Source organism: Pseudomonas sp. RIT-To-2, assembly GCF_029623465.1.
GTDB classification, from domain to species: domain Bacteria; phylum Pseudomonadota; class Gammaproteobacteria; order Pseudomonadales; family Pseudomonadaceae; genus Aquipseudomonas; species Aquipseudomonas silvicola.
Window position 1 is genome coordinate 55,822 of record NZ_JAPYKM010000001.1, and the last position, 54,253, is coordinate 110,074.

At 63.5% G+C, this 54,253-nt stretch carries 60 protein-coding genes (1 of these 60 cut by a window edge); 36 read left to right on the plus strand and 24 right to left on the minus strand.

Annotated features, from left to right (window positions below; genetic code table 11):
* Positions 1-22 precede the first annotated feature (22 nt).
* Positions 23-460 carry a DUF4399 domain-containing protein gene (locus QBK88_RS00275; protein ID WP_158154513.1) on the plus strand — a complete coding sequence of 146 codons (438 nt, stop codon included), beginning with the start codon at positions 23-25 and terminating at the stop codon, positions 458-460.
* 92 nt (positions 461-552) lie between these two features.
* Here QBK88_RS00275 and serA read toward each other — a convergent pair whose 3' ends face one another.
* Positions 553-1,782 (minus strand): phosphoglycerate dehydrogenase, encoded by a 1,230-nt coding sequence (serA, locus tag QBK88_RS00280; protein WP_158157381.1) that lies wholly within the window; start codon positions 1,780-1,782, stop codon positions 553-555.
* Positions 1,783-1,952: 170 nt separating this feature from the next.
* Here serA and QBK88_RS00285 point away from each other — a divergent pair, with 170 nt between their 5' ends.
* The 3 genes from QBK88_RS00285 to QBK88_RS00295 all read left to right on the plus strand — a co-directional run bounded on the left by QBK88_RS00285 (position 1,953) and on the right by QBK88_RS00295 (position 5,075).
* Entirely contained in the window at positions 1,953-3,347 is a 1,395-nt protein-coding gene (locus QBK88_RS00285; RefSeq protein ID WP_277960449.1) for an FAD-binding oxidoreductase, read from the plus strand.
* A 30-nt stretch (positions 3,348-3,377) separates the two neighbouring features.
* On the plus strand, positions 3,378-4,043 hold the full coding sequence (locus QBK88_RS00290) for a fumarylacetoacetate hydrolase family protein (protein ID WP_277960450.1): 666 nt from the start codon (positions 3,378-3,380) through the stop codon (positions 4,041-4,043).
* 105 nt (positions 4,044-4,148) lie between these two features.
* On the plus strand, positions 4,149-5,075 hold the full coding sequence (locus tag QBK88_RS00295) for an SdiA-regulated domain-containing protein (protein WP_277960451.1): 927 nt from the start codon (positions 4,149-4,151) through the stop codon (positions 5,073-5,075).
* Between the two features lie 121 nt (positions 5,076-5,196).
* On the opposite strand, the gene rpiA is transcribed toward QBK88_RS00295, so the two are convergent.
* Positions 5,197-5,868 carry a ribose-5-phosphate isomerase RpiA gene (gene rpiA, locus QBK88_RS00300; RefSeq protein ID WP_268147254.1) on the minus strand — a complete coding sequence of 224 codons (672 nt, stop codon included), beginning with the start codon at positions 5,866-5,868 and terminating at the stop codon, positions 5,197-5,199.
* A gap of 123 nt (positions 5,869-5,991) precedes the next feature.
* On the opposite strand from rpiA, the gene ilvA reads away from it, so the two are divergent.
* Positions 5,992-7,506, plus strand: coding sequence for a threonine ammonia-lyase, biosynthetic (gene ilvA, locus QBK88_RS00305; protein ID WP_277960452.1), 1,515 nt, complete (start codon positions 5,992-5,994; stop codon positions 7,504-7,506).
* 43 nt (positions 7,507-7,549) lie between these two features.
* A complete protein-coding gene (locus QBK88_RS00310; RefSeq protein WP_268147258.1) occupies positions 7,550-7,999 on the plus strand; it encodes a DUF2269 family protein in 450 nt (149 codons plus the stop codon).
* Positions 8,000-8,097: 98 nt separating this feature from the next.
* On the opposite strand, the gene QBK88_RS00315 is transcribed toward QBK88_RS00310, so the two are convergent.
* On the minus strand, positions 8,098-8,751 hold the full coding sequence (locus QBK88_RS00315) for a histidinol-phosphatase (RefSeq protein WP_268147260.1): 654 nt from the start codon (positions 8,749-8,751) through the stop codon (positions 8,098-8,100).
* A 141-nt stretch (positions 8,752-8,892) separates the two neighbouring features.
* On the opposite strand from QBK88_RS00315, the gene QBK88_RS00320 reads away from it, so the two are divergent.
* Both QBK88_RS00320 and ptsP read left to right on the plus strand, forming a co-directional pair.
* Positions 8,893-9,372: an RNA pyrophosphohydrolase gene (locus QBK88_RS00320; protein WP_008364786.1), complete on the plus strand. Its 480-nt coding sequence runs from the start codon at positions 8,893-8,895 to the stop codon at positions 9,370-9,372.
* Positions 9,373-9,394: 22 nt separating this feature from the next.
* Complete coding sequence (ptsP, locus tag QBK88_RS00325; RefSeq protein WP_268147262.1) at positions 9,395-11,674, plus strand: phosphoenolpyruvate--protein phosphotransferase; 2,280 nt, start codon at positions 9,395-9,397, stop codon at positions 11,672-11,674.
* Positions 11,675-11,711: 37 nt separating this feature from the next.
* Here ptsP and QBK88_RS00330 read toward each other — a convergent pair whose 3' ends face one another.
* A complete protein-coding gene (locus QBK88_RS00330) occupies positions 11,712-12,458 on the minus strand; it encodes an NRDE family protein (protein WP_277960453.1) in 747 nt (248 codons plus the stop codon).
* Between the two features lie 209 nt (positions 12,459-12,667).
* Between QBK88_RS00330 and lgt the strand changes: the two genes are divergently transcribed.
* Positions 12,668-13,480 (plus strand): prolipoprotein diacylglyceryl transferase, encoded by an 813-nt coding sequence (gene lgt / locus QBK88_RS00335; RefSeq protein ID WP_158157401.1) that lies wholly within the window; start codon positions 12,668-12,670, stop codon positions 13,478-13,480.
* Positions 13,481-13,559: 79 nt separating this feature from the next.
* Entirely contained in the window at positions 13,560-14,393 is an 834-nt protein-coding gene (locus QBK88_RS00340; protein ID WP_158157403.1) for a thymidylate synthase, read from the plus strand.
* A gap of 55 nt (positions 14,394-14,448) precedes the next feature.
* On the opposite strand, the gene QBK88_RS00345 is transcribed toward QBK88_RS00340, so the two are convergent.
* Positions 14,449-14,934 carry an Lrp/AsnC family transcriptional regulator gene (locus QBK88_RS00345; protein ID WP_277960454.1) on the minus strand — a complete coding sequence of 162 codons (486 nt, stop codon included), beginning with the start codon at positions 14,932-14,934 and terminating at the stop codon, positions 14,449-14,451.
* A 133-nt stretch (positions 14,935-15,067) separates the two neighbouring features.
* On the opposite strand from QBK88_RS00345, the gene QBK88_RS00350 reads away from it, so the two are divergent.
* Both QBK88_RS00350 and QBK88_RS00355 read left to right on the plus strand, forming a co-directional pair.
* A complete protein-coding gene (locus tag QBK88_RS00350) occupies positions 15,068-15,688 on the plus strand; it encodes a LysE family translocator (protein WP_277960455.1) in 621 nt (206 codons plus the stop codon).
* Between the two features lie 185 nt (positions 15,689-15,873).
* Positions 15,874-16,296, plus strand: coding sequence for a hypothetical protein (locus QBK88_RS00355; RefSeq protein WP_277960456.1), 423 nt, complete (start codon positions 15,874-15,876; stop codon positions 16,294-16,296).
* Here QBK88_RS00355 and QBK88_RS00360 read toward each other — a convergent pair.
* The 3 genes from QBK88_RS00360 to flgA form a co-directional block, all read right to left on the minus strand.
* The gene (locus tag QBK88_RS00360) at positions 16,282-16,770 is read right to left on the minus strand and encodes a flagellar protein FlgN (protein WP_277960457.1); all 489 of its coding nucleotides are present in this window, start codon (positions 16,768-16,770) and stop codon (positions 16,282-16,284) included. The genes QBK88_RS00355 and QBK88_RS00360 overlap by 15 nt on opposite strands.
* Positions 16,751-17,041 (minus strand): flagellar biosynthesis anti-sigma factor FlgM, encoded by a 291-nt coding sequence (gene flgM, locus QBK88_RS00365; RefSeq protein ID WP_277960458.1) that lies wholly within the window; start codon positions 17,039-17,041, stop codon positions 16,751-16,753. Before flgM ends, QBK88_RS00360 begins: the two co-directional genes overlap by 20 nt.
* A gap of 87 nt (positions 17,042-17,128) precedes the next feature.
* Complete coding sequence (flgA, locus tag QBK88_RS00370; protein WP_277960459.1) at positions 17,129-17,827, minus strand: flagellar basal body P-ring formation chaperone FlgA; 699 nt, start codon at positions 17,825-17,827, stop codon at positions 17,129-17,131.
* A 162-nt stretch (positions 17,828-17,989) separates the two neighbouring features.
* Between flgA and flgB the strand changes: the two genes are divergently transcribed.
* From flgB to flgL, 11 genes are all read left to right on the plus strand, one after another.
* Positions 17,990-18,403 (plus strand): flagellar basal body rod protein FlgB, encoded by a 414-nt coding sequence (flgB, locus tag QBK88_RS00375; protein WP_277960460.1) that lies wholly within the window; start codon positions 17,990-17,992, stop codon positions 18,401-18,403.
* Positions 18,404-18,417: 14 nt separating this feature from the next.
* Positions 18,418-18,816 (plus strand): flagellar basal body rod protein FlgC, encoded by a 399-nt coding sequence (flgC, locus tag QBK88_RS00380; protein ID WP_158157418.1) that lies wholly within the window; start codon positions 18,418-18,420, stop codon positions 18,814-18,816.
* A gap of 3 nt (positions 18,817-18,819) precedes the next feature.
* The gene (gene flgD, locus QBK88_RS00385) at positions 18,820-19,500 is read left to right on the plus strand and encodes a flagellar hook assembly protein FlgD (protein WP_268147282.1); all 681 of its coding nucleotides are present in this window, start codon (positions 18,820-18,822) and stop codon (positions 19,498-19,500) included.
* Positions 19,501-19,584: 84 nt separating this feature from the next.
* A complete protein-coding gene (gene flgE, locus QBK88_RS00390; protein ID WP_268147284.1) occupies positions 19,585-20,754 on the plus strand; it encodes a flagellar hook protein FlgE in 1,170 nt (389 codons plus the stop codon).
* 2 nt (positions 20,755-20,756) lie between these two features.
* Positions 20,757-21,512, plus strand: a complete 756-nt coding sequence (locus QBK88_RS00395) for a flagellar basal body rod protein FlgF (RefSeq protein ID WP_277960461.1) — start codon at positions 20,757-20,759, stop codon at positions 21,510-21,512.
* A 31-nt stretch (positions 21,513-21,543) separates the two neighbouring features.
* Positions 21,544-22,326 (plus strand): flagellar basal-body rod protein FlgG, encoded by a 783-nt coding sequence (gene flgG, locus QBK88_RS00400; protein WP_277960462.1) that lies wholly within the window; start codon positions 21,544-21,546, stop codon positions 22,324-22,326.
* Positions 22,327-22,334: 8 nt separating this feature from the next.
* Positions 22,335-22,991: a flagellar basal body L-ring protein FlgH gene (locus tag QBK88_RS00405; protein ID WP_277960463.1), complete on the plus strand. Its 657-nt coding sequence runs from the start codon at positions 22,335-22,337 to the stop codon at positions 22,989-22,991.
* 11 nt (positions 22,992-23,002) lie between these two features.
* On the plus strand, positions 23,003-24,112 hold the full coding sequence (locus tag QBK88_RS00410) for a flagellar basal body P-ring protein FlgI (protein WP_277960464.1): 1,110 nt from the start codon (positions 23,003-23,005) through the stop codon (positions 24,110-24,112).
* Complete coding sequence (flgJ, locus tag QBK88_RS00415) at positions 24,112-24,999, plus strand: flagellar assembly peptidoglycan hydrolase FlgJ (protein WP_277960465.1); 888 nt, start codon at positions 24,112-24,114, stop codon at positions 24,997-24,999. The genes QBK88_RS00410 and flgJ overlap by 1 nt, the downstream gene beginning before the upstream one ends.
* A 127-nt stretch (positions 25,000-25,126) precedes the next feature.
* Complete coding sequence (flgK, locus tag QBK88_RS00420) at positions 25,127-26,737, plus strand: flagellar hook-associated protein FlgK (protein WP_277960466.1); 1,611 nt, start codon at positions 25,127-25,129, stop codon at positions 26,735-26,737.
* 16 nt (positions 26,738-26,753) lie between these two features.
* Positions 26,754-27,953, plus strand: coding sequence for a flagellar hook-associated protein FlgL (flgL, locus tag QBK88_RS00425; RefSeq protein ID WP_277960467.1), 1,200 nt, complete (start codon positions 26,754-26,756; stop codon positions 27,951-27,953).
* Between the two features lie 6 nt (positions 27,954-27,959).
* On the opposite strand, the gene fliR is transcribed toward flgL, so the two are convergent.
* From fliR to fliF, 13 genes are all read right to left on the minus strand, one after another.
* A complete protein-coding gene (fliR, locus tag QBK88_RS00430) occupies positions 27,960-28,751 on the minus strand; it encodes a flagellar biosynthetic protein FliR (protein ID WP_277960468.1) in 792 nt (263 codons plus the stop codon).
* Positions 28,752-28,757: 6 nt separating this feature from the next.
* The gene (fliQ, locus tag QBK88_RS00435; RefSeq protein ID WP_268147296.1) at positions 28,758-29,027 is read right to left on the minus strand and encodes a flagellar biosynthesis protein FliQ; all 270 of its coding nucleotides are present in this window, start codon (positions 29,025-29,027) and stop codon (positions 28,758-28,760) included.
* Positions 29,028-29,052: 25 nt separating this feature from the next.
* Positions 29,053-29,805: a flagellar type III secretion system pore protein FliP gene (gene fliP, locus QBK88_RS00440; RefSeq protein WP_445764872.1), complete on the minus strand. Its 753-nt coding sequence runs from the start codon at positions 29,803-29,805 to the stop codon at positions 29,053-29,055.
* Positions 29,802-30,191 (minus strand): flagellar biosynthetic protein FliO, encoded by a 390-nt coding sequence (gene fliO, locus QBK88_RS00445; RefSeq protein WP_277960469.1) that lies wholly within the window; start codon positions 30,189-30,191, stop codon positions 29,802-29,804. Before fliO ends, fliP begins: the two co-directional genes overlap by 4 nt.
* Positions 30,188-30,667 (minus strand): flagellar motor switch protein FliN, encoded by a 480-nt coding sequence (fliN, locus tag QBK88_RS00450; protein WP_445764873.1) that lies wholly within the window; start codon positions 30,665-30,667, stop codon positions 30,188-30,190. Before fliN ends, fliO begins: the two co-directional genes overlap by 4 nt.
* Positions 30,660-31,712, minus strand: a complete 1,053-nt coding sequence (gene fliM, locus QBK88_RS00455) for a flagellar motor switch protein FliM (protein ID WP_277960470.1) — start codon at positions 31,710-31,712, stop codon at positions 30,660-30,662. The genes fliN and fliM overlap by 8 nt, the downstream gene beginning before the upstream one ends.
* 3 nt (positions 31,713-31,715) lie before the next feature.
* Positions 31,716-32,171 carry a flagellar basal body-associated FliL family protein gene (locus tag QBK88_RS00460; protein ID WP_277960471.1) on the minus strand — a complete coding sequence of 152 codons (456 nt, stop codon included), beginning with the start codon at positions 32,169-32,171 and terminating at the stop codon, positions 31,716-31,718.
* 125 nt (positions 32,172-32,296) lie between these two features.
* Positions 32,297-33,574: a flagellar hook-length control protein FliK gene (locus QBK88_RS00465; RefSeq protein WP_277960472.1), complete on the minus strand. Its 1,278-nt coding sequence runs from the start codon at positions 33,572-33,574 to the stop codon at positions 32,297-32,299.
* Positions 33,575-33,582: 8 nt separating this feature from the next.
* On the minus strand, positions 33,583-34,035 hold the full coding sequence (gene fliJ / locus QBK88_RS00470) for a flagellar export protein FliJ (RefSeq protein ID WP_277960473.1): 453 nt from the start codon (positions 34,033-34,035) through the stop codon (positions 33,583-33,585).
* Positions 34,036-34,050: 15 nt separating this feature from the next.
* Positions 34,051-35,439: a flagellar protein export ATPase FliI gene (fliI, locus tag QBK88_RS00475; RefSeq protein WP_277960474.1), complete on the minus strand. Its 1,389-nt coding sequence runs from the start codon at positions 35,437-35,439 to the stop codon at positions 34,051-34,053.
* Positions 35,436-36,152: a flagellar assembly protein FliH gene (locus QBK88_RS00480; protein WP_277960475.1), complete on the minus strand. Its 717-nt coding sequence runs from the start codon at positions 36,150-36,152 to the stop codon at positions 35,436-35,438. Before QBK88_RS00480 ends, fliI begins: the two co-directional genes overlap by 4 nt.
* Positions 36,145-37,131, minus strand: coding sequence for a flagellar motor switch protein FliG (gene fliG / locus QBK88_RS00485; RefSeq protein ID WP_268147313.1), 987 nt, complete (start codon positions 37,129-37,131; stop codon positions 36,145-36,147). Before fliG ends, QBK88_RS00480 begins: the two co-directional genes overlap by 8 nt.
* 1 nt (position 37,132) lies before the next feature.
* Entirely contained in the window at positions 37,133-38,830 is a 1,698-nt protein-coding gene (fliF, locus tag QBK88_RS00490) for a flagellar basal-body MS-ring/collar protein FliF (protein WP_277960476.1), read from the minus strand.
* Between the two features lie 274 nt (positions 38,831-39,104).
* Here fliF and fliE point away from each other — a divergent pair, with 274 nt between their 5' ends.
* The 13 genes from fliE to QBK88_RS00555 all read left to right on the plus strand — a co-directional run bounded on the left by fliE (position 39,105) and on the right by QBK88_RS00555 (position 51,818).
* Complete coding sequence (gene fliE / locus QBK88_RS00495) at positions 39,105-39,425, plus strand: flagellar hook-basal body complex protein FliE (RefSeq protein ID WP_268147319.1); 321 nt, start codon at positions 39,105-39,107, stop codon at positions 39,423-39,425.
* Between the two features lie 377 nt (positions 39,426-39,802).
* Positions 39,803-41,215 carry a flagellar filament capping protein FliD gene (gene fliD, locus QBK88_RS00500; RefSeq protein ID WP_277960477.1) on the plus strand — a complete coding sequence of 471 codons (1,413 nt, stop codon included), beginning with the start codon at positions 39,803-39,805 and terminating at the stop codon, positions 41,213-41,215.
* Between the two features lie 24 nt (positions 41,216-41,239).
* Entirely contained in the window at positions 41,240-41,665 is a 426-nt protein-coding gene (gene fliS / locus QBK88_RS00505; RefSeq protein ID WP_277960478.1) for a flagellar export chaperone FliS, read from the plus strand.
* Complete coding sequence (locus QBK88_RS00510; RefSeq protein WP_268147325.1) at positions 41,643-42,014, plus strand: flagellar protein FliT; 372 nt, start codon at positions 41,643-41,645, stop codon at positions 42,012-42,014. Before fliS ends, QBK88_RS00510 begins: the two co-directional genes overlap by 23 nt.
* Before the next feature lie 98 nt (positions 42,015-42,112).
* On the plus strand, positions 42,113-42,460 hold the full coding sequence (gene flhD, locus QBK88_RS00515) for a flagellar transcriptional regulator FlhD (protein WP_277960479.1): 348 nt from the start codon (positions 42,113-42,115) through the stop codon (positions 42,458-42,460).
* Positions 42,453-43,022 carry a flagellar transcriptional regulator FlhC gene (gene flhC / locus QBK88_RS00520; protein WP_268147329.1) on the plus strand — a complete coding sequence of 190 codons (570 nt, stop codon included), beginning with the start codon at positions 42,453-42,455 and terminating at the stop codon, positions 43,020-43,022. Before flhD ends, flhC begins: the two co-directional genes overlap by 8 nt.
* Before the next feature lie 153 nt (positions 43,023-43,175).
* Positions 43,176-44,051, plus strand: coding sequence for a flagellar motor stator protein MotA (motA, locus tag QBK88_RS00525; RefSeq protein WP_277960480.1), 876 nt, complete (start codon positions 43,176-43,178; stop codon positions 44,049-44,051).
* Positions 44,048-44,857 (plus strand): flagellar motor protein MotB, encoded by an 810-nt coding sequence (gene motB, locus QBK88_RS00530; protein ID WP_277960481.1) that lies wholly within the window; start codon positions 44,048-44,050, stop codon positions 44,855-44,857. Before motA ends, motB begins: the two co-directional genes overlap by 4 nt.
* A 128-nt stretch (positions 44,858-44,985) precedes the next feature.
* On the plus strand, positions 44,986-46,155 hold the full coding sequence (gene flhB, locus QBK88_RS00535) for a flagellar biosynthesis protein FlhB (protein ID WP_277960482.1): 1,170 nt from the start codon (positions 44,986-44,988) through the stop codon (positions 46,153-46,155).
* Positions 46,152-48,242 carry a flagellar biosynthesis protein FlhA gene (gene flhA, locus QBK88_RS00540; protein WP_277960483.1) on the plus strand — a complete coding sequence of 697 codons (2,091 nt, stop codon included), beginning with the start codon at positions 46,152-46,154 and terminating at the stop codon, positions 48,240-48,242. Before flhB ends, flhA begins: the two co-directional genes overlap by 4 nt.
* Before the next feature lie 5 nt (positions 48,243-48,247).
* Complete coding sequence (flhF, locus tag QBK88_RS00545; protein ID WP_277960484.1) at positions 48,248-50,509, plus strand: flagellar biosynthesis protein FlhF; 2,262 nt, start codon at positions 48,248-48,250, stop codon at positions 50,507-50,509.
* Positions 50,502-50,966 carry a hypothetical protein gene (locus QBK88_RS00550; protein ID WP_277960485.1) on the plus strand — a complete coding sequence of 155 codons (465 nt, stop codon included), beginning with the start codon at positions 50,502-50,504 and terminating at the stop codon, positions 50,964-50,966. The genes flhF and QBK88_RS00550 overlap by 8 nt, the downstream gene beginning before the upstream one ends.
* A 156-nt stretch (positions 50,967-51,122) precedes the next feature.
* The gene (locus QBK88_RS00555; RefSeq protein ID WP_268147345.1) at positions 51,123-51,818 is read left to right on the plus strand and encodes an RNA polymerase sigma factor FliA; all 696 of its coding nucleotides are present in this window, start codon (positions 51,123-51,125) and stop codon (positions 51,816-51,818) included.
* On the opposite strand, the gene QBK88_RS00560 is transcribed toward QBK88_RS00555, so the two are convergent.
* The 3 genes in view from QBK88_RS00560 to QBK88_RS00570 are tightly spaced (at most 36 nt apart) and all read right to left on the minus strand, a layout consistent with a single transcriptional unit that may run on beyond the window.
* Positions 51,815-52,219 (minus strand): adenylyltransferase/cytidyltransferase family protein, encoded by a 405-nt coding sequence (locus QBK88_RS00560; RefSeq protein WP_277960486.1) that lies wholly within the window; start codon positions 52,217-52,219, stop codon positions 51,815-51,817. The two genes, QBK88_RS00555 and QBK88_RS00560, sit on opposite strands and share 4 nt — an antisense overlap.
* The gene (locus QBK88_RS00565) at positions 52,219-53,400 is read right to left on the minus strand and encodes a tetratricopeptide repeat protein (RefSeq protein ID WP_277960487.1); all 1,182 of its coding nucleotides are present in this window, start codon (positions 53,398-53,400) and stop codon (positions 52,219-52,221) included. Before QBK88_RS00565 ends, QBK88_RS00560 begins: the two co-directional genes overlap by 1 nt.
* A gap of 36 nt (positions 53,401-53,436) precedes the next feature.
* Positions 53,437-54,253: the 3' portion of a hypothetical protein gene (locus tag QBK88_RS00570; RefSeq protein ID WP_277960488.1), read on the minus strand. Its footprint extends 62 nt past the window's final position; 817 of the gene's 879 nt are visible here — the last part of the coding sequence; the start codon falls outside the window, past its right edge — the gene reads right to left on this strand; the stop codon is at positions 53,437-53,439.

A 54,253-nucleotide genomic window follows, 5' to 3' on the forward strand; every position in this document is an offset into this window, starting at 1 on the left:
GAAACATATCCTGGAGCCCCCGATGAAATCTCTTTTTTGCCGTGCTGCCGTTGCTGGATTGCTGATGGGCGCCTCGTTGCTGGCCAGTGCCGACGACCTGAAAAGCGTCGAAGCCCCGGCAGGTGCCAAGGTGTTCATTGTTTCCCCCGCCGATGGCGCTACCGTCGACAAGACCTTCACCGTGAAATTCGGCATCGAAGGCATGAAACTGGCCCCGGCCGGTGACCCGACCCCGAACACCGGCCACCACCACCTGCTGGTGGACGTCGACCAGCAGCCACCGGCCGACCAGCCGCTGCCGGTGACGGACCATATCCTGCACTTCGGCAAGGCGCAGACCGAAACCACCTTGACCCTGGCCCCGGGCAAGCACACCCTGCAATTGCTGCTGGCGGACCGCTTCCATGTGCCGTTCAAGCCAGCGGTGGAATCGAAGAAAATCACCGTTACCGTCAAATAGCGTGCTTCCTGGTCCGCTGCAGGACCAGGCGACACGGCATGAAAGCAGAAAGGGAGGCCCGAGGGCCTCCCTTTCTCATGACGCAGGTTTGCTTAGAACAGCACGCGGCTACGGATGGTGCCGTTGATCTGTTGCAGCTTGGCCTGGGCCAGGTCCGAGTATTCGGCGTCGACGTCGATGACCACGTAACCGACTTTCTCGTTGGTCTGCAGGAACTGACCGGAGATGTTGATGCCGTTCTCGGCGAACACCTTGTTGATCTCGCTGAGCACGCCCGGGATGTTTTCGTGGATGTGCAGCAGGCGGTGCTTGCCCGGGTGAGCCGGCAGGGCCACTTCCGGGAAGTTGACCGACGACACCGAGGTACCGTTGTCGCTGTACTTGACCAGCTTCTCTGCCACTTCCAGGCCGATGTTGGCCTGGGCCTCGGCGGTGGAGCCACCGATGTGCGGGGTCAGGATCACGTTGTCCAGGCCGCGCAGCGGGCTTTCGAAGATGTCGTCGTTGGAGCGTGGCTCCACCGGGAACACGTCGATGGCCGCGCCGATCAGGTGCTGGTCCTTGATGGCGGCTGCCAAGTGGTCCAGCTCGACCACGGTGCCACGGGCAGCGTTGATCAGGATGCCGCCTTTCTTGATGGCGCGGATTTCCTTCTCGCCGATCATCCACTGGGTGGCGGCGGTTTCAGGTACGTGCAGCGAGACGATGTCGGACATGCCCAGCAGTTCGGTCAGGCTGGCTACCTGGGTAGCGTTGCCCAGCGGCAGCTTGGTGATGGTGTCATAGAAGAACACCTGCATGCCCAGGCCTTCAGCCAGTACCGACAGTTGGGTACCGATGGAGCCGTAGCCGACGATGCCCAGCTTCTTGCCACGGATCTCGAAGGAGTTGGCCGCGCTCTTGATCCAGCCACCACGGTGGCAGGAAGCGTTCTTCTCGGGGATGCCGCGCAGCAGCAGGATGGCCTCGGCCAGCACCAGTTCGGCTACCGAACGGGTATTGGAGTATGGCGCGTTGAACACGGCGATACCGCGCTCGCGGGCCGCGTCCAGGTCAACCTGATTGGTGCCGATGCAGAAGCAGCCGACAGCGACCAGTTTTTTCGCACAATCGAAGAGCTCTTCGGTCAGCTGGGTACGGGAGCGGATACCGATGAAGTGAGCATCGGCGATCTTTTCCTTCAGCTCGGCCTCGGGCAGCGACTTGGTGTGGTATTCGATATTCGAATACCCGGCGGCCTTGAGGACGTCGACGGCGGATTGGTGGACGCCTTCGAGAAGAAGGAACTTGATCTTGCTCTTATCGAGAGAAGTCTTGCTCATCTGCGTAAACCTGTGTCCCGGAGAAAAATGGCAGGAAGTGAAGCTGTCGCGGATCGGCCGGAAGCACGATTAGCGGGGGGGCGTATGCTAGCATATCCCCCCCTTGGTAAGCCCATCCCTGGGACGTGAAGTGTTCTCAGGGTGACTATGAACAGTTCGAGAGTTCAGCAATGACCCATTCTGCGTTTCTTGAAGAGCTTCACACCCTGGTCGACCCCGGCAAGGTACTCACCGACGCCGATTCTCTCGAGGCTTACGGCAAGGACTGGACGAAACAATTCGCCCCGGCCCCCAGCGCCATCGTGTTTCCCAAGACCACCGAACAGGTTCAGGCCATCGTGCGCTGGGCCAACGCCCACAAGGTCGCGCTGGTGCCCTCCGGCGGGCGTACCGGCCTGTCCGCGGCGGCGGTCGCCACCAACGGCGAGGTGGTGGTGTCGTTCGACTATATGAACAGAATCGGTGCCGTGGACACCGTTGATCGGACAGTGGTGTGCCAGCCTGGGGTCGTCACCAAGCAATTGCAGAACCTGGCCAAGGACCACGACCTCTACTACCCGGTAGACTTCGCCTCTTCGGGTTCCAGCCAGATTGGCGGCAATATCGGCACCAATGCCGGCGGGATCAAGGTGATTCGCTACGGCATGACCCGTAACTGGGTGGCTGGCCTGAAAGTGGTGACCGGCAAGGGTGACCTGCTGGAATTGAACAAGGACCTGATCAAGAACGCTACCGGCTACGATATGCGCCAGCTGTTCATAGGGGCCGAAGGCACCCTGGGCTTCGTGGTCGAAGCCACCATGCGCCTGGACCGGGCCCCGAAGAACCTGACCGCCATGGTGCTGGGCACACCGGACTTTGATTCGATCATGCCGGTGCTGCATGCGTTTCGCGGCAGACTGGACCTGACTGCCTTCGAATTTTTCTCGGACAAGGCATTGGCCAAAGTCATGGCCCGCGGTGATGTGCCGCCACCGTTCAGCACCGACTGCCCGTTCTATGCCCTGCTGGAGTTCGAGGCCACTACCGAGCACGTCTCCAACGAAGCGTTGGCCACGTTCGAACACTGCGTCGAGCAGGGTTGGGTCATCGACGGGGTGATGAGCCAGAGCGAGCAACAACTGGCGAACCTGTGGAAACTGCGCGAGTACATCTCCGAAACCATCTCGCACCGCACCCCCTACAAAAACGACATCTCGGTCACCGTCGCGCAGGTACCGGCGTTTCTTAAGGAAATTGACGCGATCGTCAGCGAAAGCTACCCGGACTTCGAAGTGGTCTGGTACGGCCACATCGGTGACGGCAACCTGCACCTCAATATCCTCAAGCCTGAAGACCTGGACAAGGAAGCGTTCTTCGCCAAGTGCGTGAGCGTCAACAAGGCGGTATTCGAGACTGTGCAGAAGTACAACGGCTCGATCTCGGCCGAGCACGGTGTGGGCCTGGTCAAGCGTGACTACCTGAACTACAGCCGCAGCGAAGCGGAAATCCAGTACATGAAAGCCCTGAAGGTGGTGTTCGACCCCAACGGCATCATGAACCCGGGCAAGATCTTTGCTGTTTGATTCGCAGTTTTCCCATCAAGGAGTCGGGCAATGAGCTATCAACACCAATACCTCGACGGTACCCATATTCATTTTCCGGTGGGCAAGGTGGTGTGCATCGGGCGCAACTACGCCGAGCACGCCAAGGAACTCAACAACCCCGTGCCCACCGAACCGCTGTTGTTCATCAAGCCGGGCAGTTGCGTGGTGCCGACCGAAGGCGGGTTCAAGATCCCCACCGACCGGGGGGCGGTGCATTACGAAGCGGAAATCGCCGTGCTGCTGGGCAAGCCCCTGTCCACCAGGCCCACGGAAGAAGAAGTGCTGGATGCCATTTCCGGTTTCGCTCCGGCCCTGGACCTGACTCTGCGTGACGTGCAGAGCAAGCTCAAGGAAAAAGGCCTGCCATGGGAGCTGGCCAAGGCGTTCGATGGCGCCTGTGTGCTGGCCCCGTTCGTGGTGGGGAGTACTTTCCCGGACGTGACCGACATCCCGATCCGCCTGACCATCAACGGTGAAGTGCGCCAGGACGGCAACAGCAACCTGATGCTCAACCCCATCGTGCCGATGATCCAGTACATGGCGGCCAACTTCTCGCTGCTGGCCGGCGACGTGATTCTGACCGGCACGCCGGCCGGGGTGGGGGCACTGAACCCAGGCGATGAGCTGGTGCTAGAGCTGCCGGGAGCCAGTCGTTTCGAGACCGTTGTGGGCTGACGGCCAGGCTTTTGCTTTTTTTTCACACGTCATCCGGATAATACGGCTTAATCACCCTGCGCGCCTTCGCGCCCAGGGTTGCCGTATTCTCAGGAAGATATCGACATGGCCGTACCCCCCTCTCTTTCCCCGGCTGCGCACGAGCGCAAGCCGCGCCTCATGACGCGCTGGTATGTCTGGCTGCTGTTGGTCGTCGCTGCCTACGCTGTCGCCGCGGTCATGCACTGGGACACCCGGGTCAAACTCTGGGTGGTGGAGCGCATGACCCCGCAGGCCCAGCGCGATGCGGCCGTATGGTTGCCCGGCTATCGCGCCTTCATCGACGGCAAGGCGCTGCCCGGCATGGAGAAGGACGAAGCCTCTGACCTGACGTACAACCCCGACACCAGGACGCTGTTCTCGGTGATGGGCAAGAACGCCTTTCTGGTGGAGTTGAACCTGGAAGGCGACGTGCTGCGCAAGATGCCGCTCAAGGGCTGGTCGAACCCTGAAGGGGTGGCGTACATCGGCGGGGGCCGCATGGCCATTACCGATGAGCGCCAGCACCTGATGACGGTGGTCAAGGTGACCGCGGACACTCAGGCATTGACCTTGGCCGATTGGCCGCAATTCGACCTGGGCCCATCGGCGAATCAGAACAAAGGTTATGAAGGCATTGCCTGGGACCCGCGCCGCGGGCAGTTGCTGCTGGGCGAAGAGCGCCCGGCAGCCATGTACAGTCTGAAAGTCGATGCCAATGGGCAATGGCAGGGCGACAAGGTCAAGTTGCCGTTCAGCACGTTGAACCTGCGCAACCTGTCTTCCCTGGGCATCGACCCGCGTACGGGCAATACCCTGGTGTTGTCGGCGGATTCGCACATGCTGCTGGAGCTGGACCCAACCGGGCGGCAGGTCAGCTACATGACGTTGCTGGGCGGCCTGAACGGCCTGAAAGACACCGTACCGCGCGCAGAAGGCGTGGCCATGGATGAAAGCGGCACTATCTACATGGTCAGCGAACCGAACCTGTTCTACGTGTTCCGCAAGTTCTGAGTATCGCTTGGACCGCTGTGGGGCCGGGCGACGCTCGGGAAAAAGGCAGCACGGTGCATCTGGTGTTGCGCTGTGGCTTCTTCCCGAGCTTCGTCCGGCCCCACGGGCGGAGGTGGCGGCATTACTGGGTGAGGGTTTTCACGCCTTCCGGGGTGCCCAGCAACAGCAGGTCGGCCGGCCGCGAGGCGAACAGGCCATTGGTGACCACGCCGACGATGGCGTTGATCTGCACTTCCAGGGCTACCGGGTCGGTGATGTGCATGTTGTGCACGTCCAGGATGATGTTGCCGTTGTCGGTCACAACCCCTTCACGGTACACCGGGTCGCCGCCCAGCTTCACCAGCTGGCGCGCCACATGGCTGCGGGCCATGGGAATGACTTCCACCGGCAGCGGGAAAGCGCCCAGCACCGGCACCAGCTTGCTGCCATCGGCGATGCAGATGAACGTCTTGGCCACGGCCGCGACGATCTTCTCGCGGGTCAGGGCCGCGCCGCCGCCCTTGATCAGGTTCAGGTGTTCATCGCTCTCGTCGGCGCCGTCGATGTAGAACTCCAGGTCGCTGACGGTGTTCAGTTCATAAACCGGAATGCCATGGCCCTTGAGGCGCGCAGCGGTGGCTTCGGAGCTGGCAACGGCGCCGTCGAAGGCACCCTTGTGCTGGGCCAGGGCATCGATGAAGCAGTTGGCGGTCGAACCGGTGCCGACGCCGACGATGCTCTTGTCGTCCAGCTTGGGCAGAATGAAGTCGACAGCAGCCTGGGCGACGGCCTGTTTGAGTTGGTCCTGGGTCATGCGGGCTCCGGAGCGGGCACAAAGTAGCGGGGGAAGGGCGGCATTATACCCCTTTGCTGTGGTCCTTGGCTGGAACGCTGGGGTAGACTCACAGGTCTTGCTCAACCGCCAGTGATGCTTCCGATGCTCGAACAGTACGTTAAGAAGATCCTCACCTCGCGCGTCTACGACGTCGCCGTGGAAACCCCCCTGCAGGCCGCCGGCCAGCTGTCCAAACGCCTTGGCAACCAGATCCTGCTCAAGCGTGAAGACCTGCAGCCGGTGTTTTCCTTCAAGATTCGCGGCGCCTACAACAAGCTGGCGCAGTTGAGCGACGAAGAACGTGCCCGTGGCGTGGTCACCGCCTCGGCTGGCAACCACGCCCAGGGCCTGGCCCTGGCGGCCCGGGAAATGGGGGTGAAAGCCACCATCGTGATGCCCAAGACCACCCCCGAGATCAAGGTCGAGGGCGTGCGCTCGCGCGGCGGCAAGGTCGTGTTGCATGGCGACTCCTTCCCCGAGGCGCTGGCCTATTCGCTGAAGCTGGTAGACGAAAAGGGCTACGTCTATATCCACCCTTATGACGACCCGCACACCATTGCCGGCCAGGGCACCGTGGCCATGGAGATCCTGCGCCAGCACCCGGGCAAGCTGGATGCCATCTTCGTGCCGGTGGGTGGCGGTGGCTTGATCGCCGGCATCGCGGCCTACGTGAAGTACCTGCGCCCGGAGATCAAGATCATCGGCGTGGAACCCGACGACTCCAACTGCCTGCAAGCGGCCATGGCCGCGGGCGAGCGGGTGGTGTTGCCGTCCGTCGGCATCTTCGCCGACGGCGTGGCCGTGGCCCAGATCGGCCAGCACACCTTCGACATCTGCAAGGACCATGTGGACGACGTGATCACCGTCAGCACCGACGAGATCTGCGCGGCCATCAAGGACATCTACGACGACACCCGCTCCATCACCGAGCCCGCTGGCGCCCTGGGCGTGGCCGGTATCAAGAAATACGTGGAGCTGCACGGCGTCAGCGGCCAGACCCTGGTGGCCATCGATTCGGGTGCCAACGTCAACTTCGATCGCCTGCGCCACGTGGCCGAGCGTGCCGAGCTGGGTGAAGGCCGCGAAGCCATCATCGCGGTGACCATCCCCGAGCGCCCGGGTAGCTTCAAGGCCTTCTGCGAGGCCATTGGCAAGCGCCAGATCACCGAATTCAACTACCGCTACCACACCGGCCGTGAAGCGCATATCTTCGTTGGCGTGCAGACCCACCCCGACACCGACCCGCGCTCGGCGCTGGTGGCCAGCCTTGCCGAACAGGGCTTCCCGGTGCTGGACCTGACCGACAACGAGCTGGCCAAGCTGCATATCCGCCACATGGTGGGCGGCCACGCGGTGCAGGTCAGCGACGAGATGGTCATGCGTTTCGAGTTCCCGGAGCGCCCGGGTGCCCTGTTCAACTTCCTCAACAAGCTGGGCGGGCGCTGGAACATCTCCATGTTCCATTACCGCAACCACGGTGCCGCTGATGGGCGCGTGGTAGCAGGCTTGCAGGTACCGGCCCACGAACGTGGCCAGGTGGCCGCGGCCCTGGAGGAAATCGGCTACCCGTTCTGGGACGAAACCGACAACCCGGCGTATCGGCTGTTCCTCGGCTGACTGCTAGGCTGTACAGCATCGCCACACGCACAGGAGCTGCCCCATGGAAACCCTGAGCCTGCTGAAAATGCTCCATGGCATCGCTACCGCTCTGCTGCTGGGCAGCGTGGCGGCGGTGCTGTTCCAGACCTGGCGCGGTTGGCGCGCCGGCAACAAGTCGGCCTTCGCCCAGACCCTGCAACGCCCATGGCTGTATGCCTGGGTGCTGATGGGGCTGAGCGTGGCGAGCTTTCCGTTCACCGGCTGGTGGATGATGCACACCGTGGGCTGGCCGCTGGGCCAGGCCTGGCTGCTGGGCGGCTCGGTGCTGTACGTGGTGGGGGTGTTCGGTTTTCTGCTGTTGCTGCGCCGCACCATCCGCTGGCGCCAGGCCGCGGCGGCCTATAACCAGGTACAGGTGGTGCGTCAGCGCAAACTGGCGACGGTGTTCGCCGGCGTGTCGCTGGTGGTGCTGGTGGCCATTCTGGTGTTGATGCTGGCCAAACCTGTCTAAAGCGGTGGTGTCCTGTTCCCGAGCTTCGCCCGGTCCTGCAGACGTCATGGCAATCCGTGCAGGAGCGGGCGAGGCTCGGGACGCAGGCACCGCCGATCTCAACGCAGGGACATGATCTTCCAGCCGCGACGCTCAGCCTCGGCCAGCAAGTTCGGGTCAGCATCCACAACCACCGGGTTCGCGACTTTCTCCAGCAGGGGCAAGTCGTTCATCGAGTCGCTATAGAAATAGCTGCCCTGCAGGTCGAACCCGTTCTCTTCCATCCAGCGGTTGAGCCGCGCCACCTTGCCTTCGCGGAAACACGGCACGTCGGTGCTGCGCCCGGTATAGCGGCCATCGACCATCTCGCACTCGGTGGCCAACAGCGTGTCCACACCCAGGCGTTCGGCGATGGGGCCAGTCACGAAGCGGTTGGTCGCCGTGATGATCAGCAGCTTGTCGCCGGCATCACGGTGCTGCTGCAGCAGCGCCAGGGCCTTGGGCAGAATGATCGGTTCGATGCAGTCGCGCATGAAGTCGGCATGCCACTCGGCCAGTTGCGCCATCTCGGTGGCGGCCAGAATCTCCAGGCTGAAGTTCAGGTAGTCGGTCAGGTTCAGCTTGCCGGCCAGGTAGTCCTGGTAGAACCCATCGTTGCGGTTCTTGTATTCCACCGGGTCGAGGATGCCGCGCTCGCACAGGTAATCGCCCCAGGCATGGTCACTGTCGCCACCAAGCAGGGTATTGTCGAGGTCGAATAAAGCCAGGCGCATGGAAGTTACTCGTCTAAAAACTGGAAAAGGCCCACAGAATACGGACTTTTCACAACAGTGCACATAAGGTATGCGGGTGCGTTGCTGCCTTGACGATCTTTGTGGAACAATGCCAAGACATGCGTTTGCGAGGTTGCTGCCGTGATCGACCCCGATGGTTTCCGTCCCAATGTCGGCATTATTCTGACCAATGATGCCGGACAGGTGCTATGGGCTCGTCGTATCAATCAGGATGCCTGGCAGTTTCCCCAGGGGGGCATCAACCCTCAGGAGACGCCGGAAGAGGCCTTGTACCGCGAGTTGAATGAAGAAGTGGGGCTGGAGCGACAAGATGTTGAAATTCTTGCCTGCACCCGCGGCTGGTTGCGTTATCGTTTACCTCAACGCCTGGTGCGTACCCACAGCCAACCGCTGTGCATCGGGCAGAAGCAGAAGTGGTTTCTCTTGCGCCTGGTGTCCAACGAGCAGCGCGTGAGAATGGATTTGACCGGTAAACCGGAGTTCGATGGCTGGCGTTGGGTCAGCTATTGGTACCCGCTGGGCCAGGTGGTGACATTCAAGCGCGAGGTGTATCGCCGCGCTCTCAAAGAGCTTGCCCCGCGCCTGCTGGCGCGCGACTGACGACGGAGTTCGACCCCGAGCCATGCTCAATACGCTGCGCAAGATCGTCCAGGAAGTCAACTCCGCCAAGGATCTCAAGACGGCGTTGGGGATCATTGTGCTGCGTGTCAAAGAGGCCATGGGCAGTCAGGTCTGCTCGGTCTACCTGCTCGACCCGGAAACGAACCGCTTCGTGCTGATGGCCACCGAAGGCTTGAACAAGCGCTCCATCGGCAAGGTCAGCATGGCGCCCAACGAGGGCCTGGTGGGCCTGGTGGGCACGCGCGAAGAACCGCTGAACCTGGAAAACGCCGCCGACCACCCCCGTTACCGCTACTTCGCCGAGACTGGCGAGGAGCGCTTCGCCTCCTTCCTGGGCGCGCCGATCATTCACCACCGTCGCGTGGTAGGGGTGTTGGTCATCCAGCAAAAGGAGCGCCGTCAGTTCGACGAGGGCGAAGAAGCCTTCCTGGTCACCATGAGCGCGCAATTGGCCGGCGTTATCGCCCATGCTGAGGCCACCGGTTCGATCCGGGGCCTGGGCCGCCAGGGCAAGGGCATTCAGGAAGCCAAATTCGTTGGCGTACCTGGGTCGCCAGGCGCGGCGGTGGGTACTGCGGTGGTCATGCTGCCGCCAGCTGACCTGGAAGTGGTGCCGGACAAGACTGTCACCGACATCACCGCCGAGCTGCAGCTGTTCCAGACCGCCCTGGAAGGGGTTCGCCATGACATGCGCACACTTTCGGCGAAATTGGCTACCCAATTGCGCCCGGAAGAGCGCGCACTGTTCGACGTCTACCTGATGATGCTCGACGACGCTTCCCTGGGCAGCGAGGTGACCAATGTCATCAAGACCGGCCAGTGGGCCCAGGGCGCGTTGCGCCAGGTCGTCACCGAGCACGTCAACCGTTTCGAATTGATGGACGATGCCTACCTGCGCGAGCGGGCCTCGGACGTCAAGGACCTGGGCCGCCGCCTGCTGGCCTACCTGCAGGAAGCCCGGCAACAGACCCTGGTGTACCCGGACAATACCATCCTGATCAGCGAAGAACTGTCCCCGGCCATGCTCGGTGAAGTGCCTGAAGGCAAGCTGGTGGGGCTGATCTCGGTGCTGGGTTCGGGTAACTCCCACGTCGCGATCCTGGCTCGGGCCATGGGTATCCCGACGGTGATGGGCCTGGTGGACCTGCCGTATTCCAAGGTCGACGGCATTCAGATGATCGTCGATGGCTACAAGGGCGAGGTCTACACCAACCCCAGCGAAGTGCTGGCGAAGCAGTACGCTGATGTCGTCGAGGAAGAGCGCCAACTGGCCCAGGGCCTCGATGCCCTGCGTGAACTGCCTTGCGTGACCCTGGACGGCCATCGCATGCCGTTGTGGGTGAACACCGGCCTGCTGGCCGACGTCGCCCGTGCCCAGCAGCGCGGCGCCGAAGGCGTCGGCCTGTACCGCACCGAAGTGCCGTTCATGATCAACCAGCGTTTCCCCAGCGAGAAGGAACAGCTGGCCATTTACCGCGAGCAACTGGCTGCCTTCCACCCGCTGCCGGTGACCATGCGCAGCCTGGACATTGGCGGTGACAAGTCGCTCTCGTACTTCCCCATCAAGGAAGACAACCCATTCCTGGGCTGGCGCGGCATTCGCGTCACCCTCGACCACCCGGAAATTTTCCTGGTGCAAACTCGCGCGATGCTCAAGGCCAGCGAGGGCTTGAACAACCTGCGCATTCTGCTGCCGATGATTTCTGGTACCCATGAAACCGAAGAAGCCTTGCACCTGATCCACCGGGCCTGGGGCGAAGTGCGCGACGAAGGCACTGACGTGCCGATGCCGCCGGTGGGCGTGATGGTGGAAATTCCCGCGGCGGTGTACCTGACCCGCGAGCTGGCGCGCCAAGTCGACTTTCTGTCGGTGGGCTCCAACGACCTGACCCAATACTTGTTGGCCGTGGACCGAAACAATCCTCGGGTAGCCGACCTGTACGATTATCTGCACCCCGCGGTGCTGCAAGCCCTTCAGCACGTGGTCACCGAAGCCCATGCCGAAGGCAAGCCGGTGAGCATCTGCGGCGAGATGGCCGGCGACCCGGCGGCCGCGGTGTTGTTGATGGCCATGGGCTTTGACAGCCTGTCGATGAACGCCACCAACTTACCCAAGGTCAAATGGATGCTGCGCCAGGTCAGCCTGGCCAAGTCCAAGGAACTGCTGGCGCAGTTGATGAAAATCGACAACCCGCAGGTTATCCACAGCTCGCTGCAACTGGCCCTGAAAAACCTGGGGCTGGCGCGCATGATCAACCCCGCCGCGCCCAAGACGCTTTAATCGGCTGCGCCAGGTCCCACAAGGGATTGGGGATGGTTCACAAGGCCAGGTCCACCTCGCCGAGCGCACCGCCATACGGCCCGAAGCTGCGCTCCACGATGCGCCGTGACCCATCGGCCCGCACGATCAACGCCGTGCTGGCGCGGGTGCCATAGGTGGGGCTGGCGATAAACACGCTGGACAGCAACGATTCCGTGGCCAGGCCCACGCCGGTATCCGGTAGCTCGGCGTCCGCGGCGCGGGCGCTGTCTTTCAAGATCTCCAGCAACTGCTCGGGCTGCGGGTCATTCAGCCGCTCGGCCAGTGCTGCGCGAGCCTTCAACAGCTTCGGCCAAGGGGTATCCAAGCCCGCATTGGACAGCCCATACACCCCTGTGGATAAATCCACCGCCCGCCGCTCGCGCTGATTGAAGTAGCACAGCCTTTCTGCAGCCCCCAGCAACAGGTTGAACCCTGAATACTCCGCGGCCCGGCTGCCCACGTCATCCAGGTAGTCGTCGATGCCGACGCTACTGGTCAGAAAACGCGCTACCAGGTCACCGCGCGAGCGCCTTCCTGCTGGTTGCCCGGGGTCGCGAATGTTGGTCAGCGCCGCGAACCTGCCGTCACTTCCCAATCCCAGCCAGGTGCCCCCAGCCTCCAGGTCGCGCCCGGCCCAGACGCCTTCGGCATCGGGCCATTGGCCCAGCGGCTGGCTGGGGCGGGCGTAGAATTCGTCGCGGTTGGCCGCCAGCACCAGCGGCACAGGGTGCCCGGGGCGCCAGGCGAATACGATCAAGCACATGAGGTTGGCCTTGTGTTCACGGTTGCACTCCATCCCGTCACAGTAGAGGCAAATGCCCCCATCCGTTACCATGCGCTCCAGTTTTCGCTGACACAAGTTTCATGGCAGCGGGCAGGCGGGCGGGGCATAGTCTCTGGTTTTCCTGGCCGCCGTGGCCATTCGGGAACGCCAGGGGCGATCCTGCCGCCTGTTCAAGTCAAGGAGTTGCAATGCTGCCTTACCCGCAGATCGACCCGGTGGCCGTCGCCATCGGACCGCTTCAAATCCACTGGTACGGCCTGATGTACCTGATCGGCATCGGCAGTGCCTGGCTGCTGGCCTCCAGCCGCCTGAACCGCTTCGACCCCACCTGGACCAAGGAGAAGCTCTCCGACCTGGTGTTCTGGTGTGCCATGGGCGTGATCGTCGGTGGGCGTCTGGGCTACGTGCTGTTCTATGACCTGAAGGTGTATATCGACAACCCCACGCTTATCTTCGAAGTGTGGAAAGGCGGCATGGCGTTCCATGGCGGCCTGATCGGCGTGATGCTGGCCACCTGGTGGTTCGGCCGCAAGAACGGCAAGTCGTTCTTCGAGCTGATGGACTTCATTGCTCCGCTGGTACCCATTGGCCTGGGCGCCGGGCGCATCGGCAACTTCATCAACGGCGAGTTGTGGGGCAAGCCTACCGACGTGCCGTGGGCGATGATCTTCCCGCCGCTGAGCGACCCGGCCCAGTTGCCGCGCCACCCGTCGCAGCTGTACCAGTTCGCCCTGGAAGGCGTGGCGCTGTTCATCATCCTTTGGCTGTTCTCGCGCAAACCGCGCCCGACCATGGCCGTTTCCGGCATGTTCGCGCTGTTCTACGGTATTTTCCGTTTCATCGTCGAGTTCGTCCGCGTGCCGGATGCCCAGCTGGGCTACCTGGCCTTCGGTTGGGTCACCATGGGCCAGATCCTCTGCATCCCGATGATCCTCGGTGGGCTAGGCTTGATCTGGTGGGCCTACAACCGGCCCGCCGCGCCGAAAAGCGCCGCGGTGTGATTGACGGGCGGGGCGCAGGCCCCGCCTTTTTCTTTTTCTGTAAACGGTCGCGTCTGCTGGCGACCGACTTGAGGCCCCAATGAAAGCGTACCTGGATCTCCTGACCGATGTGATCACCAACGGCGTGGGCAAGGGCGATCGCACTGGCACCGGCACCAAGGCCGTCTTCGCCCGCCAGTTCCGCCACAACCTGGCCAACGGTTTTCCGTTGTTGACCACCAAGAAGCTGCACTTCAAGAGCATCGCCAACGAGCTGATCTGGATGCTCAGTGGTAACACCAACGTGAAGTGGCTGAACGAGAATGGCGTGACCATCTGGGACGAGTGGGCGACCGAAAGCGGCGACCTGGGCCCGGTGTACGGTGAGCAGTGGACGGCGTGGCCGACCAAGGACGGCAAGACCATCAACCAGATCGACTACATGGTCGAGACCCTGAAGAACAACCCCAACAGCCGCCGCATCCTGTTCCACGGTTGGAACGTGGAATACCTGCCCGACGAGTCCAAGAGCCCGCAGCAGAATGCGCTGGAAGGTCGCCAGGCCTTGCCGCCGTGCCACCTGCTGTACCAGGCCTTCGTGCATGAAGGGCACCTGTCGATGCAGTTGTACATCCGCAGCTCCGATGTGTTCCTGGGCCTGCCCTACAACACCGCGGCCCTGGCCTTGCTGACCCATATGCTGGCCCAGCAGTGCGACCTGATTCCCCACGAGATCATCGTCACCACGGGCGACACCCATGCGTACGCCAACCACATGGAACAGATCCAGACCCAACTGGCCCGCGAGCCGCGCGCACTGCCAACGCTGAACATCAAGCGCAAGCCAGCGTCGATCTACGACTACAAGTTCGAAGACTTCGAAATCGTTGGTTACGACCCGCATCCGGGCATCAAGGCGCCGGTCGCCATCTGACAGTCGGTCAGGGCCGTGCCGCGCCCGACCCCGCAAGGGCGCGGCAAAGGTCTTGTCAGGAGGTTTCAGGCCGTTTGACGGGAAACGACATGAACGGCTTGATCTCCTTGAGCACGAACATGCTCTGCATCTCCTTGATGCCCGGCAGCCGCCGCACTACCGACATGGCGAACTCGGCAAACGAGTCCAGGTCCCGCGCCACCACCTGCAACAGGAAATCGGCATCGCCGCCGATGCTGTAGCAGGCCACCACGTCTTCCAGCTGCATCACCTCCTGCTCGAACTTGCGCGCTTGCGCTTCGCTATGGCTGTCGATGCTGATGCGGATGAACACCATCACCCCCAGGCCGATCTTGCGGCGGTCCAGCACGGCGCGGTAGCCCTGGATAAAGCGATGCTCTTCCAGGTGGCGAACCCGCCGCCAGCAGGGCGACGCCGACATGCCGAGGGCGTCGGCCAGGTTCTGGTTGGTCATGCGGCCGTCCTGTTGCAGGGCGGTAAGCAGCTTCACATCCATGTTGCTCAATAGCTCGCTGGTCATTCATTTCTTCCTTGTGCTTCATAAAGGCAGCTTCTGCCCAAAATAACCGCTTGGACGGCAAACATAGAAGAAATTTTTCCGGGTGCGCGGAGTAGCATTTTCCGACTCAACCCGCTGCCATGGATGCTTTCACATGCTCGATACCTCTCAAATACTGACCTACAGCGCAGCATTGGCCGTCGCCGCCGCCATCCCTGGGCCGGGCATGGCCGCATTGGTGGCTCGCAGTGTCGGTGGTGGTGCGCTGTCGGGCTTTTGCCTGCTGTTCGGGATAATTCTTGGCGACCTGACGTATCTGTCGTTCGCCGTGTTCGGCCTGGCGATGGTGGCAGAGCACTTCAATGGGCTGTTTCAGCTGGTGCGCTGGGCGGCGGCGGTCTACCTGTGCTACCTGGCCTGGCTGTTCTGGTTTGCGAAGCCTCAAGCCTTCGAAACCGGTAGGTCTGTACAGCGCAAGGAACTGCTGTCAGCGGCGGTTTCAGGCCTGACCATTACCCTGGGTAACCCGAAGACCATTGCGTTCTACCTGGCGCTACTGCCGTTGGTGATCAACCTGGAGTCGGTCTCGCTGCAGACCTGGGGCTTGATGCTGGTGCCCCTGACAGCACTGGTGCTGTTGGCCGTAGGGGCGGTGTATATCCTGGGCGCCGTCCGTATCCGCCACCTGTTGTCCAGCTTGCGTGCCCAGCAGCGCCTGTTCCGTGGCGCCGCCACGATCATGGTCGCGGCGGCGGCGGCCATGCTCATCCGCTGACCCGCGGGCAAGCCCGGTGGCGCAGGGGGGAGCAGTTGCAAGCGGAATTGGCGCTGTTTGGGTGTGATGTTCTGCCCATTGTTCAGCCGTCGACGCCTTTAACCTCGGTGCGCCAACGATCCTTGCCTACGGGGTTTGCCGTGACCGATAGAGAGCTTCTAGAAAATTCCAGGCTGCGGATTCTGTTGATAGAACCCCACGCCTTTCAACTGTTCGACACCCAGACCCTGCTCTACGACCTGGGCTGCCATTACCTGACCCCGGCCATGAGCCAGGACGAACTGACCCGCGTGTTGCGTGACCGCCAGGCGCCCTTCGATGTGGCTATCTGCAGCGTGGGCACTTTTGGTATGAGCGACCTGGACCTGGCCGAGCTGGTCTATGCCGAAAACAAGGTCAGGCATCTGATTCTGCTGTCCGATGGCCAGGTACCGGCACCGGCCTTGCTGGCCTGTCAGGTACACCACCCAGCCCAACCCTTGCTGGGTATCGTGCAGAAGCCCCTGCGGGCCAACACCTTGCTGGCGCTGTTTCGCCGGGTGCTGGGCGAGGGGCTCAGTTGCGCGGCCCGCACCCTGCAGGCCGCAGGCGCCTCATGCCCGGCTTGAGTGGCCGGCGTGGCGGCCATCCGGCCCGTAGAGGGTACGGCCGCTGGCTTCATTGAGGTAATTGAGGATGCGCTGGTTCTGTTGCTGGCGCACCCGCAGCGAATCGCCATTGAGCTGGTTGAGGCGCTGGGCGCGGGCGGCCAGGTCCTGCAGTCGCGTCCAGGCAGGCAGGCAGCCCTGGTCCTTGGCCAACTGCATGGCGCCCTGGTGGTTGGGCGCATGGCCCAGCGACCGCTGCGCGCGGCGGCGGGTGGTTTCCAGTTGCTCCAGGGCTTCCAGAATGGACTGCTTGGCGATGCTCAGCTCGGTCAGCCGCTCGCCGTCTATCCGCGGGCCGGCCAAGGCCAGGCGCTCCTGGTCCAGCAATGTCAGCAAGCGCTGGGCCGCCACCTGCTGGCGTTGCAGATGGCGCGCCAGGCCTCTGGCAATCTCATGTCCGGCCGGTGGCCGAGCGTCACTCAGTGGCTTGCCCATTCATTTCCATCACACTTTCAGCCATGCCGTCGAAGATCCGTGACGAGTCCACCTGCAAGGTGCCGTCACTGATCGCCTGGCGAATCTCGTTCACCCGATTCATGTTGATATCGGCGGTGGACGCGTTGGCGCCTTGCAGGCTGTCATTGAGTTCCAGCGCGTTGCTCGCCGCCGGGTCCGTGTCACTGGCCTCACTTTTCTGCAGCCGGTTGTTGGCCGTCAGGTCGGTATTGGGCAGTGTGTTGCTGAGCGCTGTGCTGATTATTTTCACGGTCGAATTTTCATAGTGTCCCTTTTGCCCACTATCGGCATTGGGTGGGTGAACTTGAACGCCTGTATTTCAAATTTATGGCGCTTCTCAATCGCGCACCATCAGTTGATCTGGCCCGCTCACTATCGCGCGCAATACCTTGCCGCGCTCGGCCGCCACCCGCACCTCGTCACCCAGGTAGCCGTTGTCCAGGGCCTTGCCCTGGCGGCTCAGGACAAAACCGGCGCCGCGAAACTGCATGGCTACCGGGTGGTTCTGTTCCACCAGCCAGGTCTTGCGCAGGGCGCTGGCAAGCAACGGCGCGCCGGCCTTGAGCGCATGGGTGGCACGCAGGCCGACCACCTCGCGGGTGGTCAGCGCCGCATTGGCCGGCAAACGTTCCAAGGGCCCGGCCCGCAGTACCAGCATGCTTGCTTCCACCACCTGGTTGGCGGCGAGGTTCTGCTGGCTGACCACGTAGGTACCCATGACTGAAACCTTGGCCTGCACGTAATGCAGGGCCTGGCCACAGCGCACGCCTACCAGCACTCGGCCATAGCTGCGCTGCTCGGGATGGACCAGAAACGGCCTGGGGTCGGCGCAGGCGGTCGTGCTGGCTGCCAGATCGATCTGCGGGTGATGGCTGTGGGCGGGCAGGGCAGCGACCAGCAGGTCGCGAATGCGCGCCTGTTCAAGGCTGTTCTCGGCGTCGGCCCGGGCGCCGGCAGGTAGCCACAACAGCGTGCCCAGGCACGCGCCGACAGTGGCGAGCCGGGCGCGCGCGGCAAGGGTGATGCGTGTGTTCATGCGGCGAATTCGTCGTGGGGTCGTGCAGGTGATTCTAGAGCGCCGCGCCGTGATGCAAGGTCGGAAGTGCTCGATAAATGCGTGTCTGTTTCGGCCTTTGGCTTGACCACCTTGCGACTACTCTGCGCGCCTCACCCCCATTCCGAGTCGGAGGCCGCCAGCATGATCGACAAGCTCGACAACGAGCTCAGCTTTCAGCAGAACGCACTGAGCCTGCGCGCCGAGCGCCAGCAGGTGTTGGCCAACAACATCGCCAACGCCGACACGCCGGGCTACCGCGCCCGCGATTTCGATTTTTCCAACGAGCTGGCCAGCGCCCTTGGCCAGGGCATGCCCAAGGCCAGCGGCATGAGCCTGGCGACCACGTGCGACCGGCACCTGGCGGCGAACTTCAGCGGCACCTCGTTGCACGAAATGCTCTATCGCGTACCCGACCAGCCCAGCCTGGACGGCAACACCGTGGACATGGACCGCGAACGCGCGCAGTTCAGTGACAACTCGGTGCGCTACGAGGCCAGCCTCACGTTTCTGAACAGCAGGCTGCAGGCGCTCAAGACCGCCATGCAGTCCGAATAGAGCAGGTACCCCCAATGTCGATGTTCAGCATCTTCGATATCGCCGGTTCCGCGCTGAGTGCCCAGTCCCAGCGCATGAACGTGACCGCCAGCAACCTGGCCAACGCCGACAGTGTCAGCGGCCCCGACGGCCAGCCGTACCGCGCTCGCCAGGCCGTGTTCGAGGCCCAGGCCGCGGGGCTTGGTGGTGTGCGCGTCAGCCAGGTGGTGGAAGACCAGTCTGACTTTCGCAAGGAATACCGCCCCGGCGACCCCATGGCCGACGCCGACGGCTACGTGAGCATGCCCAACGTCGAGCCTGTGGGCGAGATGGTCAACATGATTTCCGCTTCGCGCTCCTACCAGGCCAACGTCGAGGTCATGAGCACGAGCAAGCAACTGATGCTTAAGACCCTGACTCTGGGAGAGTCCTGATCCATGACCAACACCATCAGCAGCTCAGTGCTGTCGAGCATGAACACCAGCACGACCACTACCAGTACCTCGACGGCCACCACGGCGGATGACCTGCAAAGCCAGTTTCTCACCCTGCTGGTGACCGAACTGCAGAACCAGGACCCGTCCGAGCCCATGGACAACACCGAAATGGTTTCGCAGTTGGCGCAGATCAACATGATCAGCGGCATCACCGACCTGGGTGACACGCTGGACAGTATCTCCGGGCAGATCGATACCAGCCAGGCTCTGCAAGCCTCGGCCCTGGTGGGCAAGGGCGTGCTGGTGGACGGCGACGCGATCACCGTCTCCGGCGGAAGCGCCAGCACCTACGGCGTGAACCTGGACGGTGATGCCGATACGGTCACGGCCACCATCACCGACAGCAGTGGCAACGTAGTGCGCACCATCGACGTGGGTGCGCTGGACGAAGGCGTGCATTCGCTGAGCTGGGACGGCCTGGCGGACGACGGCACCACCGTGCCGGACGGCGATTACACGGTGAGCATCAGCGCCACCGACGACGGCACGGCGGTGACCGCCACCGCGCTCAATTACGCACTGGTATCGGGTGTCAGTACCGACGATTCCAGCGCCGTGGTGCTGGAGCTGGGCGCCAATACCGACAGCGCCAGCCTCAGCGACATTCGCCTGCTGCTGTAGCGCCTTACCCCTGACCTTTCACAAAAACGTGACCTTCGCGGCGTTTGCGGCTGCCCGGTCCTTATCGGCATCAAGGAGCGACACATGGGCTTTTCCCAAGCACTCAGTGGTTTGAGCGCAGCATCGACTGACCTCAACGTCATCAGCAACAACATCTCCAACTCCGAAACCGTGGGCTTCAAGAGCTCCACCACCGAGTTCGCCGACGTCTATGCCGACGCTGAAGTAGGCCTGGGTACATCGGTATCGGGAGTGGTGCAGAACTTCGAGTCCGGCAGCCTGACGACCACCGACAATGACCTGGACCTGGCCATCAGTGGCGATGGGTTTTTCGTCTTCAACGACGGCACTACCACCACCTATTCGCGCAACGGCCAACTGACCCTGAGCTCCGACGGTTACCTGGAAAACGCCTCGGGGGCCAAGCTGGTGGGCGCCAATGGCGTGATCCAGATCCCCTCCACCGGCTTGCAGGCCAGCGCTACCACCGAGGTGGACGCAACCCTGAACCTGGACTCCAGCTCCGACGCCATCACCAGCACCTTCGATGCCACCGACGCGACCAGCTATTCGTACTCCACCAGCGCCACGGTTTACGACTCGCTGGGCAACAGCCACAGCATGACGCTGTACTTCGCCAAGAGCGATGACACCAACACCTGGAACGTCTACACCGCCATCGACGGCAACACCGTCACCGATGACGATGGCAACGCCCTGAGCCAGGAAGTGGCCTTCGACACCAGCGGTCTGCTGACCAGTGGCGCCACCGCCACCTACACCTATGACCCGGACAACGGCGCCGCCGAGATGAGCATCGAGCTCGACCTGACCGGTACCACGCAGTTCGGCAACGACTTCGAGCTGTCCAGCAGCTCCCAGGATGGCTACACCTCCGGCAGCCTGACCGGTTTCACCATCGACTCCAGCGGCAACGTGGTAGCCAGCTACTCCAACGACCAGACCCAGGTGATCGACCAGATCGTGCTGGCGACCTTCAACAACGAGCAAGGCCTCAAGGCCGTGGGCGACAACAGCTGGACCGCCACGACCGAGTCGGGCGTGGCCCTTTTGGGTACGGCCGGCACCGGCCAACTGGGCTCCATCGAGAGCGGCGTGACCGAGGACTCCAACGTCGACCTGACCACGGAACTGGTCAACCTGATCATTGCCCAGCGCAACTTCCAGGCCAACTCGCAATCGGTCAAGACCCAGAGCGAAGTCCTCCAGCAAGCGGTCAGCCTCGGGTCGTAATCATGGATCGCATGCTCTACACCGCCATGAGCGGCGCCTCCCAGTCCCTGGACCAGCAAGCCGTGGTGGCCAACAACCTGGCCAACGTGGTGACCCCGGGTTTTCGTTCGCAACTGGCGCAAATGCAGGCCGTGCCGGTAGCCGGCGAAGGCCTGCCGACCCGCGTGGCGGTGTCCGCCACCGGTATCGGCGTGGACTGGAGCCAGGGCCCGGTGACTCGTACCGACCGCAACCTGGACGTGGCCCTGGACATCAACGGCCTGCTGGCCGTGCAGACCAGCGACGGCAGCGAGGCCTACACCCGTCGTGGTGACCTGCAGGTGGACGGCATCGGCAACGTGATGCTGGGTGGCCGCCCTGTGATCGGCGATGGCGGGCCTGTCAGCGTGCCGCCGGGCAGCGAAGTCAGCATCGGCACCGACGGTACCCTCACCGTGCGCGAGCAAGGTGGCGATGCCAAGGGCCTGGCCCAGGTGGGCCGGCTGAAGATGGTCTCGGCGCCGCCGGGCACCGTCGAGGCCGGCACCGATGGCCTGTTCCGCGCCCCGGCAGGGCCCGACGGCACACGGCAGCCGCTGCCCGCCGACGACACCATGCGCCTGAGCCCCGGCAACCTGGAGGGCAGCAACATCAGCCCCACCAGCGCCATGGTCGCGATGATCGACAACTCCCGGCGTTACGAGATGCAGATGAAGGTCATCAGCGACGCCGACGACAACGCCAAGAGCGCCAACAGCCTGCTGTCCCTGCAGGGCTGAAACACCGGTTGAATTGAACGAGGAATGATCGATGATCCGATCACTGTGGACGGCGAAAACCGGCCTGGAAGCCCAGCAGGCGCAAATGGACGTCATCGCCAACAACCTGGCCAACGTCAGTACCAACGGCTTCAAGAAATCGCGGGCGGTGTTCGAAGACCTGCTGTACCAGAACATGCGCCAGCCTGGTGCGCAGAGCACCAGCCAGACCAAGCTGCCCTCGGGCCTGCAAGTGGGTACCGGTGTTCGCCAGGTGGCCACCGAGCGCCTGCACACCCAGGGCAACCTGACCGAGACCGACAACTCCAAGGACCTGGCCATCAACGGCAACGGTTTCTTTGAAGTGGACATGCCCGACGGCACCACCGCCTATACCCGTGATGGCAGCTTCCAGCTTGACGCCAACGGCCAGATGGTGACGTCCAACGGTTATACCCTGACCGGTGGTATCACTATTCCCAGCACGGCCACTTCGGTGTCGGTGAGCACTGACGGCATCGTCTCGGTGGTGAACTCCGGTTCGTCTACCTCCACCCAGGTGGGGCAGCTCAACGTGGCGCTGTTCATCAACCCCGCCGGCCTGGAAAGCATCGGCCAGAACCTGTACCTGGAAACCGACGCGTCCGGTGCGCCGACCGAAAGTACCCCGGGCCTGAACGGTGCCGGTACGTTGTCCGCGGGCTACGTGGAAACCTCCAACGTCAACGTGGTGGAGGAAATGGTCAGCATGATCCAGACCCAGCGGGCCTACGAGATCAACAGCAAGGCGGTGGATGCCTCCAATGAAATGCTGCAGCGCCTGACACAGCTATGAGGTACGGCATGAACAAGCTGGCGCTGTGCATCGCCATCGGCCTGGTGAGCGGCTGCGATGTACTGCCGCGCAAACCGGTGGTGCAGGACGAAAGCATGGTGGTGCCGCCATTGCCGCCGCGCCAGGCCGATGGCTCCATTTACCAGGTGCGCCGCGGCCTGCAACCGCTGTTCGAGGACCGCCGTCCACGCATGGTCGGCGACACCCTGACCATCACCCTGAACGAGCAGGTCAGCGCCAGCAAGAACTCTGCATCCAATGCCGGACGCAGCGGTTCGGTGGGTTTGAGCATGAAAGCGACGTCCAGCCGTGCCTCCCAGGAGGGTAGCTACGGCCTTGATGCTTCGGTGGACAACGACTTCACCGGCAGCGGCGGCTCCCAGGCCACCAACTCGTTCACCGGCACCATCGCCGTGGCGGTCATGCAGGTGATGCCCAACGGCAACCTGCGGGTGCGCGGCGAGAAACAGATCGCCATCAACCAGGGTACCGAGTTCATCCGTTTCTCCGGGGTGGTCAACCCACGCACCATCACCGGCGACAACACCGTGGCCTCCACTCAGGTGTCGGACGCGCGCATCGAATACGTCGGCGACGGCTACATCAACGAAGCGCAGCGCATGGGCTGGCTGCATCGCTTCTTCCTGAATATCTCTCCGCTATGAGGGCTGCTGCCATGGCTGACCTGATTCGCTCCCTTCTGGGTGGCCTGCTGTTGCTGGCCATCGCTGGCCCGGCGTCGGCCGAGCAGATTCGCGATATCGCTGAATTCGCCGGCGTGCGCCCCAACAGCCTGGTGGGCTATGGGCTGGTCGTGGGCCTGGACGGCAGTGGCGACCAGACCACGCAAAGCCCCTTCACCGAGCAGAGCCTGACCAACATGTTGTCCCAGCTGGGCCTGACGTTGCCGGAGGGGGCCAACATGCAGATGAAGAACATCGCCGCAGTCATGTTGACCGCGACCTTGCCGCCTTTCGCTCGGCCGGGGCAGCAGATCGACGTGGTGGTGTCGTCCATCGGTAACGCCCGCAGCCTGCGCGGCGGCACTTTGCTGATGACACCACTCAAAGGCGCCGACGGTGACGTCTACGCCATGGCCCAGGGCAACCTGCTGGTAGGCGGCGCGGGCGCGGCGGCCAATGGCAGCAGTGTCACCGTCAACCAACTGGCTGGTGGGCGTATACCGCGTGGCGCCGTGGTGGAACGTGAGGTGCCGCTGCACCTGGGGGGCAACGATGGGGTGCTGAGCCTGTACTTGAACCAGGCCGACTTCGCCACCACCGAGCGTGTGGTGTTTGCCATCAACTCCGAATTCCGCCGCACCGTGGCGTCCGCCGTCAACGGTGGGGTGATTCAGTTGCAGGGGCCGTTATCGCCCAACGAACGGGTTAACTTCATGGCGCGGGTCGAGGGCATTTCGGTGCTGCCGGCCGAAGCTCGGCCCAAGGTCATCATCGACTCGCGTACCGGTTCGGTAGTGCTCAATAGCGCGGTGAAACTGGGCCGTGCCGCCGTGGCTCACGGCAACCTGTCGGTAATCATTGATACCACCAACCAGGTCAGCCAGCCGGGTGCATTGAGCCAGGGCCAGACCGCCGGCACTGCCAACAGCAGCATTTCCATTCAGGAGCAGGGCGGTTTGCTGCACTTCATGGAAGGCAGCGCCAACCTGATGGACGTGGTCAAGGGCCTCAACGCCCTGGGCGCTACGCCCCAGGATCTGATGGTGATATTGCAGGCGCTGAAGGCGGCAGGCTCCCTGCGCGCCGAGCTGGAGATCATCTGATGAGCCTGGCCAGCAGCACCGACGGCTTTGCCCTGGACATGCAGGGCCTGGCCAACCTGCGCCGCACCGCGCAGACCGACCGCGCCGCCGGTGCCAAGGAGGCCAGCAAGCAGTTCGAGGCAATGTTCCTGCAGATGATGCTCAAGAGCATGCGCGCGGCGATTCCTAAGTCCGACCTGGACAAGGACTCGCAGACCAGCCTGTACACCGAGATGCTCGACGAGCAGTGGTCACAGCGTCTGGCCGGCAAAGGGCTGGGCCTGGCCGAGCAACTGGAGCGGCAACTGGGGGCCAGCACCGGGCAGCGTGTGACCGCGCCGTCTGGCAGGGTCGCGAACGTGCAGCAGACGTTTGCTGCCTGGCAACGCCGAGCCGTGGGCGAGGTGGGTGCGCGGGCGGCTCACGTCGAGGACTTCGTCCAGCGCCTGGCCGGCCCGGCCCGGCAAGCTGCGCGCAGCAGTGGTGTTCCCGCCGAATTGATCTTGGCCCAGGCGGCGCTGGAAACCGATTGGGGCCGGCGCAAGATCCCCACTGGCAGTGGCGAAGACAGCCACAACCTGTTCGGCATCAAGGCCGGTGGGCGCTGGCGTGGGGCGAGTACCGAAGTCATGACCACGGAGTTTCAGGACGGCGAAATGCGCAAGCAGCTGCAGAGTTTCCGTGCCTACCCCAGCGACGAGGCCGCGCTGGCCGACTACACCCGGCTGCTGGGCGGCAACGCCAACTACGCCGGCGTGCTATCGGCCCGCGACCCCTTGCAGGCGGCGCATGCCTTGCAAAAGGGCGGTTATGCCACCGACCCCGACTACGCCAGCAAGCTGATCGCCGTGATGGCTACCATCGGCCCCCTGCGCCCACCCCTGCAAACCGCCCGCCTGGAACCTTGAACCCGGCTTGAATGCGCCCGCTCCCACGGGGGCCACGGCAACGTTCCGGGCACAAAAAAACCGCCTGATTTTTCAAGTTTTCAGGCAATCGGCCGATAACACGTGGCACGTCGTGTAGGAATTATTTATGAGCATCATATCGATCGGTGTCAGCGGTCTGAATGCGGCACAAGTGGCCCTCAGCACCAGCAGCAACAACATCACCAACGTGTATACCGATGGCTACAACCTGGAGTCCGCATCGCTGGCCGCGAGCACCACGGGGGGCGTGGAGGTAACCAGTGTCGATCGTACGTTCGACCAGTTTATCGCGGCCCAGCTGAATGCGTCCACCAGCACCGAAAGCGCGTTGAGCACCTACTCGACACAAGTTTCGCAAGTCGATGACCTGCTGGCCGACAGCACCTCGGACCTCGACACCCTGATGCAGGATTTCTTCTCCTCGGTGCAGACCATGAGCAGCGATGCCAGCGACTCGGCGGCGCGCGAAGAGGTGATAGGTTCGGCAGAAACCCTGGTGTCCCAGTTCAATTCCCTGGGCAGCTACCTGGATGACATGCAGAGCAGCGTCAACTCCCAGCTGGGCGACCAGGTCGACCAGGTCAATGACATCACTGACCAGATCGCTACCCTCAACCAGCAGATCAGTGCGCTGGGCAGCAACTCGGACTCGGCCAACACCCTGATGGACCAGCGCGACGCCCTGGTTACCTCCTTGAATGAGCTGGTGAATGTCGACCTCACCGTACAGGACAACGGCAGCTACAGCCTGTCCCTGAGCAATGGTCTGTCGCTGGTGTCCGGTAATCAAAGCTTCGAATTGGCAACTACCACCTCGGCCAGCGACCCGTCGCAGACGGTGGTCAGCTACGTGGATGCCGCCGGCAACGAAACCGAACTGGACGAGTCGACCATCAGCGGTGGCTCCATCGGTGGCCTGTTGACCTTCCGCAGCGAAACCCTCGATACCGCGCAGAATCAGTTGGGCCAGATGGCCGTTGCCCTGGCCAGCGCTTTCAATGCCCTGCAAACCAGTGGCACGGACCTCAATGGCGACACCGGCACCGCATTCTTTTCGGTGGCCGACCCGGTGGTGTACAGCAATACCGACAACACCGGCAGCGCAAGCCTGAGCGCGAGCTTTTCCGATGACCTGGACAGCCTCACCACTAGCAATTACACCGTCAGCTATTCGGATGTCGACGGCTACACCGTCACTGATGCCAGCACCGGCAAGGCCGTGGACAGCAGCTATGACGCCGACACCGGCACCCTCAGCTTCGGCGGCCTGACCGTGACCATCAGCGGCACTGCCGACGATGGCGACAGCTTCCTGGTCAAGCCCCTGAGCAGCGCCGCCAGCACCCTGGACACCGAAATCGATGACCCGTCGCTGATCGCTGCGGGCGCCGGTGGCGGGGACAGTGACAACAGCATCGCCCTGGAAATGCTCGACTTGCAGAACCAGGACCTGGTGGGCGGTACGTCCACCCTGACCGAAGCCTATGCATCGCTGGTCAGCAAAGTAGGCAGCACCACCAGCTCCATCAGCACGCAACTGGACAACCAGACCAGCGTCACCGAACAACTGACCACACTGCAGCAATCTTCGTCGGGGGTAAACCTGGATGAAGAAGCCGCTGACCTGGTGCGCTATCAGGCTTACTACCAGGCCTGCGCGAAAATCGTCGAAGTGGGTTCCACCGTGCTCGACACCATCCTGAGCATGGATGCCTGACAAGGAGGCTTGACCGATGCGTATTTCCACCCAGACCGTCTACAGCCAGGGCCTGAGCAACATGCTCACCCAGGAAGCCGCCTACCTGGACGCCAGCAGCGAGGTGTCCAGCGGCAAGCGCGTGGTAAACCCTTCCGACGATTCGTCGGCGGCAGCCCAGGCAGTGGTAGTGCAACAGGCTTCGTCGCTCAACGACCAGTACGCCGCTTCGCGCACCTCGGTGACCACGTCGTTGTCCACCGAAGAGAGCGCCCTGGACAGCATCAGCGATGCCATCACCAGCGCCAAGACCCTGTTGATCCAGGCTGGCGACGGCACCCTCAGTGATGATGACCGCGCCTCCATCGCCACTTCGCTGCAAGGCATCTACGACACGCTGGTGTCCTTGGCCAATACCACGGACAGCAACGGCAACTACATTTTTTCCGGCTACCAGAGCGAGAGCCAGACGTTCGTAGCAGACGCCGACGGCAACCTCACCTACCAGGGCGACGACAACGCGGTGATGCAGCAGGTCAGCGCCACCGAGACCATCGCCAGTGGTGACACCGGCCAGAGCGTGTTTCTCAGTGTTGGCAGCTCCGCCGGCTTCGTCGCCCAGGCCAGTGCCGACAACAGCGGGTCGGTGACTTTCGACGGGCCGGACATCACTGACAGCAGCGCTACCAACTACGGTACCGCCTTCACCCTGACCTTCGCCGTGGACGACGACGGTGCAACCACTTATAGCGTCGATGGCGGTGACGCGGTGGCTTACGAATCGGGCGATACCGTGGAGGTCAACGGCCTGTCCATGACCCTGGAAGGCGAGCCCGCCGACGGCGACAGCATCAGCGTCAGCGCGGCCGCCGAGGCCGACCCGGACCTGTTCAGCACCCTGCAGAACATCATCACGGCTCTGAACACCCCGGTGGAAGACGAAGCCGATCAGGCGGCGCTTAGCAACACCCTGTCCACCAGCAGCCGAGAGCTGGACAACGCTTTGGACAACGTCCTGACGGTCCGCACCTCGGTGGGCACGCGCATGAACGAGATCGATGTGCTGGACACGGTGGGCGATGACATGTCGCTGACCTATGCCACCAGCCTGTCAAACCTCACCGACGCCGACTACACCACCTCGGTGTCCAACTACACGGCCCTGCAAGTGGCCTTGCAGGCGGCGCAGCAGACCTTCGCCAGCGTGCAGGACATGACCCTGTTCGACTACATCTGACCGGGCTCAGCCGGGCACGATCATGTTGCCGACCAGCATCTGCATGAAGTGCAGCGATTCATCCAGCAGCAGCTGGAGGAAATGCCCCAGGTGGCTGGTCAGCGCCATGATCAGCACCAGCCCGGTACTCAGGGTCACCGGAAAGCCCACGGCGAACACGGTCAGTTGCGGCGCCGCGCGGTTGAGAATGCCCATGGCCAGGTTGATGATCAGCAGCGCCGCCACCATGGGCAGGGCCAGCAGCAGGCCGGTAAGGAACACGCGGCTGCCGTAGCGGGCGATCATCTCCCAAGAAGACGGGTCGAAATGCAGGTTGCCCACCGGCAGGCTCTGGAAGGTACTGGCCAGCAAGCGCAGCACCAGCAGGTGGCCGTCCAGCGCCAGGAACATCAGCAGGGTAGTCATGCTCAGTAGCCGCGACAGCACCATGGTGTTGGTGTTGCTTTCCGCCGAATAGAAACTGGCGAACGCTAGACCCATCTGCATGCCGCAGATCTCCCCAGCCATTTCCACAGCCGCCAGGGTCACGCGCATCACCATGCCAAGGCTGGCGCCGATCAACAGTTGTTCCACGGCGATACCCAGCCCTTCCCAGGACACGATGGCGACGTCCGGCATGGGCGGCAGCACCGGTGAAAGCAGCACGCTGAGCAGCAGCGCCAGGCCGATTTTCACGCTGTTGGGGATGATGGTGTGACCCAGCAGCGGGTCCACCAGCATGAACGCGGCAATGCGGCACAGCGGCCAGAAGAACAGCGCCAGCCATTGCTGCAACTGCGCGGTGTCGATGTCCAGCATGGGTGGTCAGCCCACCAGGCCCGGCAGGCCCACCAGCAGGTCGCGGGTGAAGTCCAGGATCATGTCCATCATCAACGGCCCCGCCAGTACCAGTACCGCGCAGATACCGACGATCTTGGGGATGAACGACAGGGTCGATTCGTTGATCTGCGTGGCTGCCTGGAACAGGCTGACGACCAGGCCGACGGCCAGGGTGGTGAGCAGCAGCGGTGCGGCGACGAACAGGCTGACGCGCATGCCCCTGTAGGCCAGGTCCATGACCATTTCCGGTGTCATCGTGGTAAGGCTCCGTAGGTGGATGTCAGGTGTAGAAGCTCTGGGCCAGGGAGCCCAGCAGCAATTGCCAGCCATCCACCAGCACGAACAGCATCAACTTGAAGGGCAACGAAATGGTCGCCGGCGGCACCATCATCATGCCCAGCGCCATCAGCACGCTGGCGACGATCAAGTCGATGATCAGGAAGGGGACGAAAATGCTGAAGCCGATCTGGAAGGCGGTCTTCAGCTCGCTGGTGACGAAGGCCGGCATCAGCACGCGCATGGGCACCTGGTCGGGGGTGTCCAGGTCCTGCAGGTCGGCGATGCGTGCATACATGGCCAGGTCAGTCTCGCGGGTCTGCTTGAGCATGAAGCCGCGAAACGGCTGGCTGCCCTTGTCGAGCATTTCCTCAAGGCCGATCTGATTGTTGGAGAACGGCTGCCAGGCCGTGTCGTAGACCTTGTTCAGCACCGGCGACATGACGAAGAACGTCAGAAACAGGGCCAGGCCCAGCAACACCTGGTTGGGTGGCGCCGAAGTAGTACCGATGGCGGTGCGCAGCAGGCCCAGGACAATGATGATGCGGGTGAAGCCGGTCATCATCAGTAGCAGCGCCGGCAGGAAGGCCATGGACGACAGCAGCATCAGGGTTTGCAGGCTCAGCGACCATTGCTGGCTGCCGTTGCCCATGGCCTGGCTGGTGAAGGCCGCCAGGCCCGGGGCTTCCTGGGCCCAGGCGGTGTCGATCAAGGCCGGCAGCACAGTGGCAGCCAGGAGCATGGGGCGCAGGTTCATGGCGTGTCGTTTCCGGCAGGGTTCAGGCGTTGTTTCAGGGCTGCGGCCAGACGTTCGGCGAAGGCTGGCGCCAGCGGCGCGCCGGGTGCGGCGGGTTCATCGGCCGGGGCCGGCAGTTCCGACAGGGCGCTGATGTGCTGGGGTGTGACTCCCAGTACCAGCCACCGCCCCTGCACCTGGACGATTACCACGCGCTCGCGCTGGCCCACCTGAGTGCTGCCGACCAACCGCAGGTGCGTGCCCGGCCGGGTGTGGCCGGGGCGCAAGCGCTTGGCCAGCCAGCCGCACAGCAGAATGCTGGCTACCACCACGGCGAAGGCCAAGCCGGTCTTGCCAAGCAAGGCCAGGCCCAGCAGGCTGTCGGGTGAGGAGGGCGCGCTGGTCATCGGTTGAGTTTCTGTACCCGTTCGGACGGGGTGATGATCTCGGTGATGCGGATGCCATACTTCTCATCGACCACCACCACTTCGCCCTGGGCGATCAGGTAGCCATTGATGAGAATGTCCATCGGCTCGCCTGCCAGGCCATCGAGCGCCAGCACCGAGCCCTGGGCCAGTTCCAGCAATTGCTTGATGGTCACCCGGGTGCGCCCCAGTTCCACGCTGAGCTTGACCGGGATGTCCATGATCATTTCCAGGTCGCGGCTCACGGCGCCGCCGCCCTGGTTGTTCAGGGGGCGAAACACCTTGGCAGGTGCCGCGGCGGGGGCGTCGGCCGGGGCGCTTTCCTGTTCGGCCAGGGCTTGGGCCCAGGGGTCGTCCAGTTCGGCATCATCGCCCTGCTCGGCCATGGCGCTGGCCCATTCGTCTTCCAGCGATGGGTCTTGCGCCGGGGTGGGCTCGGGGGTGGTCGGTTCAGTCATGGGCGGAGTCCTTGGCAGGGGGCACGGGGCCTTTCACGAAGCTGGCGGCTTCGGGGCCTACGGGCGAGTGGTCGATGAGGTCTTTCACCAGCAGGGCGCACAGGCCGTTCTGGCTGCCGTATTCGCAGGTCAACACCGGCACGCCGTCGACCTTGGCCACCAGGGTGTCGGGCAGCTCGATGGGCAGCACGTCGCCCACCTGCAGCGCCATGACCTGGCCGATGCTGGTGTCGATCTCGGTGAAGTCGGCCACCAGCTCGATATGCGACTGGGTTATTTCGCCGGCCATCTGGCGGTTCCAGGCCTTCTCGGCGTCGGGGTCGCTGTCGGTGAGCGGGCCGTTGAGCAGCTGGCGCAGTGGCTCGATCATCAGGTAGGGGATGACGATGTTGAAATCACTGGCCAGGTTGCCGACTTCCAGGTGGAACGTGGTGTTGACCACGATCTCGTTGGGCGAGCTGGTGATGTTGGCGAACTTGGCTTGCATTTCCGAGCGCAGGTATTCGATTTCCAGCGGGTACACCGAGCTCCAGGCGTCCTGGTAGGCGTTGATGGCCAGGCTCAGCAGGCGGCGGATGATGCGCTGCTCGGTGCGCGTGAACTCGCGGCCCTCGGACTTGGCCAGGAAGCGCCCGTCGCCGCCGAAGAGGTTGTCCACCACCATGAACACCAGGTTGGGCGGGAACACCGTGAGCACCGTGCCGCGCAGCGGTTTCATCGCCAGCAGGTTGATGTTGGTGGGTACCGGCACGTGGCGCGAGAAATCGTTGAAGCTCTGGTAGCGCACACTGTCCACGGTGATATCGGCACTGCGCCGGATCAGGTTGAACAGGCCCATGCGGAAATAGCGGGCAAAGCGCTCGTTGATGATGTCCAGGGCGTGCAGCCGCTCGCGGATGACCCGGTGCTGGGTGGCCGGGTCATAGGGGCGGATGTGGGCATCCCAGGGCATCTGCTCGGTGCCGGCGGACGACTCGTCGTCACCGCTGACGCCGTTGAGCAGCGTATCGATCTCTTCCTGCGACAACAGGTCTTCTAAGGGCATGGGCTATTGCACGATGAAGTCGGTGTAAAGGACGTCGAGTATGGAAAGCTCGGGTTGGGGTGTTGTCAGCGGGCGTTTGACCAGGTCCAGCACCCTGGCGGCCAGGGCGCTCTTGCCCTGGCTGGTCATCAGGGCGGTGCTGTCCTGTTCGCCCAGCAGCTTGAACAGCTGGCTGCGGATCTGTGGCACGTAGGGCTGCAGGAAGGCCTGGGTGGCCTTGTCGCCCACGCTGATGGCGAAGCCGACATACAGCAGGCGCTGTTCGTGCTGTGGGTTCTGCAGGTTGACGGTCAGCGGTGCGATGTTCACCAGCTGCGGCGCGGCCGGCGGTTCGACGGCTGTTTGGGCCGGGGCCTGCAGGCGGGTCACGTAGTACCAGGTGCCGGCGATGCTGGCGGCGGCCAGCAGCACAACGCACAGGATCATGGGTAGCCAAGGGGTCTTGCGGGTCGTGCTCATGGCCGGTGTCTTCGTAGGGTCTGATCACACAAGCCGCGAGTATGACCACCGCCGCGCCCCGACCATGGCCCGATAAAGCCGCCCAATACGCCGTATCTTGGCGTTTTGCTGTGGCATGGGCGCTGTCAGGTGTACAGGTCGATGCGCGTCAGAAGCGGGGTAGCCTGAGCCTCGCTGGTTTCTTCTTCGGCCACGGCCACAGCGCTGCCCGCAGGTGGGGTATAGGCGCTCTGCTCACGTTGCGCCTGGCCCGAAGGCTGGTCACTGACCGAGGTTTCCCCCAGGGTGATACCTTGGGCCGCCAAGGCTTCGCGTAGCTGTGGCAAGGCCTGTTCCACGGCACTGCGCACGGCCGGGTGGGCACAGACGAACTGGGCCTGGGTGCCGCTGCTGTCCTGCTTGAGGCTGATGGACAACGGTCCCAGGTCGGCGGGATGCAGCTGCAGGTCCACCTGATGCTTGCCGCGCTGGTGCAGGTTGAGCACCTGCTGGCTGAGGCCGGTCTGCCATTGCGAACTGCCCACGGCAGCCGTCAGGGTGGGGTTGCTTGTGTTCACTTGCGGGGGTTCTTGGTTGACCGCAAGGGTGGCGCTGGGTGCCCAGGCGCTGAGGGTGTCCAGCGGCTGCGGGCTGGGTGTATCGCTGTCGGCGCTGGTGTCGGTGTCCTGGGAAGGCGTAGCCGTCGCGGCCGCGACAGCGGTCGTGGTGATCGTTTCTGCCGGGGCGCTATCGGTTTGCGTCACGGTTGGCCGGGTGTCGGTCTTGGCGGTGGTGCTGGTGCTGGTGATACCAGGCAGGTTAGTGCTGCGCTGGCTGGCCAGCGGTGTTGCCTCCGGTGCCGCCTCGGCAGCCACGGGGCCCTCCACGGTAACCGCCACGGCCTCGGGCGCCACAAAGACCTGGACGGCACTGGCATCGGGCGTGCCCGCGTTGTCGATCAGACGCATCCGCTCGCGGATATGCTGCAATTGGCTGTTCGCGCTGTCGTCACCGCCGCTACCGGTGGCGGCCACTGTGTCTGCCAGCGGCATCGCGGGCTCGGGAACATCAACCTCTTGCGGCTCTTGCTGCACCGCAGCCGGTTGGGGCTTGGCCATAGCGGTGGCGAAGGCGGGTACGCTGATCGGCTGAGCCGCAGGTTGTGGCTCGGCAACCGTGGGTTCAGGCAGGTCGACGGCGGGCATCTCGGTATCTACCGTCGGCGGGCTCGGCTCGGCCAAAGCCATTGTTGCTTCGGCCGCTGTTTCGACGGCGGCAACTGCGGCGGTCGGCTCGGCTTCCACCGGTTGCGCCTGGGTAGCCGCATCCAGCGCCTGGGCGAAGACGCTGCCGTCGGTTCCGGTGGCGGCGGCCAGCGGTGTACCGGCGGTCGTGGGGCTGGCCAGCAATGCTGTGATGTCCATGGAGGCTCTCAAGTACGGGAGAATTGGCCGGGCTGCTGGCGCATCCGGGCGCCGAGTTCGTCGCTCTGGCGTTGTTCGCGGCGGTTGGCCACTTGCTGCTCTTGCGCGGCGCGCCGCTGCAGCAGGGTTTCATACGCATGGGCCTTGCGCCATTCGGCCTGCCAGGCCTGTTTGCTCTTGTCGATCTCCGCCTGTTGCTTGGCCATGCTGTTGCGCGCCCGGTCCATGGCAGTGTCCAGCGACGCAAGGAAGGCCCGGTAGTTCGCCAAGCTGGGGGGGCTCATGCCCTCCGCGTGCAAGGTGTTCTGCAAGCTTTGGCGGTATTCCTGCTGATACTGCTGCAGGGTTTTCAGCTGCCCCGCCAGCTGGCGCAGGGCCTGGCGCTGCTGGGCCAGGGTGCGGGCGGCGCCATCGCGGGCTTTGTGAGCCAGTTCAGCGAGCAGGTCGAGGGACGATGTCATGGCACTGCCTCCTGATTATTTGCCGGGGAAGAGCTGATTCAGGGCCTGGAGGGTGTCTTCCAGGGTGGTGCGCTCCTGGATGCGCTGTTGCAGAAAACGCTCCAGGTGCGGGTTCAGTTGCACCGCGCGGTCCAGCAGGGGGTCGTGGCCGGCGGCATAGGCGCCCACGGTGATCAGGTCACGGTTGCGCTGGTACTTGCTCAGTACCTGCTTGAACTGCTGGGCCTTGCGTTGCTGGCTGTCGCTGACGATGGCGGTCATGGCGCGGCTGATCGACGCTTCGATATCGATGGCTGGGTAGTGCCCGGCTTCGGCCAGGGTGCGCGAGAGCACGATGTGGCCATCCAGGATCGCCCGTGCCGAGTCGGCAATGGGATCTTGCTGGTCATCGCCTTCGCTCAGTACCGTGTAGAACGCGGTGATCGAGCCGCCGCCGGGCGGACCGTTGCCGGCACGTTCCACCAGTTTTGGCAGTTTGGCGAACACCGATGGCGGGTACCCCTTGGTGGCCGGTGGTTCGCCGATGGCCAGGGCGATCTCGCGCTGGGCCATGGCATAGCGGGTCAGGGAGTCCATGATCAGCAGCACGTCCTGGCCCTGATCGCGGAAATCTTCGGCGATGCGGGTAGCATAGGCGGCGCCTTGCAGGCGTTGCAGTGGCGAGGTATCGGCGGGTGCCGCCACCACCACGGCGCGGCGCAGGCCTTCCTCGCCGAGGATGTTGTCGATGAAGTCCTGGACCTCGCGGCCCCGTTCGCCGATCAGGCCAACGACGATGACATCGGCGCGGGTATACCGGGCCATCATGCCCAGCAGCACCGATTTGCCCACGCCAGAGCCGGCGAACAAGCCCAGGCGCTGGCCACGGCCCACACTGAGCAAAGCATTGATGGCGCGAATGCCGACATCGATCTGGCGGTCGATGGGCGCACGCTTGAGCGGGTTCAGCGGTGGTGTGTTGAGCGGGCAATGGCGCACGTCGGCCAGTGCGCCCTTGCCATCCAGTGGTTCGCCACGGCTATCCAGCACCCGCCCCATCAGCGCCGGCCCCAACGGAAACTGGCGCGTCGCGGCGCCGCCGGTCTGGCGTTCGTCCAGCGGCAGTACCCGGGCGCCGGGTTGCAGGTCGCCTATTTCTTCCAGCGGCATCAGATACAGGGTGTCGGCAGCGAATCCGACGACCTGGGCCTCGGCGTATCGGGGGCCAAGGCCTGCTTGCGCCGGCTGGGTCTCGATGCGGCAGGCACCGCCCAGCGGGATGCTCAGGCCGACCGCTTCCAGTACCAGGCCGGTGGCCCGCACGATGCGTCCGCTGTGAACATAGCGCGCTACGTGGGCGATATCGCCGCGCAGGTTGGCCAGACGTTGTTCCCAGCCGTGCAGAAAGGCATTGTCCAGGCTCATGATGTGGCCGGCAGGCCGTCGAGCAGCCTGCTGCGAATGCCTGCCCAGGCGCTTTCCAGGGTGGCGTCCAGTTCGCCGCTGGCACTGCTGACGCGGCAACCGCCACGGGCCACGCTGGCGTCTGCCAACAGGCTCCAGCCAGCGGCACCCAGTTGCTCGCCCAGGGCGTGCTGCACCAGCGCAAGGTCGTCGCCATGCAGCCACAGGCGTGGCTTGCCGGTCAGTGCCGGCTCATGCTGCAGCAAGGTCTGCACGGTGCTCACTACCTGTTCGGGGTGTGCTTGCAGGGCTTGGCCGGCAATGTGCCGTGCGGTGCCCAGCGCCAACTCCACCAGTTGGCCCAGCACCTGGCCATCCAAATGGCGCAAGGCCTGGGCAAAGCTTTCGCAGAGGCTCGACAGTGGCGCCAGGGTTGCCTGGATCTGCTCTTGCATCGCGGCTTCGCCAGCCAGCCGGCCTTCTTCCAGTCCCTGGGCATAGCCTTCGGCGTGGCCGGCAGCCAGGCCTGTGGCATGGCCCTGGCGCATGGCTTCCTGGCGTGCCTTGTCGCGGCGCGCCTGCAACTCCAGTTTGCGCTGAAAGGCATGCTTGCGTTGGGCCTCGGCCTGGCCTTCATCCAGGTCCTGTGCGGGCAGCGTCTCACTGGGGAGCACGGTCATGCGCCAGGGTTGCCATTGGTTGGGCTCGTCAGCCCAGGGGTTGCCGTCAGACATAGGTATCGTCCCCATTGCCGGTCACGATGATGCCGTTGTCCGCCAGGCGTCGCACCACCTGCAGAATGGCTTTCTGTTCGGCTTCCACCTGGGACATGCGCGTGGGCCCACGGGCCTCCATGTCTTCGCGGAACAGCTGCGCCGCACGCTGGGACATGTTGGCCAGAAACTTGTCCAGCAGCGCCGTGGGCGCGCCTTTGAGGGCGATGGACAGGGAGTTGGTCTCCACTTCCTGGAGGATGGTCTGGATGCCGCGGTCGTCGATCTCCAGCAGGTTCTCGAACAGGAACATCTCGTCGAGAATTTTTTGCGTAAGGTCTTCGTTGTGGGCGCGTAGTGTCTGGATGGCCGACTCTTCCTGGCTGGAATTCATCAGGTTGAGAATCTCGGCCACGGTGCGCACGCCGCCCATCTTGCTGCGCTTGAGATTCTGGCCGTCGAGCATGCCGCCCAGCACTTCGGTCAGCTCCTGCAAGGCCACCGGCTGCACCCCGCTGAAGGTGGCGATACGCAGGATGATGTCGTTGCGCTGGCGCTCCTCGAACAGCTCAAGGATGTCCGAGGCCTGGTGGCGGTCCAGGTGCACCAGAATGGTGGCGACGATCTGCGGGTGTTCGTCGCGGATCATCTCGGCCACCAGCGAGGCCTCCATCAGGTTCAGCTTGTCGATACCCGAGCCGCCATCGTTGGCCTCCAGGATGTCATCGATCAGGCTGGCCGCCCGCTCGCTGCCAAGAGCCTTGGTCAGCACCGCGCGGATGTGTTCGCTGGACTGGATGTTGATGGCCGCGTATTGCTCGGTCTCGTCGATGAACTCTTCGAGCACCTTGCGCATCTCGTCGTGCGACACCTGGCTCAAGCGCGCCATCTCCATGCTGATGCTTTCCACGTCCGGGCTGGGCAGCAGCTTGAACACCTCGGCGGCCTCATCGGCTTCCAGTGATAGCAGCAGGATCGCGCTGCGGCGCGTTGCGGTCATTTTATTTGTCATCTTTTTTCATCCACCCCCGGATGATCATTGCGATCAGGCGTGGGTCTTCCACGGAGATCTCGCGCAGGCGTTTCATGTTTGCTTCGTAGCCCAGGGCCTTGCGTTTGCCGGCCGGCACTTCCACGGTTTCGCCGGTTTCGGTGACCATGGTCTGCGGCTCTTCGTCGGCCTGGGCCGCTTTCAGCGTCTGGGCATGACGCTTTTGCATGGGGCGCAACACCATCAGCCATAGCAGCAGGGCGATGAAGGCCACCAGCACGTAACGCGACAGGCTCATGGCCAGGGCGTAGAACTCCGGTGTGCGCCACCAGGCCAGTTCCGGACCGCTGCTGTCCTCCACGGCGAATGGGCTGTTGATCACTTTCAGTTCGTCGCCGCGGCCCTCGGTGAAGCCCATGGCCTGGCGCACCAGGCTGTCGATGTTGGCCAGTTCGTCCTTGCTCAGGGGTTCCTGCGCGGGTTTGCCGTCTTTCTCGGTGGCGCGGTAGTTGATGACAACGGCGGTGGTCAGGCGCGTGACTTCCCCCTGTGCCTGCTTCACGTGCTCGACGCTGTGGTCGACCTCATAGTTGGTCATTCGCTCGCTGTGCAGCGTCTTGCTCCGTGCCGAGGCGCTGGTGTCGCTGTCATCGGTACTGGCCTGGGTACCTTCACCCGGTTTCGCCGGCGCCGTAGCGCGGGTGGCGGGGGGCTGGTTGGGCGGGGTGTTGGTCAGTGCGCCGGGTACGCCGCGGGCCGCGGCATCGCTGCCTGCCAGGCTTTCGTTGATCTGCTTGCTGCGCACGGCTGCATGGTCGGGCGCCTGGTTGGGCTCGTAGTGTTCGGCGGTGCTTTCGCGGCTAGCGAAATCAACCTTGGCCACCACCTGGGCATGCACATTCTGACGGCCCAGCAGGGGCGCGAGAATGTCTTCGATACGCCGCTGATAAGAGCGTTCGATGTCGCGCACGTAGGTGAGTTGAGTACCATCCAGGCCGCCGTTGTCACCGGGGTTCTGCGACAGCAGGCGGCCACTCTGGTCGACGATGGTCACGCCGTCGATGCTCAGGTCGGCGACACTGGACGACACCAGGTGGGCGATGGCATTGGCCTGGCTCTGGCCGAGTTCGCGGCCTGGTTGCAGGTTGACCATGACCGAGGCGCGGGCCGGCTCGCGTTCACGCACGAACACCGACTGGCGGGCCATGACCAGGTGTACCCGGGCACTGGCGATAGGCCCCAAGGACTCGATGGTGCGCGCCAGCTCACCTTCCAGGCCGCGCTGATAGTTGAGCTGTTCGGCGAACTGGCTGACCCCGAAAGCCTGCTTGTCCATCAACTCGAAACCGACGTTGCCGCCTTTGGGCAGCCCCTGTTCGGCCAGTTGCAGGCGCAGGGCATTCATCTGTGTGGCGGGTACCAGGATGGCGTGGCCGCCTTCGCTCAGGCGGTAGGGGACCTGGCGCTTTTCCAGCTCACTGATTACCTGGCCGCCATCGGCCTCGCTGAGGTTGGAGAACAGTACGCGGTACTCCGGTTGCCGTGCCCACAGGGCCAGCACCACCAGTAGCGCAACGGCTGCCGCGCCTGCCAGCAGCAGGGGCAGCGATTGGCCGCGCAAGCGTGCCAGCAGCGGTTCCAGCGCACTGGCCTTGTTCTTGTCGGGGGCGACTCTGGCGGAGCCTTTGCCTTGGGCCGCGTTACTCACACGCACCTCGCAGGCGAGGGTAGGGGCGCTACAGAAGACATTGCTCGTTCCGGTGTCGAAGGTGGTCGAGAAGCTGTGGCATCGGCTGCGGCAGTGCCGCCCGGTGCCAGCGCTGGCAGGTATCGCAGGGCGGCTATTATCTCGACCCGGCCCGTATCCAAAGGTCGGAAAAGCCAGCGCTTTTGTAGCCAATTGGTTGCTTGTCGGTACGGCTTGCCTTGTTAACCTTTCGAGCCATCATCCTGACCTTTTCCACTTCGGACATGTTCGCGCCATGAATACATCTGCTTTGCAGGCTGCCCTGCAGCAACTCAACCTGCTGGCCAGCCAGTCCCAGGGGGCGACTTCGTCAGTGGCGGGGGCAGGGGCAAACGGTGGCTTTTCAGGCGAATTGCAGGCCTCGCTCCGGCGCATCAACCAGCTTCAGCAAACCGCGACGCAGCACGCCAACGCCTTTCAGGTAGGCAGCCCGGACGTAGCGCTCAACGACGTGATGGTGGACATGCAGAAAGCCGCCCTCGGCTTCCAGATGGGGGTGCAAGTGCGTAACCGGCTGGTGACTGCCTATAAGGACGTGATGGCGATGCAGGTATAGGCCAGGTATTGCTACCTACGCAAAAGTATCCTCCTGTACGGCAATCGATACGTTTGAGTGCCTGACCGTCTCGATGAAAAAAAATTCAGGATCGAACTAAGGCAGTGGGTGGACTCAGGGCTTGAGGGTAAAGCTGTGTAACCGGCTTATTACTTAGGTTGCACTAATGAAAGTACTGCGGGTGCGAGAGATGGTAAGTCTGAAAGTTGCGAAAAAAGCCTTTGTTTAAAAGGCGTTACTTAAAAAATAAATAGACATGTGTCGTTAAAGTTTTATATTCGGCTGCCGATTTCCTCTGCGTCATTGCGAATGTTTCATTTGTGATGGGGTAATTTTTGATTGGCCCTGCTTAATAGGCGCGGACCTGTGAGGACTATATGACGACGACCACTTCCACTTCTTCCTCCTCTGCTACCAGCGGAACCATTACCTCTTTGGGTGTGGGGTCGGGGCTGGATCTGGACTCGATTCTCGATAGCCTCGAGGAAGCGCAGGAAACAAGCCTGCTGACGCCGATCGAGAACCAGGAAGACGACATCAACGCCGAAATCACTGCCTACGGCACCTTGACCAGTGCCCTGACCAGCCTGCAGACCGCCGTCGAAACCCTCGCCGACGCCGACACCTACGATGCCCTGACCAGCAGCGTCAGCGGCACCGGCGTGACCGCCGCCGCGACCAGCGATGCGGTGGCCGGCACCTACTCGATCGTGGTCAGCCAACTGGCCAGCGCGCAGACATTGGCCACCGATGGTATCGCCGATTCTACAACAGCGCTGGGTACAGGTACCCTGACTATTACAGTAGGTGACGACGAAAGCATCAGTATCGACCTGACGTCGAGCAACAACACGCTGGAAGGTATCCGCGACGCCATCAATGACGCCGGCGGCTCGATCACGGCGTCCATCGTCAACGATGGTAGCGACACGCCATACCGCCTGGTGCTGACCTCGAACGACACCGGCACCGAATCGGAAATGACCGTGACGTACGACGGCACGGGTGACGCCGCGGACCTGTTCGGCTACAGCGCCGACAGTGACAGCAACAACATGACCGAGACTGTCGCGGCGGCCGATGCCCTGCTGACGGTGAACGGGCTGAGCGTGACCAGCCAGAGCAACACCGTGGAGGAAGCCTTGCAGGGCGTGACCCTGAGCGTCACCGACACGGGTACCTCGACCTTGACCATCAAGCGCGACACCGACTCGATCATCGATGCCATCAACGATTTCGTCGACGCCTACAATTCGTACGCCTCGACCATGGACACGCTGACCGAGTACGACGCCGACGACGACACGGCGGGCGCCCTGCTGGGCGACTCCACCACCCGGCGTGTCGACAGCACCTTGAGCAAGGACCTGTACAACTCGATTTCCAACAGCACGTTCAGCTACCTCTCCCAGTTGGGCATATCCCTGGAAGTGGACGGCACCCTGACCATCGACGACGACACGCTGGAAGACGCGGTTACCAACAACCTCAGCGACGTAACCGATTTCTTCGTGGGTACCGATGATACGGCGGGGTTCGCCACCCAGATGGCGACCGACCTGGACACGTTCCTGGACGAGGACGATGGCTCGATCGTGTCGGTGGTCAATGACCTGAACGATCAACTCGATGACCTTGAAGAGAAATACGAAGACAAGCAGGACTTCATCGACAGTGTGATGGACCGCTATACCGAGCAATTCACGGCCCTGGACACCCTGATTTCCGAGCTTGATTCGACAGCGGACTACCTCACCACCCAATTCGATGCGTTGAGCAGTGATGATTAATCCTCAGTAGATGGGAGCGAGGTTGTGAGTGTATTGCGCGGAGCAAATGCCTACGCGGCGGTGGGGTTGGAGAGCGGCATTCTGGCTGCCTCCCCGTACCAACGGATCGTGATGTTGTTCGACAGCTACCAGGCCGCTATCCGCACGGCCCGGCTGCACATGCAGGTCGGCGACATGGCGGGCAAAGGCAAGGCCATCACGTCTGCCATCAAGATCGTCAGCCGCGGACTGCGCGGTTCGCTGGACATGGAGCGCGGCGGCGAGGTCGCCGCCAACCTGGACCAGCTCTACGACACGGTGGTGCGGCTGTTATTGCGGGCCAATCTGCATAACGACGAGGAGGTCCTGAATGTGGCAGCAAGCCTGATTGAAAACATTGGTTCCGCGTGGCGGCAGATAGGACCTCGAGTCGAGGGGGAGGATGGCGATGTCGCAAGCGCAGGTGGTTGAGTCGTACGAGCGGTTGCTGGCGCAGTCGCAACGCATGCATGAGTGTGCGTTGCAGGGGGACTGGGCAGAGATTCTGCTGTTGAAGTCCCAGGGGTTGATCGATGAGGAAACCTTGCGACGCCAGGAGGCGGGGGTCCAGCTGGACGAAGAACACCGTCGGCGCAAGTTTGAATTGATCAAGCAGATCCTGGAGTTGGAAGTTGAAGTTCGCAAGTGCCTGGCCGACCGTCAGAGTCACCTGGGCGCACTTATATTGGCTGGGCGTTTAAAGCGCGGACAGGGCAAGGCATACAGGCCAACTGCCACTGTTAGGCCACTATTTAGATCGGTTGTGCGTCCGGAAGTTTGAGTCAGGGCTGCGACAAGTTGCCGCTAGGGCGGTGTGTTTGAACCAAACCATTCACGTCAGTTGAATTGAAGAGTGCGAAAAGTACAGGGGAGTGGGAAGTGCTGAACGCTGATCGAGGTCTGGAAGATATTCAGGATCTGAATTTCTCTTATTTGTTGCTGGTACAGCGCCTGTTGCGCAAGGACCGCGCTACCGCCATGTTCCGCCTGAAGTTGACCGAGGGCATGGCCGACCTGCTGGTCAAGTTGACCAGCAAGCAGCTTACCCAGTTGGCGCGCATCAACCAATTGGTCTGCCGCCCGGTTTTCGATGAAGCCGAGTGCCTGTCGCGGGTGCTGGGCAATTCGCGGGAGCTGGGCCTGGTGGAAATTCACTCGTCGTTGCTGATGGCGTCGGTCGATGTCGGGGGCGACACGGGAGGACGTGTGGGGCAGACGCATGTCTGAAAAAAGCCTGGTCGAGGAAATGTTCCAGGTGCAGCTGGCCATCGAGCTTATCGAACTGGGGGCGCGGTTGCAGGTACTGGAAGTGGAAACCAGCCTCAGCCGTGGCCGGTTGATCCGTCTGTACAAGGAGGTGCGCGGGGTATCGCCGCCCAAGGGCATGCTACCGTTTTCCACCGACTGGTTCGTGACCTGGTTGCCCAACATTCATTCTTCGCTGTTCTATGGCATTTACCTGCGCCTGACCAAAATTGGCTGCGACCGCATCGAGGCCTTCATCAAGGCGTACCGGCTGTACCTTGAGCAGGTGGGCGGCGATGAGGAGTCCGAAGTGGTGCTGGGCTTGACCCGTGCCTGGACGCTGGTGCGTTTCTTCGAAAGTGACATGCTGGAGCTGGTGGGCTGTTCATCGTGCAGCGGCCAGTTCGTGGCCCACTCCCACGGCCCGGCCCAGCGCTATGTATGCGGTATTTGCCAGCCGCCTTCGCGGGCCGGCAAAACCCTCAAGCGCCGCGAGAACGAAGAGCTGGAAGACGAAGCGCCCATGCGCCAGGCCAACGCCTGACAAGCGGCGCTGCGGGGTGTCAGGTGTACCGTATGCATCGCCGACGTGGCCAGGTCCGCTGCTACGAAGGGCGTGACCGGCCGTGGTTAAAGTTGGGCCCTCGAGCGCCGATGTTTGCCCAGGTCACCCCTGGCGTCATAAAAGGAACGGCCTGTGCTCATCGCTCTAGGACTTATCGCTATCCTGCTGTCGGTATTCGGTGGCTTCGCGCTGTCGGGCGGCAGCCTGGGGCCGCTGTACCAGCCCACGGAAATGCTCATGATCGGCGGCGCGGCCGTGGGGGCCTTCATCGCGGCCAACAACGGCAAGGCGATCAAGGCGACCCTCACCACGGTTTCACGGCTCAAGCGCAGCACCCGCTACGACAAGGCCTGCTACCTGCAAGTCATGGCGCTGCTTTACCACCTGCTGGGCAAGGCCCGGCGCGAAGGCATGCTGGCGGTCGAGCGGGATATTGACGAGCCCCAGCAAAGCCCGCTGTTCAGCGACTACCCCGAACTGCTCGACGACCCGATGATCATCACGTTCATCACCGATTACATGCGTCTGATCCTCAGCGGGCAAATGCAGCCCCATGAACTGGACGAGCTGATGTTGCATGAAATCGAAGCGTTCGAGCACGAAGCCCATATTCCTGCCGATGCCCTGTACAAGGTCAGCGATGCATTGCCGGCGTTCGGCATCGTTGCCGCGGTGATGGGCGTGGTCAAGGCCTTGAGCGCGGTGAATGTGGGGCCGGACCTGATGGGCGAGATGATCGCTCATGCGCTGGTGGGCACCTTCCTGGGGATCTACCTGGCTTATGGCGTCATCGCGCCGCTGGCCAGCCGCGTCGATCGCCAGGTGGCCGAGGCCGTGAAGATGTTGCAGTGCATGCGCATGACGTTGCTGGCCAGCCTGCAGGGCATGGCACCGATGCTGGCAGTCGAGTTCGGCCGCAAGGCCCTGCACCACAGTGAGCGGCCCAGCGCACTGGAACTGGAAAGCTACGTGCGCGGTACGTCAGTCGGCGCGATGGCCCTGGGATGAGCGAGCGCCCTATCATCATGCGGCGGCGCAAAAGCGCTGTCCACGGCCACCACGGCGGCGCCTGGAAAATCGCTTTCGCCGATTTCATGACCGCGCTGATGGCGCTGTTCCTGGTGCTGTGGGTGTTGTCCAACGCCAGCAAGTCGCAGAAAAACGCCGTGGCCGACTACTTCAGCACGCCGCTGCTCAGCGCCATCAATCGCAGCGAAAACCCCATCCCTGGCGGCACCCCGGCGCTGGCGTTCAAGGAGACTTCGCTCAACCCCATCGAACTGCCGGCACGGCCGCTGTCCGAGGAAGAATTCAAGCGTCTGGCCGCGTTGCGCCAGCGCTTGCAGCGGGTGATCCAGCTGAACCCGGCGCTCAAGGACCTGAGCAAGCAGATCCTCATGGAACTGACCCCCGAAGGCCTTAACCTGCAACTGATCGACAGCGAGCAGCGGCCCATGTTCGAGCTGGGCAGCGCACGGGTGGCGCCATACATGCGCACCTTGCTGCGCACCATCGCCCCGGTGCTCAACGAGTTGCCCAACAGCGTGCAGATCAGCGGGCACACCGACAGCCACCCGTATGCGGGCGGCGAGGCGGGTTACAGCAATTGGGAACTGTCGGCCGACCGGGCGAAGGCCTCGCGCGTGGAGCTCGTCAGTGGTGGTCTGGATTCGGGCAAGCTGCTGCGCATCTCGGGCATGGCCGACCGCATTCCCACCCGCGACGCAGCGCCGCCGGATGCGGCGAACCGGCGTATCGAAATCACCGTGCTGGACAGTCAGGTCGCTCGGAAAATTCTCAGCCGCAACGAATGACCTGGTTCCACAGGGGGCGCAGCGGCGGCCATTGCCCTAAATACGCCCCAATTCTGCGTTTGTTCCGAGGATGGGCCGGGCGGCCGGCTGCGCAAAATACCGGCCTTATCAAAAGCCGATGAACCGCCATGGCGGAAAACAGTAGCAACGAAGATAAAACCGAATCGGCGTCACCGCGCAAGATCGAGAAGGCCCGTGAACAGGGCCAGGTCGTGCGCTCCCGTGAGCTCAACACGTTTTTGGTGCTGTTGACCGGTGTGGCCGCGCTATGGGGCGGGGGCGGCTGGTTTTACGGCCAGTTGTGCCAGGTACTCGAGCACGGCCTGCTGTTCGAGCGCGCTCAGGCATTCGATAGTACCCGCATGGTTCAGGCCGCTCTGGGGCTGGGCCAACTCGGGCTGTTGACCGTGATGCCGTTTCTATTGGTACTGATGCTGGCCGGGGTCGTGGCCTCGATGCTGCTGGGCGGCCTGGTGATTACCCTCAAAGCGCTGCAGCCCAACTTCGCCCGCATGAACCCCATCGCAGGCCTTGGGCGGATGTTTTCCCTGCGAGCCCTGGCCGACCTCGGCAAAGCCGTGGCCAAGGCTTTCCTGGTGGGCTGCGTGGCCGTGCTGTTCCTCAAGAGCCACGCCCGCCTGCTGCTGGACCTCACCGGCATGCCGGTGGAATTGGCCCTGGCAACGGCCATGGGCCTGGTGGCCAAAGCCTGCGCACTGGTTGTCGGAGCCCTGGTGCTGGTAGTGGCCCTGGATGTGCCGTTCCAGTTCTACACCTACTACCAGAAGCTGCGCATGACCCGCGAGGAACAGCGCCAGGAGCACAAGGATACCGATGGCGACCCGCACATCAAGGCGCGCATTCGCCGCCAGCAGCAGCTGATGGCGCGCTCACGGATGATGAGCAAGGTACCCAAGGCCGACGTGATCATCACCAACCCCACCCACTACGCCGTGGCCCTGGCCTACCAGGACAAGATGTCGGCGCCACGGGTTATCGCCAAGGGTGCCGACGAAGTGGCCGCGCGCATCCGCGAGCTGGGCGACGAGCACCGCATCCCCATGCTCGAAGCACCGGCCCTGGCCCGTGCCCTGTATTTCCACGTGGACATCGACCGGGAAATTCCCGGCTCGCTGTACACCGCTGTAGCCGAAGTGCTGGCCTGGGCCATGCGCCTCAAGCGTGTCAGTGAAACCGGCGGCCTGATGCCGCCCAAACCGAAAAACCTGCTGGTGCCCGCCGGTATGGATCAGCCTGGCCCCCTGGGGGCCACCGCCGAGGAAACACCCAACCCATGAACGCCATGACTCAATTGCTGGGCCCCGATTCCTGGCTGGCCAAGGCCGACCTGAAACTGCTGGCCGGCCCTGTGCTGATCGTCATGATCCTGTCCATGATGATTTTGCCGCTGCCGCCCTTCGTGCTCGACCTGCTGTTCACCTTCAATATCGCGCTGGCGATCATGGTGCTGCTGGTCAGCATGTTCACCGAAAAGCCGTTGGACTTTTCGGCGTTCCCTGCAGTGCTGCTGTTCACCACCTTGCTGCGCCTATCGCTGAACGTGGCCTCCACCCGGGTGGTGCTGATGGAGGGGCACCAGGGCCCGGACGCCGCCGGCCGCGTGATCGAGGCGTTCGGCGAGTTCCTGGTGGGCGGCAACTTCGCCGTCGGCATGGCGCTGTTCCTGATTCTGGTGATCATCAACTTCATGGTGATCACCAAGGGCGCCGGGCGTATCGCCGAAGTGGGTGCGCGCTTTACCCTCGACTCGATGCCCGGCAAGCAGATGGCCATTGACGCGGACCTCAACGCTGGCCTGATCGGCGAGCCGGAAGCGCGCAAGCGTCGCCGTGAAGTGGCCCAGGAAGCTGACTTCTACGGTTCCATGGACGGTGCCAGCAAGTTTGTGCGCGGTGACGCCATGGCTGGCCTGGTGATCATGGGCGTCAACGTGGTGGGTGGCCTGATCATTGGCATGCTGCAGCACGACATGGCCTTCGCTGACGCTGCGCACACCTACACCATGCTCACCATCGGCGATGGCCTGGTGGCCCAGATCCCCGGGCTGGTGATTTCGATCGCCGCCGGCGTCACGGTGTCGCGGGTCAACACCGAGGAGGACGTGGGCCAGCAGATGATCGGCCAGTTGTTCATCCGCCCCCAGGTATTGATCCTCACCGCGGCGGTGATCGGCCTGCTGGGCCTGGTACCTGGCATGCCCAACCTGGTGTTTCTGCTGTTCACCGTACTGCTTGGCGGGCTCGGCTGGTGGCTGCGCAAGCGCGACCGGACCCAGGCCGCCGCGCCGGAAGAACAGGTGGTGCCCAAGGCCGCGTCGCAAAGCTCAGAAGCCAGTTGGGACGACGTCAGCCTGGTGGATACCTTGGCGCTGACCGTCGGCCATCGCCTGATTCCATTGGTGGATAGTCGCCAACAGGGCGAGATGCTGGTGCGCATCAAGAGCGTGCGCAAGAAATTCGCCCAGGACGTGGGTTTCCTGCCACCGGTGGTGCGGGTGCGTGACAAGGTCGACATGCTGGCCAACACCTACGTCATCAGCCTCAACGGCGTGGAAGTGGGGCGGGGCGAACTGTTCCCCGGCAAGTGGCTGGCGATCAACCCGGGCCAGGTCAGCGGCAAGCTGGAAGGTGAGGTGATCGTTGACCCGGCCTTCGGCCTGCCGGCCATCTGGATCGATTCGAGCATGCGCGAACACGGGCAGATCTTCGGCTACACCGTGGTCGACGCCAGCACCGTGGCGGCCACCCACCTCAACCACCTGCTGTACCTGCACGCCAAGGACATGCTCGGTCGTGGCGAGGTGCAGAAGCTGTTGGACAAGCTCAACAAGGACAACAAGGCGCTGGTGGAAGAGGTAGTCCCCAAACTGATTTCCCTCGGCACCTTGCAGCGCATTCTGCAGAACCTGCTGGAAGAAGAGGTCTCGATCCGTGACCTGCGCAGCATTCTTGATGCCCTTGCCGAGTTCGTCACTGCCCAGCCCGAGGCTGACGTACAGGAAATGACGGCCGTGGTACGCGTGGCCCTGGGCCGGGCGATCACCCAGCAGTGGTTCCCCAACCAGACCGAGCTGCATGCCATTGGCCTTGGTTCCAACCTGGAGCAAGTGCTGCTGCAAGCCGTCACCAGTGGTGGCGCCCTGGAGCCGACCCTGGCGGACAACCTGATGCAACAGACCGAAATTGCCTTGGCCCGTCAGGAAGTGGGCAACCACCCCGCCGTAGTGGTGGTGCCAAGCAAATTGCGGCCGTTGCTGGCGCGCTTCCTGCGTCGGCGCCTGCGCCAGTTGGTGGTGATGTCATTGGCGGAAATTCCGGAAGGCCGGACCTTGCGTATAACCAGCCTGATCGGAGGGGGTAATTGATGGGCATGCAACGATTTGTCGGGGCCAACAGCCGCGAGGCCATGCACCAGGTGCGCCTGGTGCTGGGGGAGGACGCGCTGATCCTGTCCAGCCGCAGTGTGGAGGAGGGGGTGGAGATCATGGCGGTGGCTGATGACATCCAGCCTGCGCCCCTCAGCCCGCGCCGCGCGGCGGCCGCCTATGCGCACATGAGCACTGGCGACCCGCGAGGCCCTGCGCGGCCCTCTGGCGAACCAACTGCCACGCAGGATGCGCCTGCCATTCAACCCAGGCAGGTGGCAGGCGCTGCTTTGCCCGCGAGCTCTTCCGAGGCCCCCATGCCCGCCGGCGACTTCGCCGCCCTGAGCCAGCTACTGCGCGGCGAAATGGACCAGATGCGCCAACTGCTCAAGCAGCAACAGCCACCCGCCGACGACAGCCGCCAGGCATTGCTGCGAGACCTGCTGGGTAGCGGCTTCAGCCACTGCCTGAGCCAGGAATTGCTGGACGGCACCCCGGCATTGCCCACCCTGGATGGCCCTGGCCGCGCGCGTTGGCTGGCCGAACGCCTGGGCGCGCGGCTATCGGTATTGCCCGACGATGGCCCGCTGATGGAAGAGGGCGGCATCATTGCCCTGGTTGGCCCCACTGGCGTGGGCAAGACCACCACCACCGCCAAGCTGGCGGCGCGCTTTGTAATGCGCCACGGTGCCGGTGGCCTGGCGCTGGTGACCACCGACAGTTTCCGCATCGGCGCCCACGAACAGTTGCGCATTTACGCAGAGCTGCTGGGCGGCGAGGTGCATGCCCTGGGGGCCGAGGACAATATCGAGCAATTGCTCGCCAGCCTCACCGGCAAGCGCCTGGTGATCATTGATACTGTAGGCATGAGCCAGCGCGACCAGCGCCTGCTGGCGCAGATCAAGCGCCTGGCCAATGGCGACAGCCTGGTGCGGCTGATGCTGGTGCTCAACGCCGCCAGCCATGGCGACACCCTGGACGAAGTGGTGGACACCTACCGCCGTGCCGCCCTGAGTGCTGGGACCACACTGCGCGACTGCATCATCAGCAAATGCGACGAAGCCCCGCGCCTGGGACCAGTGCTGGACGTGCTTATACGCCACGACCTGCGGCTCAATTACCTGTCCACCGGCCAGCAAGTGCCGGAAGACCTGCACCTGGCTGACCCGCCGGCGCTGATGGGCCAGGCCCTGAAGCGCGAGCGACCGTCCCTGTACGGCGCGGACCCCATGCCCGGCAACGGCAAGGGGCAGCAGCTCGACACCCTGGCACGCAACATGCTCGGCCACGGCAGGTTGCTGGGCACCCTGCGTGCCAGCCTGCATCGGCAGATCAATGACTTCGCCCTTTTGGAAGATGCCTGGCACATGGCTGATCTGGCCCCCGCCGGGCAAAGTCATGCGCTTGCCCAGCTATTGGCCGACGCCCCGGTGGGCCACGCGGCGAACCGTCAGATCCTCTGGGGTGCGGAACGTCCGGTAGTGGGCGCCACCTGGAAAATGCCGGTGTTGAGTTTTACCGCCGAAGGCAGTTTGCAGATTCGCCCGTGGCTGGCGCACCCGTTGCCCATCGGCACGCAGCAGCGCTTGGAATGGAGCACCACGACACTGGGCTCCAGAAGCCACCTGTGGCCGGGCAACCCCAGCCGCGAATTGCTGCAACGCCTGCAAAACGCCGGGCAACCGTGGGTGGCCAGCGTGCAGCGCGGCCAGCGGGTGATGCAGGGGGGCGAATCCCTGGCGCTGGCGCAACTGGTCGAACGCGGCGTCGCCCATGGCTGCCATGCCCTGCGCCAGCGCGGCCGCTGGGTAAGATTGGAGCTGGCGCACTTGCCGGTCAGCCTGCCCAGCGCTCCTGGGCAGCAGGTGCGCGCCTGGTTTGGCACCCTGCGCCACTGCGACAACGACCAGGTATTGGGCCAGCGCTACTGGCTGGCGGACAGCGTTGGCAGCCTGGCCGAACAGGTCGCCAGCCTGGGCCGCCTGCAAGTGTGCGAGTCATTGCCGGCGCTGACCCTGAGGGCATGGAATATCCTGGGTGAGCGGCACGGCCCCGTGAACGCCGACCTGCGCCTGTTCCTGGCCACGGCCCTGGCTGCCTGCGCCTGCCACCTTGACCAGGTGGAGGCCGAGTGGGGACCGGTGGTGCGCCAACAGTTGCTGGAACTGTCCGGCAAGCGCCGTGCGTGCAGCCCGCTGGTGTTGCTGGAAAGCCTGCTGCACCTGCTGACCACCCGTGCCGCCCTGGTGCAACTGGCGCATGAGTGACCAGGCTCAGGGCCTGAGACGCTGGGCCGAGCGTCAGGCCCTGCAAGCCACCGGTGCCGAGCAGACACTGGTGGTGGTCGGGCCGCCGTCTGTGGTGCGCCAGGCCCAGGCCACGCTGCAGCGCTGGCGGGCGGCAGGCCATTGCTGGGTGGGTGAGCCGTCGCGTTGGCACATGCTGGCGCTGGCGGCCGATGGCCCACGGGTAGCTGAATGGGCGCGCCAATACCCGCGTTGGGGCCTCTGGCTGGGCGCGGGGCCGAACGACTGCCGGCAGGCCTACTTGCAGGTGCGGCGCCTGGCGTTGGCCGGCGGCCCTCGTCGCCTGTTGCTGCTGCATGGCGGCCTGGCCGCGCGCCGCGCCCAGGTCGACAACCTGTGCCATGCCACTGCGCGATTTCTGGGGGTGGAGCTGCTGGTCGTGGCAGAGCGCCAGCAAGACCTCTCCCGGCTGAAATAGTTCAATTGGCAGAAAAGCCACCAAACGCAACGGCTATTCCGCCCTTACCTACCCGGGGTAAGCAGTAATAATGCCCGCGCCCATGACCCGCCCGCCACTGCGTGACCCGCGTGGCCGGGCATGCCCTCGGTTTCCTCATCACTCCAGGCCTGCAGGATGTACACAGCTCAGGGAAAACTAAAATCAAGCGAGTTGCTGGAGCAGTACCTGCCGCTGGTACGCCGGCACGCGCTTGAGTTGAAAACCAGGGTGCCGGCCAATGTCGATCTGGATGACTTGATACAGGCCGGCAGTATTGGCCTGCTGGACGCACTGGCGCGTTATGACACGACTCAGGGTGCGACGTTCGGCACCTTCGCCTCGCAGCGTATCCGCGGGGCGATGATCGACGAGCTGCGCAGCCGCGACTGGGCCCCGCGTAGCGTACGCCGCAACGCCCGTGCCCTGAAGGGCATCATCCGGCGCCTGGAACAGGCTTTGGGCCGCGCACCCGAAGAGCGTGAAATCGCCCAGGCCATGGACCTGTCGCTGGAGCAATACCGCCAGTTGCTGCTGGATATCAACGGTTGCCAGCTGATGCCCATCGAAGAAATGGGTGAAGACGATGCCAGTGGTGTCAGCAGTGGGTATGGTGCCTCCCCCTTTGTCGAGCTGGTGCAGGAGCGCAACCGGGACCGGTTCATCAAGGCGCTCGATGCGTTGCCCGAGCGCGAACGTCTGCTGCTTGCCCTGTATTACCAGGAAAAGCTCAACTTCAAGGAAATCGGCGCCGTGATCGGCGTCAGTGAGTCGCGGGTCTGCCAGCTGCACAGCCAGGCGGTCTCGCGCCTGCGTGACGCCCTGGCCGATTAGGCCGCAGGCGCCGGCCGCGCCAGGCAGTGCTTGAGTGCTGAGCTGGAGATGCCCGGCGTGCGCGGCAGGTACACCACTTCGCACAGTGGCTTGAGCGTGTCGAAGTGGCCTTTCCAGTCATCCCCCATGCCGAACACCGATACGCCCAGGCGGCGAATGTCGTCTGCCTTCTGTGCCCAACTGGTTTCAGCCAGGGTCATGTCCACGCACTTGAGCGACTGCACGATATCCAGACGGTCGGCGTAGGGGATGACCGTCTGCTTGCCCTTTTGGCGGTTGAACTCGTCGGTGGACACCCCGACGATCAGCCGGTCACCCAGGGCGCGCAAGTTGCGCAGCAGGTTGAGATGGCCGATGTGAAACAGGTCGAAGGTGCCGTAGGTGATGACGATGCGGCTCATCAGGCGAGCACCTTGTCCAGCGCCGCCCGGGCTGCCAGCAGCAGGCTGTCTTCGGGGCGGTGTGCCAGTGCGTGGCAGGTCAGGGCCCGGGCCTTGTGCAGGTGGCCGCTCTCGATATGCGAGTAGATTCGCGATACGGCGTAGCATTCGGTCAGCAGGGAAAAGCTTTGCAGGTTCTTCGCCGCGATCACGGTGTCGAAGAAGGCATCGGGTGTACGCCAGTCGCCGTACACGGCCGTCAGCCAGGTATCCGCATCCTCCAGATACCACAGCGGTCGGCCGTCGGGGGTGCGGCCCCTGCTCAGGTGCAGGGTGGGGTAGCGGGTCTGGCGGTGCCACTCTTGCAGCCCGTCCTTGACCCAGAAACCCGTGCAGGTGTTGCCGCCGCGGTCTACCACGAAACCGGACAGGTCCAGGGAGATCTTGTGGACCGGGTGGTAGAACGCCTTGGGGTTGGTGAGCCGGTGGGAGCCGACTGGCTCGACCCAGCCATGGCGGATCAGGCAATGGGTGGCGCGGGCTATCTCGCAGTGGGGCAGGCCGAAGTCGATGTCCTTGTCGAACGGCAGCAGGCCGCCTTCGCGGGTCAGGCCCAGCAGCGTGCCGTAGGCGGCGAAGGCATGTACACCGGCCAGGCACAGCGCGGCCAGGGTGTCCCATAGCAATTGCTCGACCTGGGGTTTGTTGAAGTCGTCGCGTGGGGCCTTGGGGGCGATGCTGATGGGCTTTTCCAGGCGCAGGGCCAAGGCCTCGCGGTAGCAGTCAAGGGCTTCGGGCAGGCGTGCCTGGTGGTGGCGGATCACGCCCATCACCAAGCGCGCCGAAGTACTGCGCGGCGCCAGTTCCAGGGCCCGCTGCACCAGGCCTTCGGCCCGTGCGCTGTCCTCCTCCTGGTTATGCAGCTCGCCCAGTTTCACCAGCACCTGTACCTGGTCGGGGTCCAACTCCAGGGCGCGCTCCAGCAGCAAGCGGGCTTCAGCGGTCTTTTTCCGTTTCGCCAGCAATAGGCCCAGGTCCGCGTGCAATCGGGCGTTGCGGGGGGCCAAGGGCAGCGCCTGGCGAAAGCTGGCGATGGCCTCGTCAGTACGCTGGTGCTTGAGCAAGTTACGGCCACTGTTGATGTAGGCGTTGGCCGCGTCTTCGGTTTTGTTGCTCCAGGTTTTTCTGGCGGTGCGAGACATGGTGGACCCCGGTTGGAGAGCTGAGCGAGCGCGCACTTACCACGGCGCTGGGCTGTACTCGGCGGTAAGCGTGAAGGTGGTGGCCGCGTGGCTGGCCGCTGGCAGGTAGTGGCGCGCTTGCAGGTAGGCGGCGGCCTGGCCTTGGTCTACCCCTGCCAGCAGGCTATAGGCCAGGTCATGCAGGCCGTAGGCGGTATCCAAAACGAATGCGAGCTTCAGGCGGCGTTGCGGCGGCAACTGCGCCAGGCGCTCGGGGGTCGGAATGAACAGGGCCTGGACGCTATGCAACTGGGTCGCCCGTGGTTCGGCCAGGGCCAGTTCGGCGGGGAACTGGCTGAGGTGGCTTGGGGCGTGGAAACGGTAGAACCGCAGGTCGTTTTCCGCCAGGCGCTGGCACAGTGGGGCGAACTCGAAATCCCCGGCGTGGGGCGTGAGCATCGACAGGCTGACCTGGGCCAACAGCAGTTGCCCCAGCGTGGCGCTGGCGTGCTGGAGGATGCCCAGGTTGTCGTGGCGGTCGTCCAGCACCAGCCAGTCCAGGGCCTTGAGGCCTTCCAGGTCGTCGAGCCTGGCGCTGCGAACCGGCAGGCGCGCGAGTACCTGGGTGCCGCGCTGCAAAGGGGTGGGCAAGGTGGTGAGCGGTTGCGGCGCGCGCGTACTGCTCAGTTGCGAGTCCAGGCAGGCATGCAGGGTCAATGGACGTCCATCACCCAGGGTGATGCCGTTGAAAATCTGTACGTGCGGGTGTTCGCCCAAGCGCGAGCCGTGCAGGCGGCTGGCCGGGTCGAAAATGATGACGCTCAGGGCGTCCAGGGCCATCAGGGCGGCGAAATCCGGGCGGCTCGCCAGGCCG

What these genes read in the sequence shown, in the direction of transcription:
- QBK88_RS00275 (WP_158154513.1), top strand. Translation starts at nt 23, where the DNA reads ATGAAATCTCTTTTTTGCCGTGCTGCCGTTGCTGGATTGCTGATGGGC.
- serA (WP_158157381.1), bottom strand. Translation starts at nt 1,782, where the DNA reads ATGAGCAAGACTTCTCTCGATAAGAGCAAGATCAAGTTCCTTCTTCTC.
- QBK88_RS00285 (WP_277960449.1), top strand. Translation starts at nt 1,953, where the DNA reads ATGACCCATTCTGCGTTTCTTGAAGAGCTTCACACCCTGGTCGACCCC.
- QBK88_RS00290 (WP_277960450.1), top strand. Translation starts at nt 3,378, where the DNA reads ATGAGCTATCAACACCAATACCTCGACGGTACCCATATTCATTTTCCG.
- QBK88_RS00295 (WP_277960451.1), top strand. Translation starts at nt 4,149, where the DNA reads ATGGCCGTACCCCCCTCTCTTTCCCCGGCTGCGCACGAGCGCAAGCCG.
- rpiA (WP_268147254.1), bottom strand. Translation starts at nt 5,868, where the DNA reads ATGACCCAGGACCAACTCAAACAGGCCGTCGCCCAGGCTGCTGTCGAC.
- ilvA (WP_277960452.1), top strand. Translation starts at nt 5,992, where the DNA reads ATGCTCGAACAGTACGTTAAGAAGATCCTCACCTCGCGCGTCTACGAC.
- QBK88_RS00310 (WP_268147258.1), top strand. Translation starts at nt 7,550, where the DNA reads ATGGAAACCCTGAGCCTGCTGAAAATGCTCCATGGCATCGCTACCGCT.
- QBK88_RS00315 (WP_268147260.1), bottom strand. Translation starts at nt 8,751, where the DNA reads ATGCGCCTGGCTTTATTCGACCTCGACAATACCCTGCTTGGTGGCGAC.
- ptsP (WP_268147262.1), top strand. Translation starts at nt 9,395, where the DNA reads ATGCTCAATACGCTGCGCAAGATCGTCCAGGAAGTCAACTCCGCCAAG.
- QBK88_RS00330 (WP_277960453.1), bottom strand. Translation starts at nt 12,458, where the DNA reads ATGTGCTTGATCGTATTCGCCTGGCGCCCCGGGCACCCTGTGCCGCTG.
- lgt (WP_158157401.1), top strand. Translation starts at nt 12,668, where the DNA reads ATGCTGCCTTACCCGCAGATCGACCCGGTGGCCGTCGCCATCGGACCG.
- QBK88_RS00340 (WP_158157403.1), top strand. Translation starts at nt 13,560, where the DNA reads ATGAAAGCGTACCTGGATCTCCTGACCGATGTGATCACCAACGGCGTG.
- QBK88_RS00345 (WP_277960454.1), bottom strand. Translation starts at nt 14,934, where the DNA reads ATGACCAGCGAGCTATTGAGCAACATGGATGTGAAGCTGCTTACCGCC.
- QBK88_RS00350 (WP_277960455.1), top strand. Translation starts at nt 15,068, where the DNA reads ATGCTCGATACCTCTCAAATACTGACCTACAGCGCAGCATTGGCCGTC.
- QBK88_RS00360 (WP_277960457.1), bottom strand. Translation starts at nt 16,770, where the DNA reads ATGGGCAAGCCACTGAGTGACGCTCGGCCACCGGCCGGACATGAGATT.
- flgA (WP_277960459.1), bottom strand. Translation starts at nt 17,827, where the DNA reads ATGAACACACGCATCACCCTTGCCGCGCGCGCCCGGCTCGCCACTGTC.
- flgB (WP_277960460.1), top strand. Translation starts at nt 17,990, where the DNA reads ATGATCGACAAGCTCGACAACGAGCTCAGCTTTCAGCAGAACGCACTG.
- flgC (WP_158157418.1), top strand. Translation starts at nt 18,418, where the DNA reads ATGTCGATGTTCAGCATCTTCGATATCGCCGGTTCCGCGCTGAGTGCC.
- flgD (WP_268147282.1), top strand. Translation starts at nt 18,820, where the DNA reads ATGACCAACACCATCAGCAGCTCAGTGCTGTCGAGCATGAACACCAGC.
- flgE (WP_268147284.1), top strand. Translation starts at nt 19,585, where the DNA reads ATGGGCTTTTCCCAAGCACTCAGTGGTTTGAGCGCAGCATCGACTGAC.
- QBK88_RS00395 (WP_277960461.1), top strand. Translation starts at nt 20,757, where the DNA reads ATGGATCGCATGCTCTACACCGCCATGAGCGGCGCCTCCCAGTCCCTG.
- flgG (WP_277960462.1), top strand. Translation starts at nt 21,544, where the DNA reads ATGATCCGATCACTGTGGACGGCGAAAACCGGCCTGGAAGCCCAGCAG.
- QBK88_RS00405 (WP_277960463.1), top strand. Translation starts at nt 22,335, where the DNA reads ATGAACAAGCTGGCGCTGTGCATCGCCATCGGCCTGGTGAGCGGCTGC.
- QBK88_RS00410 (WP_277960464.1), top strand. Translation starts at nt 23,003, where the DNA reads ATGGCTGACCTGATTCGCTCCCTTCTGGGTGGCCTGCTGTTGCTGGCC.
- flgJ (WP_277960465.1), top strand. Translation starts at nt 24,112, where the DNA reads ATGAGCCTGGCCAGCAGCACCGACGGCTTTGCCCTGGACATGCAGGGC.
- flgK (WP_277960466.1), top strand. Translation starts at nt 25,127, where the DNA reads ATGAGCATCATATCGATCGGTGTCAGCGGTCTGAATGCGGCACAAGTG.
- flgL (WP_277960467.1), top strand. Translation starts at nt 26,754, where the DNA reads ATGCGTATTTCCACCCAGACCGTCTACAGCCAGGGCCTGAGCAACATG.
- fliR (WP_277960468.1), bottom strand. Translation starts at nt 28,751, where the DNA reads ATGCTGGACATCGACACCGCGCAGTTGCAGCAATGGCTGGCGCTGTTC.
- fliQ (WP_268147296.1), bottom strand. Translation starts at nt 29,027, where the DNA reads ATGACACCGGAAATGGTCATGGACCTGGCCTACAGGGGCATGCGCGTC.
- fliP (WP_445764872.1), bottom strand. Translation starts at nt 29,805, where the DNA reads ATGAACCTGCGCCCCATGCTCCTGGCTGCCACTGTGCTGCCGGCCTTG.
- fliO (WP_277960469.1), bottom strand. Translation starts at nt 30,191, where the DNA reads ATGACCAGCGCGCCCTCCTCACCCGACAGCCTGCTGGGCCTGGCCTTG.
- fliN (WP_445764873.1), bottom strand. Translation starts at nt 30,667, where the DNA reads ATGACTGAACCGACCACCCCCGAGCCCACCCCGGCGCAAGACCCATCG.
- fliM (WP_277960470.1), bottom strand. Translation starts at nt 31,712, where the DNA reads ATGCCCTTAGAAGACCTGTTGTCGCAGGAAGAGATCGATACGCTGCTC.
- QBK88_RS00460 (WP_277960471.1), bottom strand. Translation starts at nt 32,171, where the DNA reads ATGAGCACGACCCGCAAGACCCCTTGGCTACCCATGATCCTGTGCGTT.
- QBK88_RS00465 (WP_277960472.1), bottom strand. Translation starts at nt 33,574, where the DNA reads ATGGACATCACAGCATTGCTGGCCAGCCCCACGACCGCCGGTACACCG.
- fliJ (WP_277960473.1), bottom strand. Translation starts at nt 34,035, where the DNA reads ATGACATCGTCCCTCGACCTGCTCGCTGAACTGGCTCACAAAGCCCGC.
- fliI (WP_277960474.1), bottom strand. Translation starts at nt 35,439, where the DNA reads ATGAGCCTGGACAATGCCTTTCTGCACGGCTGGGAACAACGTCTGGCC.
- QBK88_RS00480 (WP_277960475.1), bottom strand. Translation starts at nt 36,152, where the DNA reads ATGTCTGACGGCAACCCCTGGGCTGACGAGCCCAACCAATGGCAACCC.
- fliG (WP_268147313.1), bottom strand. Translation starts at nt 37,131, where the DNA reads ATGACCGCAACGCGCCGCAGCGCGATCCTGCTGCTATCACTGGAAGCC.
- fliE (WP_268147319.1), top strand. Translation starts at nt 39,105, where the DNA reads ATGAATACATCTGCTTTGCAGGCTGCCCTGCAGCAACTCAACCTGCTG.
- fliD (WP_277960477.1), top strand. Translation starts at nt 39,803, where the DNA reads ATGACGACGACCACTTCCACTTCTTCCTCCTCTGCTACCAGCGGAACC.
- QBK88_RS00510 (WP_268147325.1), top strand. Translation starts at nt 41,643, where the DNA reads ATGTCGCAAGCGCAGGTGGTTGAGTCGTACGAGCGGTTGCTGGCGCAG.
- flhC (WP_268147329.1), top strand. Translation starts at nt 42,453, where the DNA reads ATGTCTGAAAAAAGCCTGGTCGAGGAAATGTTCCAGGTGCAGCTGGCC.
- motB (WP_277960481.1), top strand. Translation starts at nt 44,048, where the DNA reads ATGAGCGAGCGCCCTATCATCATGCGGCGGCGCAAAAGCGCTGTCCAC.
- flhB (WP_277960482.1), top strand. Translation starts at nt 44,986, where the DNA reads ATGGCGGAAAACAGTAGCAACGAAGATAAAACCGAATCGGCGTCACCG.
- flhA (WP_277960483.1), top strand. Translation starts at nt 46,152, where the DNA reads ATGAACGCCATGACTCAATTGCTGGGCCCCGATTCCTGGCTGGCCAAG.
- flhF (WP_277960484.1), top strand. Translation starts at nt 48,248, where the DNA reads ATGCAACGATTTGTCGGGGCCAACAGCCGCGAGGCCATGCACCAGGTG.
- QBK88_RS00550 (WP_277960485.1), top strand. Translation starts at nt 50,502, where the DNA reads ATGAGTGACCAGGCTCAGGGCCTGAGACGCTGGGCCGAGCGTCAGGCC.
- QBK88_RS00555 (WP_268147345.1), top strand. Translation starts at nt 51,123, where the DNA reads ATGTACACAGCTCAGGGAAAACTAAAATCAAGCGAGTTGCTGGAGCAG.
- QBK88_RS00560 (WP_277960486.1), bottom strand. Translation starts at nt 52,219, where the DNA reads ATGAGCCGCATCGTCATCACCTACGGCACCTTCGACCTGTTTCACATC.
- QBK88_RS00565 (WP_277960487.1), bottom strand. Translation starts at nt 53,400, where the DNA reads ATGTCTCGCACCGCCAGAAAAACCTGGAGCAACAAAACCGAAGACGCG.